Genomic DNA, 55,622 nt, shown 5'->3' on the forward strand with positions numbered 1-55,622 from the left:
TATCGGTTTCCGTTCGGTGACCGCCGGCCGCACCGGGGGACACCGAACTACCAAGGCTCGCATCAGATGCCGTCCTGTGGCGGACCACGGGGGCGGCGTCCTCATCTTTCTTCGGACCCGTACGTTTCGGCCAGGAGGGTATAAGCCCTTCGGACCGAGCACGGACCCACGCACCGTCCTGGTTCGTTCCAGGCCGCGGCGCGTTCTTCGCATTACATTCGATGGGTGGCGACTACTTAACCCTGATGTTTCGAACGGCCTCTGAGTCCCGTTGTCGTGCGGTTTCCGTTCCCACGACCCACTTTTGTGCCCATCGACGCCGGTCGGAGTAGTATATAAGGGAACTGTTTATAAGGGCTGGGTGAGCAACAAGGGACGAACGATGAGCTCGCCGGCAGAATCAATCGAGATTCAGAACGTGGTCGCATCGACGGGTATCGGGCAGGAGCTCGACCTGGAAGCCCTCGCGGAGGACCTTCCGGGTGCAGACTTCAACCCCGACAACTTCCCGGGCCTCGTCTACCGGACCCAGAGTCCGAAGGCGGCAGCCCTGATCTTCCGCTCCGGGAAGATCGTGTGCACGGGCGCAAAGAGCATCGACGACGTACACGAAGCGCTCGGGATCATCTTCGAGAAGCTCCGGGATCTCACCATTCCGGTCGAGGAGAACCCCGACATCACCGTCCAGAACATCGTCTCCAGCGCGGACCTGGGCCACAACCTCAACCTCAACGCCCTCGCAATCGGACTGGGGCTCGAGGACGTGGAGTACGAGCCCGAGCAGTTCCCGGGTCTGGTCTACCGCATGGACGACCCCGACGTGGTGATCCTCCTGTTCGGTTCCGGGAAGATCGTCATCACGGGCGGGAAGCGTACCGAGGACGCCCAGGAGGCAGTCGAGAAGATCGTCGAGCGCATCGAAGGCCTCGGCCTCCTGAGCTAGCGCGCAAACCACCCGCCCGAGCCCGATTTTCTCCGCGTGACACACCAGCACAAGAGGCATAACCCTCCAGCGCGAAGCCGCCGGTAGTGGCATCCCGTGACCACGGCCCGGACGGCCGGGGCGCCCCGGGCCCAGAGACGCAGCACCGACCAGTCGAGGGAGCCGTCCCCGAGGCGGCGCGACGCCGGCCCGAGGACCCGCCGATTCGCAACCCGGACCAGTACTCACTCACAGATCACGTCCGTAAGCGGCTGGTCCAAGGCGGGCGCTACGTCACTGTCGAGGGTGTCGACGACGCCATCCGCGAGGGCCAACTCCGCTGGAACACCAGCGACGGCTGGCGCTTTGCCCGCGTCGTCGACGGCGTCCGCCTCGTAGTCGCCGTCTGTGACACCGAGACCGCCTCCCCGGTCGTGGTCACGGCCTGGACCGAGGTCGCCGACATCGGCGCCGCCGAGGCCGCCGAGCGCTGGGACCGCACGGACATCGAGACCATCCGCCTGCGCAGCACGCTCTCGGAGCGCGCCGACGAGCACGTCCCCGAGCACATCCGCCCACGGGACGTCCCGCGCCCGTTCTACGTGCGCGGCCACCGCCTCGTCACGGACCCCGGCGTGGGGCATCTCCGGTGTGTCGACTGCAGCGGCCGGTTCCGCTCGAAAGGGGAACTGGACCGCCGGCGCTGTTCGCGATAGCCCGGTAGTGGTAGTTCTTCTCCCCGCGCACGCGGGCCCGGGTCGCAAGCCGTATTCCCCGCGACCGCCAACCGGGCGTCATGACGGAGCTCTCCCTATCCGAGTTCTACGACGCCGTCGAGGCGGAGGGCCGGCCGCTGCTCACGGCCGACGAGTTCGCGCGACGCCTCGAGGAGACCCAGGCCGACGCCGACGAGGCGCTCACCCGACTCGCCGACGAGGGACTACTCGAACGCGTCGACGTGGAGAACGACCCCGTGGTCTGGTTCCCGACGGAGTGGGGCGAACTCGCCTCGCGCGAGCGCGTGATCGTCTTCCCCGAGCGCCGCGAGATCGTCGTCGACCGGCCCACGCAGTACACCCAGGCCCGCCTCTCGCAGTTCGCCCATCTCGTCGACACCACCGGCACCGAACCCGGCACGCGGGGCTACCTCTACCGCATCCGCCCGGAGGATGTCTGGTCGGCGCCCTTCGACGGCGTCGCCGACCTCATCCTCACGATGCGAGGGCTGTTCCCCCGGCGCTACGAGGGACTGGAGGAGTGGGTCGAGAGCCAGTGGAAACGCGCCAACCGCTTTCGCCTCGACACCCACGAGGACGGCTACACCGTGCTGACGGCCGCAACCGACGACCTGCTGGGCAACGTCGCCATGGAGAAACTCGACGAGGACGCGATCCGGGCGCCCATCTCCGACACCGAGGCGTGGGTCAACGAGGACGCCATCGCGGGGATCAAGCGCACGCTCTACGAGGCAGGCTACCCCGTCGTCGACGACCGGGACCTCGAGCGCGGCGACCCCATCGACGCCGACCTCACGACCGACCTCCGGGAGTACCAGCAGTCCTGGGTCGATAGCTTCCTCGAGAAGCAGGCCGGCGTGCTCGTGGGCCCACCCGGGTCGGGCAAGACCGTCGCCGCACTGGGCGCACTCACCGAGATCGGTGGCGAGACGCTGATTCTTGTCCCTTCCCGCGAACTCGCCGGGCAATGGCGCGAGGAGATCCAGCGCCACACGACCGTCGACCCCGAAGACGTCGGCGAGTACCACGGCGGCACGAAACAGCTCCGACCCATCACCATCGCCACCTACCAGATCGCCGGGATGGACCGCCACCGAAAGCTGTTCGACGAGCGCGAGTGGGGGCTGATCACGATGGACGAGTGTCTGCCGGGCGACACGATAGTGGAGACGCCGGACGGACGAACGACGTTCGACAAACTCGACGACGAGTTCGGGTTCAAGGAAGGATGGAACACTGATCTCCGCCTCAGCGTGAGAACGTTCGACTCGAAAACCGGTGAGTACGAGTTCGACCGTGTAAACGGAGTATTCAAATCAACAGCAAAAGTCGAACATATTTCGGTCAGTACGGGCCACGAACTCCGTGCGACCCCCGGGCATACACACATGGTGTTTGACCCTGAGACGGGAGAAATTACCGAACAGACGGGCGTTACAGAGGGAGACTACCTTCTCCGTCCAACACCAGTTGCCTCCGAAATAGAGGAGGCCACAGTTGACGAACGGTGTATAGAGGCCGAGCTACTGGGGTGGTTCCTCGGTGACGGACACATAACCGAGCGAGGCGACGGGAAGTTCTCGTTCGGCACCAATACGGATCAGCAAGCCGGAATTATCGAATGGCTCGGGGAGCGCCTCGCATACGAATACACGACATACGAGAACGAGCGCGGGGACGTAACTGTTCGATTCCCCAAACTCGATAACGAACTCACGTACGGTGATGGCGGAGGACCAAAGACCGAAACAGTCAGCGTTCCGAGCCAAGTCTATCAATGGCCCGAAGAACGAATCAGTTCACTCCTGCGCGGGCTCTTCGATGCTGAGGGATCGGTGAGTGAGAAAGGCCGAATTCAGTTCAACACGGTTTCTTCAGATCTCGCTGACGATGTAGCGTTGCTCCTTCAGAAACTAGGTATCCCAACAAGACGGATGCTGGTGGGGCAAAGCCACGAGAACCACAACGATATCCATCGGCTAAATATCTCATCGGCCTTTGGCGAACGGTTTGGCGATGTGGTTGGGTTCCGTCTTCAGCACAAACAACGGCGACTCCGTAACGGCGCATCTCCATCCCTCGGGCTCCCGGCCGGTCCACTCCTACAGGACATCAAATCCGATACTCAGCTGACGAACGAACAGTTGGCGGAGATGATGGGATTGGCAAGACAGACAGTCGGAGATGTTCTTCGAGGACGATATCAGCTGGGGCAGGGGCGGCTGCAACAGTTGGCGTCCGGACTTCGTGAATTCGCGACGGCTCAGTACGACACTCACGAGCAGCAACGCGAAAACTATCGGGTGACCTACGAGCAACTCGGGGAAGCGATGGCGGTATCGACCGGTTCCGCATACCGAAAAACCACGCAGGCAACGGAGACGGCCATCGAAGGGATCGACAGAATCGTCAACCGTCGAAAATCGGCCGCGAACCGCCATGCAGATCTTCTAGAACGACTACGGCAGTTCACTGTCGTCGAAGTCACGAACGTGACCGAAACCGAGACAGAGACGGTGTATGACTTCGAAACGGAGTCACATACTTTTCTTGCCGATGGGTTCTTGACGCACAACTGCCACCACATTCCGGCACCGATGTTCCGTCGCGCCGCTTCTTTCCAGAGCAAACACCGCCTCGGCCTCACCGCCACGCCCGTCCGGGAGAGCGACGACGAGACGGACATCTACACCCTGATCGGCCCACCGCTGGGCACCGACTGGTCGGCGCTGTTCGACGCCGGCTTCGTCGCCGAACCGGAGGTGGAACTCCGCTATCTCCCGTGGGACGACGAGATGGCCGAGAACGAGTGGGCCAACGCCGACGGGCGCGAGCGCCACGTCCTCGCCGGGTCGAACCCCCGGAAGATCGAGGAGATCGAGAAACTGCTCGCGGACCACGACGGGAAGGCGCTGGTGTTCGTCGACTATCTGGACCAGGGCGAGGCGGTCGCCGACGCCGTCGACGCCCCCTTCGTCTCGGGTGAGACGCCCCACCACCGCCGCGAGCGCCTGTTCGAGTCGTTCCGCACGGGCGAACTGGACGTACTGATCGTCTCCCGCGTCGGCGACGAGGGGATCGACCTCCCGAACGCGGAACTCGCCGTCGTCGCCTCGGGCCTCGGTGGGTCACGCCGACAGGGCGCCCAGCGCGCGGGCCGCACGATGCGCCCGGTCGGGCGCGCGGAGGTGGTGGTGCTCGCCACCCACGGCACCAGCGAGGAGGAGTTCGCTCGCCGGCAGATGCGCCACCTCGCGGAGAAGGGCGTCCGGGTCCACGAGACGGTCGTCGGCGCCGACGAGGAAGAGGTAGGCAGCGACGAGGACCGGGACGGAGACGGCGAGGGAGACGAAGGCGGACCTGCGGAGTAGCCCCAGCAGTCAGCGTTCGTCGGACCGAGAGCGTTTAGGCACCGGCCGCCGGCGACTGGCACATGAGCGACGAGCGACAGGCGACGTTCGGAACCGACGGCACGCTGGAGACGGATCGCCCCCCGGAGGCCACCGGCGAGGACGACTTCGGCGAGGAGAAAGGCCCGGACGAGACCGACGGCGGCTTCAGCCGCTACGTCGTCTCCAGCCTGCTCCAGAAGGCGGTGCGTCGCTCCGACGAGGAGATCGCGGCGTGGGCGGCCTGGGAGCTTGCACGCTCGGGGTTCGGCTGGAACCTCTGGGAGCGACTGAACCTCTATGTCGTCGAGGACCTGCGGGCTGGCCAAGACGTGGCGACACAGGTGGCTCGCTACGAGGAACTGGCGACCGAGCGCTGGGAGCCTGACGAGTGGCGTGGCCGCCTCTGTGCCGTCCACGCGGCGCTCGCGTGTGCCCGCGCGCAGTCGTCACGTGAGGCCGCCAACGCCGACGAGTACTTCGGTACCGTCGCGGAGCGCCGGGCCGAGGCGTTCGAACGCGGCGAGGAGCCGAGCCACGACTTCCCCGTCGGCGACCTCGAAGCCGGCGGCCGCTTCGACGCCGTCTTCGACGGCCACACCGGCGAGGGATCCCGCCGCGGCCGTGGGTCGGAGTTCTTCAAGACCCACGGCGCCCGCGTCGGGCCCGAGGGCGAGGGTGACCTCAGCGCCCGGTGGCAGCGCCTCGCGATGGTGCTGTCGTCGACGGCGTTCGACGAGGACGACATCGGGCGCGCACTGGAACCCACGGACGCCGACGACCCGTGGGCCGAGCCGAACTCGTAGCTATCACGCTGGCGGAGTGGCTGCAGGCAGTGCGGGGTACGCGACACCGAATCGGCTGGAAAACGAGTCCGCCCTCCCCGATTTTGAACATCGGAAGACGTCGGCCTCGCTTCGCTCGGCCGCTGCGACTTCCGGGCTCAAATCGGCTCGGTAGACTGTTGACTGCTCACGTTGTTCGCAGCAAAAGTCCGCCCTCCCCGATTTGAACGGGGGGCAAGCCGATCTACAGTCGGCTGCTCTACCAGTCTGAGCTAAGGGCGGGCACTCATACGTAGGCGGGTGTTTGGACTTAAGGGTTGCCTCTTGGTTCCGTCCCAGTATCGCCCGCGGGCGTCGCTGCCGACGCCGTCACTCACGGCCGTCGTCGATACCCGCGGGGCTGTGGGCTCCACAGCCGAAACCGAAACGAGGCGTTCACTGCAGTCGATCAGCTCCCAAGCCGCCGGCTTCGTAACGGGTAAGCGGCCGGCGGCGAGAGCCTCGGGCGTGTTCGCCGCCCTCGAGGAGCGCGTGCCGCCGATGGCTGCACTGGCCGTCGCCGTCGTCGCCGTCAGTACCAGCGCCATCCTGATCCGCTGGTCCACCGCGCCCAGCGTTGTCAAGGCGTTCTATCGCGTGCTGTTCACCACCGCACTCCTGCTCCCGTGGGCAGTCGGTCGCTACCGCGGGGAGTTCCGGCGGATGGCGCTCCGGGACGTCGGCGTCGCCGGCCTCTCGGGCGTCGCCCTCGCGCTCCACTTCGTCTCGTGGTTCGAGAGCCTGAACCACACCTCCGTCGCCGCCAGCGTGACGCTGGTCCAGACCCAGCCGCTGTTCGTCGCCGTCGGCGCGTGGGCGCTGCTCTCCGAGCGACTCACCCGCCGGATGCTTGTGGGCATCTTCGTCGCGCTGGTCGGCGCCGCCGCGATGTCGCTGGGCGACCCGCTGCTGGCGATGTTGGGAATCGGCACCACCGACGCCCTCGCCGGCACGGGAATGTACGGCAACGCGCTCGCACTCGTCGGCGCCGTCACCGCCGCGGCATACGTGCTCGCCGGCCGCTCACTGCGCCAGCGTGTCTCGCTTGTCCCCTACGTGGTCGTGGTCTACCTCGCTTGCGCGGCCGTGCTGCTGGCCATCGCCGTCGGCCAGGGTGCGCCGCTCGTCGACTACCCGCGCCGGGAGTGGCTCCTCTTCCTCGGGATGGCGCTCGGCCCGGGCATCTTCGGCCACACCGTGATCAACTGGGCGCTGGCCCACGTCGAGTCCGGCGTCGTCTCGGTCAGCCTGCTGGGCGAACCGGTCGGGAGCACCGTCCTCGCGGTGGTGCTCCTGCCGGGCGAGATCCCGACGCCGACGACCGTTGCCGGCGGCGCCGTCGTACTGCTGGGCATCTATCTCACCGCCGCTGCTCGGAACCGTGCCTGACCCTGAGTCCCCCATCGACCCCTCGACCGCGCGGCGCTACGTCGCCGGCCAACTCGGCCTGTTTCTCCTCACCCTCGCCCACGCACTGCTGACGTGGCCGCTTTCCGAGACAGTCGCGCTGTTCGCCGGCGGCGTCGCCGTCGCGTTTGCTGTGGAGGCGCCGGCGATCCGCGGCGGCGGTGCTGGCGACGCTCGCGGATGCTGCAGATTACTTCCGAAATTTCGAAGGCGCTAGCTCTGTACTGCAAGAAAGCCGATCAAGAGGGCAATGACCACAACTAGAATACCGACAAACCTGATGAATTTCACGGAGTCCTCTGGTGGGTCTGACCCCTGAGGGGTTCCTTCGCGTAGCCGCGCTGCTTTCTTTGGGAACATGATGAATAGGCTACCGACTATGAGCGGAGGGAGCATTCTAGCAATCAGGGAACCTTCCATAGTACCACATATAGACACATAATAAATAATCTTACCACCGACTATCTTATCAAGTAATAAGTTAACAGGTATCGAAAGTCCTATATTGATTAATGATAATCTTACTAAGGATTTCAAAATGGACGGAATCAACCGTCGGAGTGCGATGAAATTGGCAGCCACGACTGGTATCAGCTCAAGCTTGCTAGCTACACTGGGTTCTGAAGAAGTCGCTGCAGCAACTTCACCAGAGGAAGTATATCCCGAATCAGAAACGGCTCATCTGACGGGGAGTACTTCGGATCCGGCAGTTAGTCAAGGAACTACAATCGGATGGCATCGCTCGTATATTCCAGACCCAGATAATGTCCCAACGGAGGATATAGATTATTGGCTGCACGAGTTCTCCATTACCTCGACATCTACGGGATGGCTTCGAAATTCATATGACGGAAGCATGGAACGAAATGCCGCCACTATTTCAGGCATTCACTGGGAGTTAGATATGAGCGGCACTTTCTCAACACAATCGGACCATGGAGATTTCACTCATTTCCCAATGAGTGATGAGAAATATGCGGGATATTATCCACATCCCGACAATTCTAATGAGAACTACTGGCAGGGTCTAGAGATTCTTTTCGACGCTGCGATTAGTGTGATCAGTGCCGGTGCCGGAGCAGCACTAATCGCAGATGATCTAATATCGTTAATGGTTGAAGATGCATCGCAAGGCCTGACAGAACTGTCTAAGGGGTGGACGTTCGACAATAATCCAGATGGTTACCATGAACAAATGCACTCTACCCACCGAATTCAGATGGAAGTTCCCTTCGACGTAGATGACTCTGATGAGGTGGAAATCACGGTTTGGACAGGAGGCCAAGTGGGTGTGGAGGTGTCCTACACCTTAGCCTTTACCGAAAACGGCGACGATCCGCCGGCTCAGACGAGTTCTGTGTCACCGTCTACACTAGACCCGGATAAGATGACTCCCGAACAGAAGGATAAATACGGGGTGAAAAAGGCTTCAGGCAGCTCAACGAACGCCGAACTGAGTGTAAATAAGGAAGGTACTGAATCGTCATCTGCAGAATCAGTGGCATGGGAGGCGACGAATCTACCTCTTCAAGTGAAATCTACTTCTAGGGTAATCAAGCCCGACTAGTCCTAGCGGTGCAGGGACAGTCCTTTTCCGAACTTTTGCGGTACAGCGGTCGCGACGGGCGCAGACGCCCATGACCTCTAACGCGAACGTACGCCCGTGGGCGAGCCGGAGAGCCGCGGCCCCCGACCGTGCGCGCTGCAGGGAGAAGGCCCCCCAAGCAAGTCACTCTGCGGGAGCTAAGAGAATGAGCCCTAAACGAGCGACTACCCCTCATTCCCTCCTCGGCATCAATATTGGGTATCCCCTTCTGTTGACCCCCCCGTCCCCACCGCCCGTGGTCGCTCGCTGTGCTCGCTCCCGCGGTCACGACTCCTCTGATGGACCTTCTCACCAGTCGCCACACGGGGACGTTGTTGTTGGAGGTGCAGACCACCTCGGAACCCCCCTCGGCTCGCTGCGCGCCTCGCTCCACCCAGTGCTTACGTCGCCGGGGTCCCCGTACGCTCTCGCCCTCTCCATGTGAACCAAGAGCGAGTTGCCGGGCAGACGAGAAGCAGTACCCGTCTCGAGAGATGAACCGCTCTCGGACGCGTACTCGAGCCACGCGCGGTCGCCGTGGGCGCGTGGGAGTACGCGGACGCGATCCCGGGCCCGCGCGTGCGCGATGTGCCGTGGTGGAACGCCGCGGGCTGGCTCGGCGTCGTGTTCGCGACGGCGCTGCTCCCCGCGGCGATCTAGTGTTCCAGGATCTGCTTGGTCCGCTGGTGGCGCGCGCGGAACATCGGCGCGAAGCCGACGACGCCCAGCGGGCCGAACAGGCGCCCGAGCGGCCCCAGCGGGAGTTCGTAGACGAGTCGATCCTCGATCACGGTGCCGCCACCCGCAGCCGCGCGGAACGTATGGGTGTGATCCCAGCGCGGGAACGGGCCGTCGTGCATCTCGTCGCGGAACCACGCGACGCCGTCGCCCTCCTCGCGCTCGGTGATCAGGGAGGTCCAGTGCTGGCGCGGGCCGACGCCGAACGGGCGCAGCGACATCTCGATCTGGCTGCCCTGCATCAGCAGTTCGGGGTCGGGATTGCCGTCTGGCCCCCGGACAGCCCCGACTTCGAGGTTCATGAAGCCGGGCGTGAGCGCCTCCAGTCCGCCGACACGGGAGTGGAACGCCCAGACGTCCGCGAGCGGCGCGTCGACGCGCGTCCGGCGGGTGTAGGTCGGCATGCCCGGACGTAGCGCCCGGCGGGAGAAAACGCTTCGCCGCGATGGGTCGGCTATCGGCCCGTACCGCGGCCGAGTCGGTTAGAGTCGGTCGCTATCGATGTCGACGCCCTCGGGCGTCACGACGAGGAAGCCGCGGAAATGCATCAGCGAGCCACCCTCGGCCCGGATCTCCCGGGCGAAGTCGGCCGCCAGCCTGTTCAGGTCGCCCTCGACGGCCAGCACGAGTACGTCCCCACCCCGAACGGCGTCGATCCACTCGGCGGGGTCGGTTTCGCCGTCCAGCACGGCGAGCACCACGTCGCCCTGCGTCTCGTCGTCGAGTTCCTCTTCGGCGCGGGCGAGGTCGAGGCCGAAATCGCTCATAGCCACGGCTCGTCGCCGCGTGGTAAAAAAGGAGTCGGGCTGTGGTCCGTTGCTGGCCGATGTACTGAAACGGGTGGCCTCACAAGGTGGGGCATGGCTTGTGACCACGAACTCGACAGCGAGTACCTCACGACCACCGACAGCGCGATCACCGACATCCGCGGCACTGGCGAGAAGCTCCGTATCGACGTGGTCATCCCGTGTCCCGACTGCGGCCAGACGCTCGAACTGACCCTCTCGGAGGAGCGCCGCGAGGAGGTCGACGTCGACTTCCCGCTCGACGATGCCGAGATGGCCAACAGCTAAGCCGGCTGTCTCGCCCCGTTCTACTCCTGATACGCGATCCGGACCTGCTCCCAGCGACCCTTCTCTTGGAGGTGTGCCTGTAGCGTCTCCGCGTAGCGCTCCAGCAGCGCCTCGGCGTCCTCGAGTCGGTCGGCACCGTCGTCACCGCCACCGATGCCGAGGCGCTTCTTGACCGACGAGAAGACGCCGTCGTCGTCGCCGCCGTCTCCCCCCGCTGCGGAGCCGGGTGCGCCCATCCCCTTGCTCATCTTCTCGACTTCGGGCATGATCCCGGCGACCTTCGTAGTCGCCGGGACGATCCGGGCGTTCTCGGGGTCGTCGGCGTCGGCGATATCGAACTCCGCGGCGGTCATGATCAGCCCCCACTCTTGGTTGGAGAACGGGGAGTCCCGAACTTCGCTCGAGAACTGCTGATCGACCGCCATCCGCTCGCCCACGATGGCGTCGGTCCAGTCTGAGTCGCTCATGGGCCGACCTACGCCGAGCGCGCGTTTCAGGGTTTCCCCAGCGGTCGCGCGCAGTCGTCAGTTTCGACCACGCGGCTGCGTGCCCGCTGATGAACTTACGCATAACTTACAACGATTCCCTCTCTCACCCCTGCGCGTTATCGGCCGCCTTTATGGGTTCTCCCAGTCTGCTTTCCCGGCAAACAACTACAGTGGAAACGCAAGACTGCGACGGGGTGGGTTACCACCCGACCCCGACAAGTACTTATACCCGAACCGGGTGGACAAGGTACGCAGATGAGCCGAACCATCCGCCGCGTCACGCTGCTCGCAATCTACCAACTCACGGTCCTGCTCGGGATCACGCTGCTCCCGTTCGCGATGGTGACCCGCCAGCTCGGCGTCCCGCTCCCGTTGGGCCGGGCCGTCGACGGCGCGAAGACGGCGTACGAGGCGGCGGAGTAGGCCGACCCCGTTCTCTGGAGACAGCCCGACTCAGCGGCGTCGCCGGGTTTCGACGCCGGAAGGATTTCCCCGAAGGGGTGGCTTTATCAGCGTTCCCCGACTAGCGAGTGATAATGCGAACACCTGCCCATCAGTCAGGTCTCGACCCGCTTGGCGGCGATCAGTCCGACGTGTTCGGTCCGGAGCTCGGCGAGTTCTCCGGCGCCGACGAGCGTCGTGCGCAGGCCTCCACCGAGGACGGGATGAAGACCGGCACCACCACCGTCGGCATCAACGCCGGCGACGCCGTCGTGCTGGCGACGGACATGCGCGCCAGCATGGGCAACATGGTCTCCAGCAAGGACGTCCAGAAGGTCGAACAGATCCACCCGACGGGCGCGCTGACCATCGCCGGCTCCGTCTCGGCCGCCCAGTCCCTCATCGAGACGCTGAAAGCCGAGTCGAACCTCTTCGAGGTCCGCCGCGGGAAGCAGATGTCGATGCAGGCGCTCTCCACGCTGACGGGGAACCTCCTGCGCTCGGGCGCGTTCTACATCGTCTCGCCCATTCTGGGCGGCGTCGACGACGAGGGTGCCCACGTCTACTCCATCGACGCGCTTGGTGGCACGACCGAGGAGAACTACGCCGTCTCCGGCTCCGGCTCCCAGTTCGCGCTCGGTGTGCTCGAACAGGAGTACGCCGAGGGCGTCGACGTCGAGGAGGCAAAGACCATCGCCACGAAGGCGATCCAGACCGCGACCGAGCGGGACACGGCCTCCGGCAACGGGATCAACGTCGCCGTCGTCACCGAGGACGGCGTCGACGTCACGAAAGAGAAGGACATCGACTCGCTCCTCTAAATCGGTCCGTTTCGGGCACCCGCCCGACGTTCCTCCGTTTTTCCGACTGAGTAGCCCCGCTGCCGCCTCCATATCGACGCTGAGTCGGCGGCCTTTTGCCGGGGTTCCCCCTACGCCGGGTAGATGCAGTTCGCCGCCTTCGCCGACCGCGCCGCCGAACTGGAAGCAGAGCCCGCCGACCTCGAAACCGTCTCGCTGGTCGCGGATCTACTCTGCGAGGCCGGCGCTGACGAACTCCCCGTCGTCGCGCGCTTCCTCCAGGGCCGGGTGTTCCCGGGCTGGGACGGCCGCACCCTCGACGTGGGCCCGCGGCTCTGTTACGAGGCGCTGGCGAAGGCCGCCGGAACGAACGTCACCGCCGACGACGTGGAGGCACGGCTGGCCGACGAGGGCGAAATCGGCGCCGTCGCCGCCGGCCTCGATCTGGGCGGCCAGCAGGGCCTCGGCGCGTTCGCCGCGGGCGGCGGTGAGAGCGACGGCCCAACGCTCACGGAGGTCGACGACGCCCTCCGGGAGGTCGCGGCCGCCGAAGGGTCCGGGAGCGAGGACGCCAAACTCGCGACGCTGTTCGGCCTGTTCTCCCGGGTCAGCGACGACGAGGCACGCTACCTCGCCCGTCTCGTGCTCGGGGAGATGCGCCTCGGCGTCGGCGAGGGCGCCGTCCGCGACGCCATCGGCGAGGCGTTCGAGGTCGAACCGGAACTGGTCGCCGACGCGCTGCAGGTGAGCAACGACTACGGCCGCGTCGCCGAAATCGCCCGCGAGTCGGGGGACGACGGCCTCCGGGAGGTGGGGCTCACCGTCGGCCGCCCCGTCCAGTCGATGCTCGCGCAGGCCGGCACCGTCACCGGCGCACTGGAGTCCTGGGAAGAGGTGGCGGCAGAGATCAAGTTCGACGGCGCGCGTGTGCAACTCCACCACCACCCCGACGGTATCGCACCGCCAGCCGCCGACCGCGAGCCGACGCCCGACGACCCAACGGTTCGGCTCTACTCCCGGAACACCTCAGAGGTCACCGAAGCCCTCCCCGAGATCCGGGAGTTCGCCGAGGAGCGACTCGACGCTCCGGCGATCCTCGACGGCGAAGTCGTCGCCGTCGCCGACGACGGAAGCCCCCTGCCGTTTCAGGAAGTGCTGCGGCGCTTCCGCCGGAAACACGAGGTGGATCGGATGCGCGAGGAGGTCGCACTCGACCTCCACACCTTCGACTGCCTGCTCGACGGCCGCGAGGGCAGCGACGGCGACGACCTGCTCGAGGAACCGTTCCGGGAGCGTCACGCCCGCCTCACCGAACTCCTCCCCGAGGCCGCCAGCGAGGTGCTGTACAGCGGCGATGCCGCCGAGGTCGAGGCGTTCGAACAGGCGGCCTTGGAGGCCGGGCACGAAGGGATCATGCTCAAGTGCCTCAAATCGACGTACACCCCCGGCGACCGCGGGCAGGACTGGCTCAAGCGCAAGCCCGACGTGGAGACGCTCGACTGCGTGGTCACCGGCGCCGAGTGGGGCGAGGGGCGCCGGGCCAACGAGTTCGGCACGTTCCTCCTCGCGGTCGGCAGCGACCACGGCTACGAGACCGTCGGGAAAGTGGCGACGGGCATCACCGATGAGCGACTCGCGGAGCTAACTGAGCTGCTCGAACCCCACGTGATCGACGAGGACGGCCAGACCGTCGAGTTCCGGCCCGAAGTGGTGTTCGAGGTGGGCTACGAGGAGATCCAGCAGTCCCCGACCTACGGCGCGGGCTACGCGCTGCGGTTCCCACGGTTCGTCGAAGTTCGGGACGACAAGGACCCGGAAGACGCCGACACTGTCGAGCGGTTCGAGCGACTCGCCGAGGGCGTCGACGACGCCTGAGTTCGGGAGACGCCACCTGACACCGGGAAGCGTACGCCTAAGTCGGGCCCGACCCGAGGCCCGCCCATGACCGTTCGACACGACGACCTGCAGGTGACGTGGTACGGCTACGCGACCACCCGCATCGAAACGGAGGGCGGCTTCGTCGCCTACCTCGATCCGGGGCGCTACGGCGTTCTTACGGGCGAATGGACCCCTGTCGGCGGCGGCAACCCCAAGGAAGTTGCGCACCCGCGAGCCACCAACTTCCGGCCCGAGGACGCCGATCTGGTCTGTGTGACTCACGACCATCACTACGACTCCGACGGGATCCAGCGCGTCGCAAACGAGGAGACGACGGTCGTCATCTACGAGGGCGTCGATCCATCGGGGATCGACCGCGACGTGGCGCCGATCAGCGACCTGCCGGGGGAGATCGTCCGAATCGGCGAGACGGACCACCTCGCCGTCGACGGCCCCGACGGTGGCGTTCCCGAATCGCGCCGCGATTCGGGAGCCAGCCAGAGCGCGAAGCGGTCTGGCGGCGCCGACGTCTGGTCGGTCCCGGCGTACAACGACCCCGACGGCCCGCGAGCCGACCGCGACGGGAACGTCCCCCACCCGAAGGGGTTGGGCGTCGGCTACCGGCTCGCGCTCGGCGGGAGTTCGGTGTTCTGGCCGGGCGACAGCGGCGCACTGGACGCGTTCGCGGAGCTCTCGGTCTCGCTGTTCCTCGCGAACATCGCCGGCAGCGTCGTCAGCACCGCCGAGGAGTCGGCAGCGCTAGCCGAGCGGATGGATCCCGATCTGGTGCTCCCGGTCCACTACAACACCATCGAGATTCTGCAGGCCGACTCGGCCGCCTTCGCCGCCGATGTGGCCAAGCGCGGCGTGCCAGTGGTGCTGGACGAGCAGGAGGGGTAGCGGAGAAACAGCAGATGATAGACGCTGTGGGCGACGACCTCAGTGGGCGGTCTCCCCGGCTGGCGCCTCCATCGACTCGATTTCGAGGATCAGCACGTTTGCCGTCGAGTCCTTACCGTCGACGGTGCCCTCGACGACCAGCGCCGACAGCGGCGTCGGGCCCGCGCGGACGGCGTCGCCCTCGTGGAACTGCTTGACCGAGCCACGGAGGTGGAGCTCAGCCCGACAGAGGTCGGGGTTGTGGACGCTCGTGAGGTGGACCTCCTCGACGTTCACGCCCGAGACCGGGTCGCCCTCGTGGGTCAGGGGCACCGACGCCGGTTCGTCCATCTGCTGGACGTCGAGCGCGTCGAACGCGTTGGTCGTCGGCTTGTAGCCACCCTTCGGGCCGGGGACACCCTCGACCAACTGGAGCGCCTTCAGGCTCTGCATCTGGTTCCGGATCGTCCCGGGGTTGCGCCCGACTTCGTCGGCGATATCCTCGCCTTTCACTGCGGACTCCTGCTCGCCGTGGAGGTTGACCAGCGCCCTGAGGATCGTACGCTGGCTCGCCGTGAGCTCGATCGAAGACATTTGTTGATGGTTACCCCGTGGTAGTACATAAGGCTACGGCTGATTCCCGAAGAGCTGCACGAATCCGTAAGAAGAACGACGAAAAACCACGATGCTCGTTCAATGATCGTGGTGTCCGGTCACACGTGTGAGGGGGTGAACGACAGGCCTTTGCCGTCGCCGGAAGCAGTCTCAGGTATGAACGGCAAGCGCGTGCTGGTCACCGGCGGAGCAGGGTTCATCGGATCGAACCTCGCGAACCGGCTCGCGGTCGACAACGAAGTCATCGCGCTGGACAACTGCTACCTCGGCACACCGGAGAACCTCGACGAGGACGTCATCTTCGCGGAAGCCGACGTGCTGGACGACGATCTCCCGACAGACGTCGACGCCGTGTTCCACCTCGCGGCGCTCTCCTCCCGGCAGATGTTGGAAGAGCACCCGCGACAGGGCGCCCGCGTCAACATTGAGGGGTTCATCAACGTCGTCGAACAGGCGATGGACGACGGCTGCGAGACGTTCGTCTACGCCTCCACCTCCTCGATCTACGGGAGTCAGGAGGAGCCCTGTACGGAGGAGATGGCGGTCGAGGCGTCGACGGGCTACGACGCGTCGATGCTCGGCCGCGAGAACTACGCGGAGTACTACTCGGACTTCCACGGCCTCGATCTCGCCGGGATGCGGTTTTTCTCCGTCTACCAGGGCTACGGCGGCAACGAGGAGCACAAAGGCGAGTACGCCAACACCATCTCACAGTTCGCGGACAAGATCGCCAACGGCGAGTCGCCGGTGCTCTGGGGCGACGGCACCCAGACGCGGGACTTCACCCACGTCGACGACATCGTCTCGGGGCTGATCCTCGCCGCCGAGAACGAACTCGACGGCGTCTACAACCTCGGAGTTGGCAACCCTTACACGTTCAACGAGATGGTCGGGATGATCAACGACGAACTCGGCACCGACGTGGGGCCGGAGTACGAGCCGGTGCCGCTGGACAACTACGTCTACCACACCCATGCCGACCCCTCGAAGTTCAAGGCGGCGACGGGCTGGGAGCCCGAAATCTCCTTTGAAGAGGGTGTGAGTATGGTGTGTGAGCCGTACAAGGAGACCGAGGACAGCGAAAGCGAGCGGGAGCGACTGACGGAGTAGCCGACTGACGGAGTAGCGGTTTCTGCGGGTACTGTTTCTCTGCCGTCGGCGCGAAGCGGACGCACCTCCGTGTGCGTCCCGAGCGCGAGGGTCCCGCGAGCGAAGCGAGTGGGACCACGAGGGAGCGAGCTCCCTCGGAGGACGAGTGAGCGAAGCGAACGAGTCGGCTGGGGAGGGTGTGGACTGTGCAGCGGGCGGGACTGAAAGGGGCTGTTCGCTCCGGGAACCCCGACGTCGACGAGAGCGAAGCTCTCGTCTGCCAACCAGAACGCGAAGCGTTCTGGTGACGACGCAAGCACCGCAGGGGAGCGAAGCGAGCCGAGGAGCACAGCGACTCCCGGGAGCCGAGCGAACAGGGGCTTTCAGGGTGTTGCTGGCCCTGTTGACTTCACCACCACACCGAACGCCCATGCCACCAGCGCACCCCACCCATAGCGCCGAGTTTATCACCGACCCACTCACTCTATGCGCGTCGAGAACTCCTTCACCTCGTCAAATGTAACGACTGCCTCGCCAACTCGACACTCCGAATAACGCGGCGAGTTTCTCACGAGCAGAAGTACGCGAATACGTCGAACAGCTGGCTTGGAGAATACGTGAAGAGCGGTCAGGGTTGTGTGAGGGTCAACCCTGCTCGTCGTCGTTCGTGTCCATTGCCTGCTTATACCGGTAATAGAGAGATCGTGACGTTCGGTCAGAATCACGGCACATCAAGATCGTGACGTCGTTTCGTCTCGCGAGGGTTTCCTGAACTGGCTTAAACACCAAATCTCGAAGCTGGAACTTCTGTTCGGGAGAACCAATCGCCGTGAAGTCATGACTGGTTGCTTCGTCGATGATGGCGTCTGTGGGATCAGGTGCTTCTCTGAGAACTGTGTTCGATTCGATGTCAGGACCGAGCACAAACTCCGCGAACTCCAGTAAATCGGTCGCGTCGCTGCGCTCCTGGTCAGACGAATCGAGAGGAATAACGTGTAGTGCAGTAACTGAAGCATCTGAAGCGTGGGCTACCGCACGAGCACCCTCAGAGGCCAGCGCCGCGTGCGGTCCCGCTCCTACTGGGAGGAGAATGGAGTCGATCGACTCCGCTTCCGACTCGGCAAGTGAAGCGACAGTATGCCCCTCATCATCGGGAACGTACAGCCTTCCAGCACCATCGCGTACGCCGATGTTTTCTACGAAAACGTCACAGTCGGCTTCTTCGACGACAGTATCGATCGTGCTCTCTCCAAGCAACCAACTTTCGTTGAACCCCGTTCCACGAAGGAAAAGGACGGCCGTTTTGCTACCGCCGTCGAGTGAATCGAGAATTCCCTGCGTGGTATCCGTGACTGCCCGTACTACGGCACGAAGAGTCAGATCGGTATGAAGACCTTCGGCGACCTTCAGCACCTGTCGTAACTGTCTCTGTCGTTCCTGAACGGTCTCCGGGGCCGCGTTTTCCTTTCCCTCAGACGTGCTTTTCGAGTCATCGTGTTCTCGAATTTGTTCGAGTCCCGTCCGGCTATCTACCTCTGCAATCCCTAACAGCAGGACTTTGCCGTCGTTATCTGCCGCTAAAGCGATCGCGGTCTGAAGGAATCGGTGAGCGTTGATCCCGGCATCGCTGTCGAACGGATCGCTGACGATGGGCACCACGATGGAGTAACTCGGCCGGTGGATTATCTCCCCGCCGTATCCGTTCGAGCCCGTGTCTGCGTTGGACGGCGGCTTCGGGGCGACGATCGGAACCGTGGCCCTCACATCGTCGTTCGACATCGTTACACCCCCGTGAATTCCCGGGTAACCCGGTCAGTTGCACCGTTTTTAGCGAAGATGGTGACGGTATCGCCCGCTCGGATCTCGGACTCCCCGCGCGGAATAAGTAGTTCGCCATCTCGAACGATTGCGACGATGACCGTCTCCTCGGGGAGCAGGCCTTCCGAATCAGCCTCGATTAGACTGAGCCCCGCGATCGGCGCATCCGCATCCACCGTCAGTTCGAATATTTCGGCACCGCCACTGATCTTCATGAAGTCCTGAATGGCGGGGCGCTGGACCGCTCGGTAGAGATACTGTCCGTTGAGTTCGTGTGGGCTTTCGACGATGTTCACGCCGAGGTCACCGAAGAGGTCCATGTGTTGTGGATCGTTGATCGAACTCACGAGTGTCTCGACACCGTACTGCTTGCCGAGCATCGAGATCATGAGGTTCACCGAGTCGTTCTCAGTCGTAGATATGACTGCATCAGCCTCCCGTACGCCGGCTTCGAGGAGGGTATCCTTCGATGCTGCGTCGGCGTTGATGACCATGCAGTCGTACGTTGCACTGACCTCCTCGGCGAGTTCCTGATCGCGTTCGATGACGACGACCTCGTGGTCGTCCTGGGTCGCCAGTTCGATGACTTTGCTTCCGGTGCGGCCTGCGCCGATGATGATGATGTACATTGGGTCGTGTTCGGGTGTTGTGGTCGATAGACGGTGCTATCGTATCTGACGCGGACGGGGCGGAGGCCCGGGAACGTCCAGCACGGGCGCGTTGGAAGCGATGAGGTCGTGCATGTGGGTCACCGCCTGAGGAAGCTGTTAACCAAGACGAGGATGGGGATGATCTCGAGCCGGCCCATCCACATCTGGAAGATGAACAGGACCTCCGCGATCACCGGCATCCCCGGCCCGGTGATGCCGGCAGAGAGGCCGACGGTCCCCTGTGCGGTCGCGACCTCGAAGATCGCGTCCGCGAGCGTGAACTCCGAGGGCAGGACCGCCAGAAGCACGAACAGCGAGACTCCCAACAGAAGCAGATAGAGGAAGCCGAAAGTCGCGGCCGCCCGGATCTCGTCGTTCGCCTCGTCGGACTTGAACGTGCGCTGACCGATACGGAGGTCCTCGATAGCGTGCTTCGGGAGGAACACGCGGGAGACCTCCCAGATGATCCCCCGACCGATGATGTACCCACGGAGGATCTTGATCCCGCCGACGGTTGCACCTGCGGACCCACCGAGAAGCATCGCGCCGAGAACGATGAACACGACCGCACCGTCGTTCCAGTCACCAATGGCGGATGTCTGCCAGCCGGTCGTCGTCTGAGCGCTGATATACTGGAACAATCCGTCCCGGAACGCCTGACTCGTCGCTACTCGCCCGAGATATCCGGTTGGATCCCCGTTGTACGGAACCCCGACCCATCGGGCGAGGAACGCCGTCAGGACGAGGGCGCCGACGGCGAAGAACCCGAACAGCATACGAACTTGTGGGTCCCGGGTGAACTCCTTGAGGTCGCGTTTAGAGAGGACACCCCAGTACACGGGTATCGAAATCGCCCCCGTGATCATCGCGGGGATGTGAACGAGTTCCATCACGTAGGAGTCGTACCCTGCGATGGAGTCGTCGAGCGTGCTGAACCCCCCCGTGGACTGGCCGGTCATGGCGTGGTTGATGGCGTCGAATATCGTGTTCTCGACACCGTATCCGGGCTGGACGAGGAACGTCGCCACGGCGAGGTATACGGCTACGGCGGCGGTCACTCCGACGTAGATTTTCCAGATCGCGCGGGCGGTTCCGACGATACTCGGTCGGAGCTTCTCGCTACGCCCCTCCGATTCGTACAGCGACAGACCCGACGTACCGTGTGGCTGCCGGAGGATCGCCAAGGAGAGAACGATCATCCCCGCGCCGCCGATCCACTGCATCTGGGACCGGTACCAGAGGAAGCCGTGGCCGACGGATGGCTCTCTGACACTCATGGTGAGACCGGTCGTCGTGTATCCGCTCATGCTCTCGAAAACCGCATGCAGCGGGTCTCGGAAGTAGAGGAGGCTCGGTTGATAGGTCGCCCCTGCAGGGACAAACGATTCGAGTACCGCTTCCGGTGTGATGTAGGCGGCGAGCACGAACGGGATCGCCCCGAAGAACGCTGTCGCGGCCCAGCCGAGGGCGGCGACGATCATCGCGTGATGGCGCTGTGGCTCCGGGGCATTCTCGTTCAGCTTGTAGGATACGCCGCCAGCGAGCACGGTGATTCCTCCTGCGATCAGGAACGACAGCGCGCTGAACCACTCCTGGTAGAGGAGCGAGACGAGCATCGGGACGATCATCGACCCGCCGATGAGCACCTGCAGCGCGCCGACGTCCCTTAGAACGGTATCGGAAACCGGGCTGAAGCTGTACCGGGCACCAGCCGACGCAGTAGTTGTTTCGTTATCGGGCATTGTGTAAAGTATTAGATATTTTCGGTTCGAATGGCTTCCGTCACGGTGTCGGAGATGGCCTGTCCAAGGGCAGCGAATGAATCCTCCGCAAACATCTCCGCTTGTTTGACGGAGAGCTTGTCCGGCACGCGGCCACCGTTCTCGACGACGTGAACGACGGTAAGCCAGTTGTATGGGTACTGCTTGAGAACCCTCGTGGTTGCTCGTGCGTGGTCCTCATTGTCCATCGGAACCACGAGGTGGGCTATCAGAGGCGGACTCTCCGAACCTGTCGGGGCGCTCATCACACTCCACTCCGGAAGCGATCAGTAAATAACTACCGCCTAAACCCCCGCTACCGTTCCCTATATCGAAGATAGATTTCTGATCGTTTGTGCCAGCTTTCCACACTCTATCGCCCCGTAGCGCCCTTCCCCGAAGAAGCCATCTCTAGATCATATGAGCATGCATCAACAGGCCCGTTACTCGTTTGTGCTCGGTTCGGGATGCTTATCGGAGTCGGTGACGTAATCACGGTAATCTGAGGCGCGTCCGAAAACATCGACACCTGGCCCCAAACTACATCCATCCATGTCCAAACAACGTAGAAACATTGGTATCGAGAACTCCTTCATCCCCGTCCACGGCGTCGGCGAGTCCACCGAACGCCGGCTCTGGGGCGACGACATCACTCACTGGGACGATTTCCACCCGAGCGCCGTCGGCGCCAAAACCGGCGAGCGCATCACCGACTTCATCGACGAGGCCCGCCCCCGCCTCGACGCCGGCGACGCCGGCTTCTTCGACCAAGCCTTCCCCTCCGCCGAGCGCTGGCGCCTCTACGAGAACTTCCGGGACGGCGCGTGTTTCTTCGACATCGAGACCACCGGCCTCGACCACGACCGCAACGACGTGACCACCGTCTCGTTTCACCGCGACGGCGAGACGACGACGCTCGTGCAGGGCGACGACCTCACCCCCGAGAACGTCCGCGCGCAGTTCGACGCCGCCGACCTGCTGGTGACGTTCAACGGCAAGCGCTTCGACGTCCCGTTCCTCGAGGCGTCGCTGGGTTTCGACGTGAACACGCCCCACCTCGACCTGATGTACACCTGCAAGAAAATCGGTCTCTCGGGCGGCCTGAAGCCCATCGAGCGGGAGATCGGGATCGAACGCGACCGCCCGGACATCTCCGGCCGGGACGCCGTCCGCCTCTGGAAGGAACACGAACGCGGCGAGGACGGGTCCCTGGAGACGCTGATCTCCTACAACCGCGAGGACGCCGTCAATCTGCGGACGCTCGCCGACGAGGCGACCGAGCAACTCGACCGCCGGACGTTCGTCGACGGCTGAGGCCACCGACTTTTTGTGCCGACGGCGGGACCTCAGCGACGATGGGAGACGACGACGAGCGTACGGACGCAGAACTCGGCACCGATCCTGATCGCCGCCCGCCACGCGCGAGCGGTGGTGACAAGACCGTCCCGCGGGTGGACCTGTCGGTGCGGGACCTCTCGGTCTCGGTCACGGGCCGCTCGGAGGACGACCTCGAAGCCGTCGAAGCGAGCGCTGTGGGGCTGATGTCGTTTCTCGTCGAGGAGATGGACGAACTCGAAGAGGGGCCCGACGAGTACGGCCTGAGTTAGGCCGACTGGACGATGTCGCCGATTCGCCGTGGCTCACCCGAGAGCGACGGATCCTCCTCGACGACCTGCAGTACCTCGTGGTCGGTCACGTCCGGGAACGACTTCTCGGTCGCCTCTTCGACCAGCGCCTTCTCCAGTCGGAACTCGGTGCCCTCGTAGACGACGTCGACACCCTCCTCGTCGAACGAAAGTACGGTCATACCCGGCGTAGGCGGTCCGGAGGGTTAACGTCACCCTTCGACGCCGACGCAGCCGTCGGGCACCCCCGCCGGACTCCGCGTGTGGGCCGCCCTACCTACCGTATTCCGTACATGTGTCTGACGGAGCCTTTTAACTATGGAGACCCCATCCCCGGCTATATGTCGCTCCGTCAGGACCCGCTCGACGAACTGTCCATCCCCAGCGGCACCGTGGTCGAGGAGCACGACCTCGTCACCGACGGTGACGTGCTGGTGGGTGGGCAGTCCACCGTCGAGTTCGGGGTCCGCGGTCGCTCGGTCGCGGCCGGCGAACGGAGCAGTTTCGGCGGCCACATCGAGGCCGAGAACGACTGTCGGCTGGACATGTGGACCGACGTGGACGGCGACGTGCTGGTCGGCGAGGACGCCTACCTCGGCGAGCGTGCCCGGATCGGCGGCCAACTCATGGTCTCGGGCGACCTCGACATCGGCGACGACGTCGAAATCGAGGAGGGGTTCGAAGCCAACGGCTGGATCACCATCCGGAACCCGATGCCGACGCTGGTGTTCTACTTCATCGTGCTCTCGCAACTCCTCCGACTCGGTGAGGAGGAGGCCGCCGACGATCTCGCGTACGCACTGGCCGACGGCGGCGAGGCCGGGCAGGCGCCGCTGGTGATCCCGCGAGGTTCCTCGGTCTCGGACGACGCGTGGCGCGTCTCGACGCCCGCGACCATCGGGTCGGACTGCCGGCTCCACGGCAACGTCCGCGCGACGGCGGTCACCATCGAGGAGCGTTCGGAGCTGTTCGGCAGCATCCGCGCACGCGGCGACGTGCATCTCCACTCCGGCAGCGTGATTCACGGCGACGTGACCACCCGCGACGGCGCCGTCACCATCGAGGCCGGCGCGAACGTCCGCGGGGACATCTCCTCGGTCGACCTGCGCGTCCACGAGCGCGCGAACGTCGAGGGGACGATGCGCGCCGACGGCGAGATCCAGTTGGTGCAGGCCAACGACGGCCCCGAGGAGCAGGAGAACCCGCAGGACCAGACGCCGGATTTCTGAGGAATCGTCGACGTACGTTTGCTCGATCAGGCAGCGGCGCGAATCGCGAGCACCTCCGGGTGCGAGCAAGCGCGAGGGACGAATGAGGCGAGCGTAGCGACGCCGAACGAGTCGGTTGGGGAGGATGTGGACGGTGCTGTCGGGTGTTCCCGTGAGCGAAGCGAACGGGAGCCAGCGAGACGCGAAGCGTCTCGCGTGGGACTGAAAGGGGCTGGCCGCTCGGGGAACCCGGAGGAAGCAAGGACCGCAGCCGAACGGAGTTCTCGCGAGCGGAGCGAGCGAGAGCACGGCAGAGCTTCGCTCTGGCGGAGTGAGGCGAGGACCGCAGCGACTCCCGGGAGCCGAGCGGGCAGGGGCTTTCCCGGTGTTGGTCCTGCAAGCCGTTCCAACACCACCATCGACCAAAGAGCATCGACCGAAAGGCAGTTGCCACCATCCCCTGAACCAAAACCAAATGCTCTCGGTCGCGCTCGCGGGGAAACCCAACGCCGGCAAGTCCACGTTCTTCCAGGCCGCGACCCGGGCCGACGTGGACGTGGGGAACTACCCGTTCACGACCATCGACCCGAACCGCGGCGTGAGCCACGTCCGCACCGAATGCCCGTGTCTCGACCGCGACCGCCGCTGTGACAGCGACAACTGCCGGGACGGCAAGCGCTACGTCCCCGTCGAACTGCTCGACGTGGCCGGCCTCGTCCCCGGCGCCCACGAGGGCCGCGGACTGGGCAATCAGTTCCTCGACGCGCTGACCGACGCCGACGTCATCCTCAACGTCGTCGACGCCGCCGGCGCGACCAACGAGGAGGGCGAACCCGTCGAAGTCGGCACCTACGACCCCACGGAGGAGGCGACGTTCATCGAGGAGGAGATGGACCGCTGGCTCGCCGGCATCGTCGACCGCAACTGGGAGAGCGTCGAGCGCAAATCCCGCTCGCCCGACTTCGACATCGACGAAGCGCTGCACGACCTGCTGACTGGCTTCGGCGCCGACGAGTACGACGTGACCGCCACCCTCCGGGAGATGGCGTACCCCGAGAACCCCCGCGAGTGGACCGACGACCACCGCGAAACGCTCGCGGAGGACCTGCGCGCCCGCACGAAGCCCATCGTCCTCGTCGCCAACAAGATCGACATCGCGCCCGAGGAGAACATCGACGCCTTGCGCGAGACCGACAAGCCGGTCGTCCCCTGCACCGCCGACGGCGAACTCGCGCTGCGCAACGGTGCCGACGCGGGCATCGTCGACTACGACCCCGGTGACGAGGGCTTCGAGATCCTGGGCGACGTGAGCGACAAGCAGGCGGCCGGCCTCGAGAAGATCCGGGAAACCATGGCCGAACACGGCGGCACGGGCGTCCAGCAGTCCCTGAACGAAGCCGTCTACGGCCTGCTCGACCGGATCACCGCCTACCCCGTCCAGAACGAGTCGAAGTGGACCGACGGCACCGGGAACATGCTCCCCGACGCGTTCCTCCTCCCAGATGGATCGACGCCGAAGGATCTGGCCTACGCCGTCCACTCCGACATCGGCGAGGGCTACCTCCACGCCGTCGACGCCCGCGCGGGCCGGCGGATCGGTGAGGACCACGAACTCGAAGAGGGCGACGTGATCAAAATCGACTCCACCGCCTCATGAGCGTCGACGACTTCCGTACCCACGACGGCCGCTGTGTCGTTGCCGAGGACCGCCTCAGGATCCAGCCGGGTCGTCGCGGCCTGTTCGGCACGCTCCAGCAGGCGCTGACCGACGACGAGATCCCGCCGATTCGGCGGGCAGGCGTCGCCCTGTTCCTCGTCGCCGCCGCCGTCGGCGCCGTGCTCGCGGTCCGCACGCTGCCGGTGTGGTTCTCGGGCGCCATTGCGGGCTTGCTGCTGGCGTGGTTGGCCTGGAAAGCAATCCAAAGCCGCGACGGCGAGGGCGAAGTGGTGATCCCGTTCGCGGATATCGAGGGGATCGAACCGGAGTACGGCCTCCCCCTCCTGACCCGGCCGCGGTTCGTGATCCGCTACCGGTCGGAGGGCGGCGTGAAACGGCGCTACCTGCTCACCCCCTCGCGGCTCTACGGGTTCGGCGCCTACGAGCGCGGGAAGGATCTGTTCGAGGAAAGAGGGCTGTTGGAACAGCCAACCCCCGACGACGAAGCGGCCTGAAAACGGATCGCTGCGCTACTGAAGCCGGGCGACGCGCTCGTCGCCCTCGTTCTCCACCGCGACCAGTCCATCGTCGGCCAGATCGTCGAGCAGTCCCTCCAGCCACTCCCGGCCATGCTCGCCGTCGGGTGTGTAGTCCACCCGGATGCGGTGGCCCAGATCGTCCAGTTCGACCGCGTCGTGATCGCTCAGCGCGCGGACGATCCGGCCGCGGAACTGCCGGCGCGAGCCCTCGAAACTCGGCTGGGTCGGCACGTCCGGTGCGGTGAAGTCGCCCGATTCGTAGGCGTGGCACCACTTGCGCCACGGAGAGCCAGCCTCGTCGCAGTTGGGTGATTTCGTACAGGCCACCCCACCGAGTTCCATGATCGCGTTGTTCCAGACCCGCGACTTCCCCTCGGGCATGAGTTCCCGCGCGGCGGCCTCGAACGCGTCGTCGTCGTCCGGCACGTCGAACGCGCGGTCTGGTAAGCGTACCAAATTCGTGCCACAGAGCGCTGGGTCAGTTACACCCCTCCGGACGAGTGTCACTCAGGTTGCTATTCGTCTACTAACGAACCGACGTAGTCTTCGAGCGTGCCATAGACCGTGTTGAACTCGGGAAGACCCGCAACCAGGTCGGGGAGCGTATTCTGCCAGCCGTCACGGATTTCATCCCGTTTCTCCCCGGGAAGTCCATCTCGGAGGTCGATGTCCAGACCATCGTGTTCACATTTCCGCGTGAATGCCGGAAGAATAACCGTGTCATCAACGTCAGCCTCGGTAATCATCCGATAGAGATCGTAGTAGTCACGAGCCTGTGATCGCTGATAGAGCGCTCGCAACTTTTCTGCGAAAATCTCCTCCAAGCTGTATGCGGTCAACTCGAATTCGGGGACAGCCTCGTAGCTGTGTTGATGGCTTTTCGGGGAGAACGTAACGTGTTCGTCGATCATAACGTCGAGACTCGTTGTGTTCTTCTGACCGAGTACAGCGTTGTATTGGATGTCGATGTCGGCGTAGTGTGTCGGATACGCTTCTTTCTGGAGTTCGCGGTGTTTGGTCACCTCGAAGTCGATACCGGAAGCTCTGGAAGCGTCTGCGAGTACGTCCCGCAACTCCGCTTCGCTCCCCTGGTACTCTCCCTCAACACCGAAATCGAGATCCTCCGAATAGCGCCACGTCTCCGGGAAGTACAACTTACTGAGCGCAGTTCCGCCCTTGAACAGTAGGTTGTCGCCGTAGGGACTCGTATAGATCGCCCACAAAATCCACGAATTGACGTAGTTCTTCTCCGCGTAGCCGAGGCGAACATCCAGCTCTCTAGCCAGCCGTCGTAGTTGCGCTTCGGAGATCATTATCAGAAGTCCTCCGGCTGGAACGACTCGGAGCTGACGTTCAGGCGGAGTTGGTACGTGCTGTCGCGGGTCCCCGTCGCTTCCCTCGTCGGATCGAGCAACGGGTACCCAGTCGTGAAGTTCCCGACGAGGTCCCAGTACTCCGGAAGGTCGATGTCCAACTGGTCGGCGAGGTAGACGATTCGTTTCGTTGCGGCACCGTTCCCAACTCGCCGCAGGTACTCGACGACTCGGTCCCACGAACACCGCGTTTCGGCAGCGTTCTGCATCGCCTTCGCAAGCTCGTCAATGCCTCCACAGAACTCCGGATGGTCGGCACAATCGACCAGTGTTTTCTCGACACTCGAAAGGTTCACTTGGTTCGACCCAACCGCCGTCGGTTGGTAGCCGAAGAATTTCTGCTCAGTAACTGTCACCGGTCGATAGGTAACCCCGTGGATTTCGCGTTCCTGGGCGCGCTCTGTCGTCACGATGTACACAGTACGGGACAGCTGCTCTGTAAGCCCGTGATGATTCATCGCACTCCGGTACCCGATGTACATCGGCTCCACGAGTGCGGACGCGATCACGAACTCGTGTTCGGTATGGACTGCGTTCTCACCCGCAGCGAGTGGCAGGATGAGATACTTCCCATGCGCGATCCGCTCAAGCCAGCCTTTCTCCTTGAGCGTATACACCATGTCCTTTGCCGACTTGCGGGGGATGTCGAGGACATCCGCGATGTCACTGATGGTGATGACCTGTTGGCCCTCACTTGCAAGCCGTGAGAGTGCCTGCGATTCACGTGTCGACAGGCTCTTTCTTTGGATCTCTTCTTCGTTTGTAGGCTCCATGGCCGCTCAGCGCACATAGAATCTAAATCCGGACGGGAATAAAGGTACTCGTTGAGATCTGATCTAGTGAAAGTCGCCTTGATGGCCGCCCATAGAACATAGAATCAAAATATAGTGTGAAATAAAATGGTCTAGCTCTGTTGAAATCCTCACCCGGTAACAGGACTAGTAGTTGAATCGCTAAGTACAGAGCGTGAGGCTATCGGAGGAAGCCCTGAGTCGCTCCTTCCCATCGGAATTAATCTGCAACCGTGGGGGATTCGGTTCGGTTCTTATTGCTCAATTCGCTCATGCCTGCCCCCAGACCAATGCCTGCGGCTGCGACGCCCGTCGCGAGAAACATGAGAGGAACCCGAAACCCGCCGAGTGGAAGGTCGGCGTGGATGGTGAACGGCGGGATACCGGCGACCAACAGAGCAAATAGTAGTTGGTGGAGAGTATCTGAAGGGTGCAGATTTCGGCGATTCTGTGTCAAAGACCACCCGGCGATTGCCCAGACTGCTCCGAGACACACCAACAGTTGCACACTCTCCAGTCCCTCAACGTAGTTGACGCCAGCCACAGCCACTCCAGCAAGGCCGCCAACCGCCAACGATTTTGGATAAACCATGATAGAATATTTAGCTCTGAATACAAGAAATTTCGGCTGGATTTCTAACTGGTGGCCGATCGACTCGCACACCTACTGAGCGGCTGTTTCACACCGATATAGATGAGGAAAACCCGCCTCGATGTGGTGAGTCGATTCGGTAAGTACAGGCTATGGATTTGTCAATTAACCCTCAATCAAGGGCAGGTCAGTGAAGACTTGTCTCAGCCTATCTCGGATGTCCTGAATAGATCGTAGATTTGGCTGTTCGACCCCAAACTCTTAGTACATAGTTCGCGTACTATAGACTATGTCGGACGCCCCAGCCTCTGTTCAGCCACCGGATGCAGGACACACTGCCCACCGGTTCTTCGTCATCCAGGAATTGCTGGGCACCCCCGAACTCGCCCGTTTCTACACGGACCTCCTGATCAATACCCCGACAACGATCACGGCTGCCCGTGAGCGTCAGGACTTTTCCAAGAGTACCGCGTACAAGTACGCCAACATGCTGGCGGAGCTGGGCGTCGCGGAGGAACTGGACGAATACCAAGACGGTTCAGCACTCTGGCGTGCTGACCCTGTGAGTGGCGACTGGACCGATGAGATTACCCTTGAATTCGGGCCCGCCATCATCGCCGTCTACGGGGCCACCAGCGTTGACGACGATCTCGAACTCTACGTTGACCGTCACGGGAAGGCGGCGCTAGCACCGGCGGTAATGGGCACGATTACCTACCTACAGGGTGAGGCGACCCGTCGTGGTGTCGCTGACGACCTTGGTATTCCTGCTGTTGAAGCAATCGCGGTCACGCAAGCAATTGAGAGAATCCTTGCCGTTGTGAAGGAGTTCGACCCGACGCTCAGCGAAGTTACGTTTGAGGCGGACGTCCACGAGCGGGCAATCGAACAGGGTCCGTACCAGCGCGCCGATGAGTGAGGACCATCCGTCGCCGTTCCCAACGGGTCTCCTTCTTGATACGAGCTTCCTCCGAACTATCGGTGGAACTGGGAGTGACGCCTATCAGACTTCATTCAATACGTCAAAGCGGAGGGTATCCATCTGCATCTAACCCCCGGTGTTGTGGAGGAGGTATCAGAGCAACGGGGATACATCAGCATTGACTGGGTGGATCGTGCAGATACGACGGAGTGGATCACACTCCTTGATTCCGTGCAGCCGGGAGTCCGCGTTCACGACGGACCGCGTGCTGGGGAGGTCATGAATCGAGTCCACGAGCGACTGGCGAAACTTGAGCAGGCAGCCCCAGATGAATTGCGGAAGACCGATTCAGAGCTCCCCGCAGCTGCTGTAATGCTTCTTGGCTCGACAGCGCACGATTCCGTTGGCATCTTGATTGACGACCGGAATGCAGAACAAGCGATGTCTGGCGTGATCAATAATACGTACTATGAGGGGAGAATTCGGATAATCAGCATCTGGGAGGCAATGGGACAGATGGAATCATAATACGGTGAATCTGGGTAACCCAACTAACTACGTTTAACAACAGAGGGGAAGAGTCGCACTTCCGCATATGAGTAACGAGAACTGACTTTTTGTGCCCTGTTGAAATCCTCAGCCGAGAACAGAACTGGCACGGGTGATTGTTAGATATAGACGAACCTCTTTTCGCCTCGGGTGCGCTTCGCGCACCGCTCGACGAAAACCCGTTCATGCCAAAAAGCCAGTCTCGCTACGCTCGACCGGGGAATCGCGCTCACTACCGGGTCCTTCGGACCCCTCGTTCGCGCGAACGCTCGTGGTTACTGCACATACCTACTTACCGGCTGTTTCACCGCAAATAGTGTCTGGTCTATAGGATTTCAACAGAGCCAATAGCCCTTATCGTACGTTATCATTCGATGACTCACAGGAAGTCATCAGAATCAGACTATTGGAGTCGAGCAGTTGTCTGCTCCTTCCGTTCCTTAATCTGGACGAGGCCGTCGTCGGCGAGGTCAGAAAGGAGACCTCGCAGCCACTCTTGCCCGTGCTCACCGTCGGGTGTGTAGTCTACTCGAATCCGATGGCCGAGCGTGTCGAGGTCCATCTCGTCGTGTTCGCCGAGGAGTCGAACGATCCGGCCGCGGAACTGTCGCCTGCTCCCCTCGAAGCTTGGTTGGGTCGGCACGTCTGGCGCGGTGAAGTCGCCGGTCTGGTACGCGTGACACCACTCGCGCCAGGGGCAACTGGCCTCGTCACATCGTGGTTTCTTCCCGCAGGCGACACCGCCGAGTTCCATGATCGCGTTGTTCCAGACTCGCGACTTCCCCTCGGGCATCAGTTCCTGCGCGCCGGCCTCGAACGCGTCGTCGTCGTCCGGCACGTCGAACGCGCGGTAGGTGACGCGCTCGACATTCGTGTCGACGACGGCGTTCCCGGTGTTGAACGCAAAAGAGGCGACGGCGTTGGCGGTGTAGGGGCCGACACCCATCAGCTCCTCCAGTTCGTCGGGCGTCTCTGGGTACTCGCCGCCGTAGTCGTCGACGACCTGTCCAGCGGCCTCGTGGAGGTACTTCGCGCGGTTGTTGTAGCCCAGCGAGTGGTCAGTCCAGAACGCCACCACGTCGCTGCGGTCGGCGTCAGCGAGATCCTCGACGGTCGGCCAGCGCTCGCGGAAGTCCTCCCACGCCGAGACGACGCGGTCGAGTTGGGTCTGCTGGCTCATCACCTCGCTGACGTGGATCTCGTAGGCGTCGTCGGTCTGGCGCCACGGGAACGGCCGGTGGTCGGCCTCGTACCACTCGATCAGCGCCTCGCGGACGGCGTCGAGGTCCAGATCCGGCGGGAGCGGGGAGTCGCCGGCCGAATCGGCGGCGTCGGCGGCGTCGACATCGGTCATGGTCGGGGCTCGGGTCCGGCGTCGCTTATGCGGCGTGGTTGCGGCGCGCGTCGGTGCAGAGAAAAATGGCGTGCAGCACCGGGGCTCGCCCCCGCTTCTCGCCGCTCAGGGTTCGAGTCGGTCGGGGTCGCGCGGGAACAGGATGGCCTCCTTGATGTTGTCCAGATCGGCCAGCCCCTTCACGAGGCGGTCGATGCCGAGGCCGTAGCCGCCGTGGGGCGGGACGCCGTAGCGGAACGCCTCGAGGTAGAACTCGAAGTTCTCGGGGTTGACGCCCTGTTGCTCCATCATGGCGATCAGGCGGTCGATGTCGTGTTCACGCTGGCCGCCCGAGGAGAGCTCCTCGCCGCGGTAGAGCAGGTCGAACTTCCGGGAGGCGATGTCGTCGCCCTCGACGTTCTGTTTGTAGTAGAACTTCTCCTCCGGGTAGCCGACGACGAACACCGCGGGGTGGCCCTGCTCGGCGAAATGCTCGCCCAGCAGCCGCTCGCCCTTCGTGTCGAGGTCGGTCGGATCGTCCGGGAAGTGGCCGAACTCCTCTTCGAGGATGTCCAGCGCCTCGTCGAAGGTGAGTCGCGGGAACGGCTCCTCGGGGAGCACCGGGTCGGCGTCGAGCAGGTCGAGTTCGCGCTGGGCGTTCTCCTGGACCGCCTCGATGGCCGCACGCAGGGACTGCTCCTGGACGTCCATCACGTCGTGGTGGTCCTCAACGTAGCCGAGTTCCACGTCGAACATGGCGATTTCGGAGACGTGCCGCGAGGTGGCGAACTCCTCGGCACGGAACGCGTGGCCCACCTCGAACAGGCGGTCGAAGCCGGCGGCGACGAGGAGCTGTTTGTACAGCTGTGGGCTCTGGGAGAGGTACGCCTCGCGGTTGTAGTAGACGACCGGGAACAGGTCGGCGCCGCCCTCGGCGCCGGCCGTCGAGAGCGCGGGCGTGTCGACCTCCTCGAAGGACTCGTCGTAGAACCACTGCTTCATCGCCTCCATCGCCTTCGAGCGCAGCGAGAACACGGCCCGAGTTTCGGGATCGCGAACGTCGAGGTGGCGGTTGTCGAGTCGCGTCGAGAGGTCGGCGTCGACGTCCTTCGAGACCTCGAGCGTCGGCGCCTCCTTGGCCTCGCTCACGATAGTCAGGTCCGTCGGGACGAGTTCGACGCCACCGGGGGCCTGATCGGTCTCGGAGACCTCGCCGCTGAGCTGGATCACCGTCTCACGGTCCAGCTCCTCGGCCTGCGCGAACAGGTCGGGCTCGCGGTCCTCCTTGAAGACGGCCTGCATCGTCCCGGTCCGGTCCCGGACCATGACGAACAGGATGCCGCCGAGGTCGCGGGTGTCGTGGACGTGGCCCGCGATGGTCGTCGTCTCGTCGTCGGTCGATACGTCGTCGATGTAGGTTCGTTCGAGCATGTGTGGATGTCGGTCGGTGTAGTCAGCGCGCTGTACGGCACGGGGCGTCGGTCGGAGGAAGAGGGTGGTGCACCTGCTTACGCAGGCGCATTATTCGTCGTGGACGACCGGCGAGCCACTCGCTGTACGGGGACACACGCGACCGAACGGCTCGTAGTCACCATCGTGTATCGGGATCAGGCCGACGACCGCAAAAACCGTTACGGTGCCCGCGTCCCCGGTGTGAGCCACAAGCCGTATTCGCCGCGACCCACACCGCTCAAGCATGAGCCTCGACGATCTGGAGGAGACGATGACCGCGAACTACACCGCGCTGGGCGAGGAGACGACCGTCGGTCTCGACCCCGAGACGCGCAACGAACTCGCGATGCTGTCGGCGGCGATGGGGACGGATACCGACGAACTGCTCCGCCGCGGGATCCACGCGCTGTTCCAGCAGGCCGTCCGCAGCGGCGATCTGGACTTCCACCTGCGCACAGGCTACGACGTGACCTACGACGAGTATCTTGCGGGCAGGACCTACGAGGAGATGAGCGGTGGGGATCGGTACCCCGAGCGCGACGAGGACCGGCAGTACACGATGTAACTCGACCTTTTGCAACTCGACCTTTTGCTGCGGGCCCCCGGAGGGGCCCTGGCAAAAGCTCGACCAAAAGCCTGCGAGCCTCCCTTCGGTCGGCTCTTGGCCTCGCCTTTGGCGAGGGCTCAACCCTTGTCCGCAGCCGGCCACCGCGAACCGCCCTACTCCTGCGCCCGAACCGCGAGCATCGACGCCACGTACACCGCGATAGCGACGAGGACGATTGTCCCGCCGGCGGCCACGTCGTAGAGGTAAGAGAGTGTCACGCCGGAGAGGGTCGCGACGAGTCCGGCGCCGATGGCGCCCGCGATAGAGCGCTTGAACCCCCGAATGGAGGTCGCGGCGGCGGTCGGAATCACCAGCATCGCCGCGACCAGAATCACGCCCATGATCTGCATGGCGCCGACGACGACCACCGCCGTGAGGACGGCGAGCAGTTGGTTGTACCGGGTGACCGAGAGGCCGGCCGCGCGGGCGCCCACCTCGTCGAACGTGACGTAGAGGAGGGGGCGGTAGAACGCCGCGACGGCGGCGACGACGACGACGCTCATCGCCAGCAGGATCGCCGCGTTGCCCCGCGAAACCGTCGCCAGTGAGCCGAACAGGTAGGCGTTGATCCCTACCGCGATACCGCCGCCGGTGGCGGTGATGAGCACGCTCCCCACCGCGAAGGAGCCAGTCAGCACGATTGCCAGCGACGTGTCGCGGTACGCGCCGGCGTAGTCGATTAGGCTCTGGACCAACAGCGCGGCGAGGGCCGCCACCACCAGCGCCGAGAGCAGCGGCGGCACCGTTACCGCCGCCAGACTGTTGACGAAGAGGCCTGCGGCGACGCCGGCGAACGCCGAGTGGGCCAGCGTGTCGCCGATCATCGCCATCTCCCGGTGGACCAGAAAACTCCCCACCAGCGGCCCGATCAGTGCGATGCAGAGCGCCGCGAGGTAGGCCCGCTGCATGAACGGGAACCCCAGCATCTCGATGCCGGTCAGCGCGGCGAGCACGTCCATCACCGACCCCCAGAGGACGTCGAGCACGAACGAAATCGCGCCGTCAAGGCTCTGGAGCGGGCGAGCGACGGTAGTGAGTGGTTGTCCGGACATCAGTGTTCGTGGTGGACGATGGACTGGCCGTCGCCGTAGGCGGCGGATAAGGCGTCGGTCTCGACGAACGTCTCGGGGTCGCCGTGGAAGTAGAGTTCGCGGTTCAGACAGGCGATCTCGGAGGCGCGGCTGGTGACGACGCCGATGTCGTGTTCGATCAGCACGATGGTCATCCCCTCGTCGTTGAGTTCGCCGAGCAGGTCGTAGAACGCCTCGCGGGACTCGGCGTCGACGCCGACGGTGGGTTCGTCCAGCGCCAGCAGGTCCGCCTCGGCGGCGAGTGCCCGGGCGATGAACACGCGCTGGCGCTGACCGCCCGAGAGCCGGCCGACCCGGCGCTCGGCGAGATCCTCGATTTCGACTCGGCGGAGCGCGGCGTCGACGGCCGCGCGGTCCTCGTCGGTGAAGCGACCGAACAGCCGCCGGGGGTAGCGACCCATCCGGACGACTTCGCGGACGGTGACGGGCATCTCACCCTCCGTCTCGGCGACGTCCTGCGGGACGAATCCGACCCGCTTGCCCGTTTCAGAGGCGTGGGCTGGCTGGCCGAACAGCCGAACCGAGCCGCTGTCGGGGCGCCGGAGCCCGATCATCAGTTCGAGTAGGGTGGTCTTCCCGGAGCCGTTTGGGCCGACGAGCCCGAGGAAATCACCCTGCTCGACTTCGAGCGATACGTCTTCGACGACCGGCCGGTCGCTGTAGGCAAACATCACGTCTTCGACCTCGACGACCGCCATTACGTCTCGAGTGCGCGCTCTAACGTTGGAAGGGTTACGCTCTCCATCACCTCGACGTACCCCCAGCCCTTCTCGGCCCACGCCTCCGTCCGACCCGGCATGGCCGTCAGCGGGAGCACCGCCTCCGCGTCGGTCTCGGCGACCAACTGCTCGGCGGCCTGTTGGGACTCCAGCGGGTCCGCACAGACGTACCGCAGGTCGTGTTCGGCGATGATCTCCTGTGCTCGCTCGATGTCCCGCGGCGTCGGCCGGTCGTCGGGCGAGACGCCGGTGAGCGCCTCGACGTGGATGTCGTAGCGCGCCGCCAGATATTGGAAGGAGTCGTGGCCCGCCACGAGCAGCGTGTCGACGCTGCCGGCGGCGACGACCTCGGCGATCCGGTCGTCGAGGGCGGCGAGTTCCTCACGGAACACCGTGGCGTTCTCGGCGTACGCCTCCTCGTTCGCCGGGTCGACCTCGGCGAACGCCGCCTCCACGGCGTCGACGGCGTCGGCGGTCCGGGTCGGGTCCATCCAGAAGTGCGGGTCGGCGCCCTCGTGGTCGTGTTCATCGTGGCTCTCCGTGCCGTTGTGGGCTGTTTCCGTGCCGTCGTGGCTCGTCTCGGTCCCGTCGTGGTCGGTGTGCACCTCGTCGTGCTCCCCTTCGTGCCCACCAGCGGGCAGCAGGTCGACGGTTCGGCCGGCGTCGACGGCCATCACGTCGGCGTCGTCGGCCGCCAGATCCGAGAGCACGTCGTCGACCCACGGCTGGAACCCGGGCATCCCGTGGACGAACAGGTCCGCGGCGTAGATCTCCCCCCGCACGCGCGGACCCGGCTCCCAGCCGTGGCCGTGCTGGCCGACCGGGACGAGCAGATCGGCGGCAGCCGCGTCGCCCGCGACGTGGGCGGCCACCTCGCCGAACACGAAGAAGGAGGCCTGCGCCGTGGTCTCCCCCGACGCCGTCGCCTCATCGTCGCCCCCGGCACAGCCGGCCAGCACGGCGGCGCCCGACGCGGCGGCCGCCGTCAGCAGTCGGCGTCTGGTGAGATCCCTCATTGGTTATTAAACTCAATTTTGTGCTTAATAACCTTCGCATCGGAGAACGGAGTGCCGGACCCGCCGCTGTTGGAACGGCGGTAACGGGGTCAACGGGCGAAGGAACGGGCGCGCGTCGCCTCAGTTCGACGCCTCGATGGCGTCGATCAGCAGGCTCGCGCCGAGTTCGATCTCGCGGTCGGTCACGTCCATCGGCGGCAGCACGCGGATGGTTTTCTGGCCGCAGGCGAGCAGCAGGAGGCCGCGCTGGAAGGCGGCGTCGACGATCTCGTCGCGCAGGTCCTTGGTCTCGAAGTCGATGCCGAGCATCAGGCCCTTGCCGCGAACGCTGGTCACGCCGTCGAGGTCGGCGTCCCGGAGGATCTCCTGGAACTGCCGGCCGCGCTCGGTCGCGTTGTCCAGCAGGTCGTACTCCGCGATGGCGTCGATAGTGAACGCACCGCGCGCGGCGGCCAGAATGTCCCCGGCACCCCACGTCGAGGAGAGGCGGCTGGTCTCGTCCGGGAAGATGTCCGAGTCCGAAACCGTGGCGCCGACGCGCATCCCCTTCGCGGAGGTGATCACGTCCGGCTCGAACGGGTAGTGCTCGGAGGCCCACCACTCGCCGGTCCGACCCAGCCCGGACTGGATCTCGTCGGCGATCAGGGTGATGTCGTGTTCCTCGGTGACCTCGGCGACGTCGCGGGCGAACGCCTCGCTGGGGAAGCGGTAGCCACCCTCGCCCTGAATCGGTTCCATGATCAGGAACGCGACCTCCTCGGGGTTGACGTGGCCCGTCTTCGGGTCGAGTTTCGAGCGCAGCGCGGACGTGCCGCCCGCGAAGTAGCCACACTCACAGAACGAGGGCGCCCCCTCACACGAACAGTACGGGAAGTCGTGTACCGACGAGATCTCGGGGAAGCGACGGCGGTACACCTCCTTCGAGCGGTTCAGCGAGAGCGCGCCCAGCGTGCGCCCGTGGAACGCGCCCTCGAAGGTGAGCGCGTACTTGCCCAGCGGGTTGTTGTCGTAGGAGATCTTCATCGCGTTCTCCACGGCCTCGGCCCCGGAGTTCGAGAGGAACACCGTATCCATGCCGAACTCCTCGGCGGTGGCGGTGATGCGGTCCATCAGCCCCGCGGCGCCCGGCAGCCCCTCGCCCGGTGGCTTGCCGTCGGAGGCGTAGAAGTCCTGTCCGGCGATCTTCACCGGGTCGAACAGGTCGAACTCCGACATCGGCTCGGTGATCTTCGGGTTGTTGTACCCCAGCGGCGCCGCGGCGACGTGGCTGGTGAAGTCCATCAGCACGTTGCCGTCGACGTCGGTGCAGAAGGGGCCCTCAGCGGGCGCCGTGTGGTCCCACACGAACTCGTAGACGTACGTGCTCGGTGCGGCGAACTCGTGGTGATAGTCGACCCACTCCCGCGCGCGCTCTCCGGGGAGGCTGTGAACCTCCGGCTCGACGGTATCCCGGTCCATGCTTGGGCGAGCACGCCACCTGTTGTTAAGCTGGCGGTCGATGGGATCAGAAGCCGCTGCCGAACACCACCGCGCCGGCGGCCGCGAGCGCCGTAATCACCAGCAGGAGTGTCGACCAGACAGTCACCGCGCGGGCGAACGGCCGCGGGCCCGAGAGCGTGAGCCCCGCTTTCACCGCGATGCTCGACGCCGACGCGAGCAGGACAGCGATCACCGCGGGCCCGGCGGCGACGCCGCCGCCGATGTAGAGCAGCGTCGCGGAGGTGGTCGCCCCCGCCGAGGAGACAAGTCCCGACAGCACGGCGCTGATGTACAGCCCCGCGGTACCGAAGCGGGCCTGCGCGAACGCCGAGCCCACGAGGATCACCGCGAACACGCCGCCAAAGGCCAGCGCGTTCCGCAGCGAGAACGGGCTCTCGAGGTCGACCTCCAGTTCCGCGTCCCAGTCGGCGGTCAGCGCGGCGGCGCCGACGCTCGCCAACACCAGCGCCCCCAGCGGCACGACGGCCGCGACCAGCGGCGCCTCGCTCGCAGTGAGGGTAAAGAAGAGAACGATACCGAGGTTCCGGGCGGCCATCGCCGCGTCGGCCAGTAACACGGCGGCGACGGCGTACTCCGTCACCGACTCGCGCTGGCGGGCGTGGTCCAGCATGGACCCGACGACGGCCGTCGACGACGCCAGCCCGCCGAAAAAGCCCGTGATTGCCACGCCGCGGCCGCCGTAGGTCCGCACAAGCGCGTAGTTGGCGATGCCAATGCCCGCGACGGTGACCACCATGAGCCACGCCACGCGGGGCGGGAAGGCGACGCCGAACAGCGACATCTCCTCGGCGGGCAGCAGCGGGTAGACGACGAACGCCAACACCGCGAACTCCGTCGCCGAGCGGAGTTCCGCGCGGTCGAGGCCGCCCGCGAACGTGTGGAGTTCGCGTTTCAGCACCAGCAGCGCCGAGGAGAGCACTGCCACCGTCACGCCCTCCGTCACGAGGCCGGCGGCGACCAGCGCGCCGATACCGTAGGCGACGAACATCGAGACGCTGGTCGTCAGCGAGAGCGAAGGGTCGACGGCGTCGCTCTGTAGCTCCCGGACCGCCAGCAGCCCACCCATCAGCAGGACGAGCAGCCCACCCACCGCCAGCAGCGTGCCGCCGGCGTCGATACGCGCGGCGAGCATCGTCGTCGTCGCCCCCGAGAGCGTCAGCAGCGAGAACGTCCGGACCCCCGCGGATTTCTCGGACCACTCGCGTTCGAGGCCGAGAAAGAGCCCCAACGCGGCCGCGATGAGGAGCCGGACCACCGGCTCCGAGAGGGGCGCGGCGAAGACGGTGTCGGCCTGCAGCGGCAACATGGGTGGCTACGTACCGCCCCCCGCGTCATAAATGTCCGCGGGAACACGCTTATGCCCGCCCCGGGCCCCCTACGGGCATGGATCTCTCGAGCGTCGACACGGGCCAGTTCGCGTGGTGGTCGTTCGGCCTGGCGCTCGCGGCCGCACTGGTGTTTGTCGCCTACTCCTTCGTCGGCACGCTCGTGTTCGGCCTCTTCATCTACTACGCGACCCGGCCGATCTACCGACAGTTACGCCGTGCACTCGACAGCCCCAGCCTCGCGGCCGCCGTGTCGCTGGTCGCGCTGGTGCTGCCGGCGCTGGCACTGATCAGCTACGCGCTGACAATCGTGCTCCAAGAGATCGACCGCTACGCCACCGACACGCCCATCGACCTCGGGTGGTTCGGCATCGACCCCGACGACGTCGAGGGGATCGCCGACCCCGAGAGCCTGCTCCAGAACGGCCTCGAGGGGATGCTCTCGTCGTCGAACATCGGCGACGTGATCAGTTCGCTGGAGTCGGTGTTCGGCACCGTCGCCGTGCTCGGGATCGCCGCGATCCACCTGTTCGTGATGCTGGCACTGGCGTTCTACCTGCTTCGGGAGGATCACCGGCTCTCGCGGTGGTTCTTCTACCGCTTCGGCGACGAACGCGGCATCGTCGAGAGCTTCTTCGGCGCCGTCGACCGCGACTTCAACTCCATCTTCTTCGGCAACATCCTCAACGCGGTGTTGACCGGCACTATCGGTGTGATCACCTACTCGATCCTGAACGTGTTCGCGCCGGCGGGGGCGTCGATTCCGACCCCCGCGCTGGTGGGGCTGCTCGCCGGCATCGCGAGCCTGATCCCGGTGGTCGGAATGAAGTTGGTGTACGTCCCGGTGGCGATTGCGCTGTTGATCCAGTCGTTCCTGGCAGGCATCCCCGGCGGGTTCGCGTTCGTCATCGCGTTTGCGGTGATCTCCTTCGTCGTCGTCGACACCATCCCGGATCTGGTGCTCCGGCCGTACGTCTCCGGGCGGTCGCTCCACGTCGGCGCGCTGATGCTCGCGTACACGCTCGGGCCGCTGCTGTTCGGCTGGTACGGCATCTTCCTGATGCCGATGGTGCTGGTGTGTGTCGTCCACTTCGCGAAGATCGTGCTGCCGGAACTGCTGTCGGGAAGCCCGATCGAGCCGTACGCTATCGACCCGGGGCACATGACCGTCGAGACAGCGCCGTTCGAGGACGCCGAACCCGGGTCACTCGCGGGGGAGTCGGGCGGCGACGCCGGCGAGGCAGACGGAAGCTAATCGAGGTCGACGTACTGCGACTCCCACTCCCGACGGGCCTCGATCTCGCGGGTGCCTCGCCGGGTCAGCGTGTAGTAGTTCGTCCGCCGGTCACGCTGGCCCTTCTCGACCAGCCCTTTGTCGACCAGCGTGTCGAGGTTGGGGTAGAGTCGGCCGTGGTGGATCTCGGACTCGTAGTACTCCTCTAACACCTCTTTGATCGCCAGCCCGTGGGGGTCGTCTTTCCCCGCGATGACGTACAGCAGATCGCGCTGGAACCCGGTGAGGTCGTACATCGTGTATGTGCACGTATTTTTTCGGCATGTTGATCAACTTTTCGCTGATTCATGCCTGCCGGTCGCTACCGCCGGTCTCCGGTCGGTACCGACGTGACAGTCTACACTACTACTCGAACGGTCCAAGGAAATCGACCGACGGCGTCGATACTGGCGAGTTGACGAAAGTGAACGCCGGGCGGGACACAGAAAAGGTGCCCGTCGCCCGGCGGTCGAAACGGTCCCCGCTGACGCTTCGGCCCTCCAGACGAAGCGTCACCCGATGCTTGTGGGTGGCACGGTTTAAACGTAGCGTTGCTCCGGATGGGACTAGATATGTTCCTCCTCCAGCGCCCACCCCAGCGCCCGTTTGTAGTAGGTGAACATCTCCCTGACGCCCTCGTGGTTCATCTCCTCGCTGTCGAGCTGTTCTTGGAGAAACTCGTACTGCTCTCTGATCTCCGCCTCGTCGCGCATGGGCCGCCGTTGGGCGCGCGGGCGCTTGGGTGTGGCGGGCGCCGACGGGGGAGCAACGCCGATTCCGTCCCTCGCTGCTCACGGGTCACGCCGTTCCCCGTTCGCTTTCCGAGCCTGTTTGCCGCCACGCTCCGCGTGGCGTTTTCCGTCCCTCGCTGCTCACGGGTCACTCCGTTCCCCGTTCGCTTTCCGAGCCTGTTTGCCGCCACGCTTCGCGTGGCGTTTTCCGTCCCTCACTGCTCACGGGTCACTCCGTTCCCCGTTCGCTTTCCGAGCCTGTTTGCCGCCACGCTCCGCGTGGCGTTTTCCGTTCCCCGCTGCTCACGGGTCACTCCGTTCCCCGTTCGCTTTCCGAGCCTGTTTGCCGCCACGCTCCGCGTGGCGTTTTCCAGGCTCGTTACTGCCGCTCCAGTCGCTGCAGCCCGTGCCAGATGGCGTCGACCATCCGCTCTTCCCCCTCGCCCTCGGCGTCGTCCCAGCCGCGGGCCAGCGCGTCCTCGATGGTCGGCAGCGAGTGGTTCTCGAAGTTGTTGAACCCGCGGAACGCCTCCAGCGCCTCGCGCTGGGGTTCGGCGAACGCCACGACGCCCTCGGCATCCTCGACGTCGTCGGACGCCGTCCGACTGCCCGACGAGGTTCCCTCGTCGACATCGAGATGGCCCAGATCCACCAGCGTCTCCGCGACTTCCTTCGCCGTCTGGCCGTCGAGTTCCTGCACGTCATCGGGCTCCTTGCGGCCCAGCAGCGTCACGTCGTAGAGCTTGAACACCCGCCGGAGCTCCTGAATCGGCGTCTCGTGATCGTCGACGCGCACGTCGATCCAGCGGTCGTTGCCGCCGTCGTAGCCGCCCTCGGGCTTGACGACGTACAGCGCCGCGGCCTGCTTCCCGCGGCTGTCGCCGCCGGCCTCGTCGCCGGCTTCGAGCGCCGCGAGCAGGCGCTCGGGCAGGCCGCCGTTGGCGTCCTCGAACGCCCCGGCCATCGCATAGACCGTCTCCTCGTTCTCGAGGATGTTCCCTTGGACGGTGTAGTTCTCCCCCTGTACGTCCAGCGCGGTGTCGAAGCAGTCCTCGCCGGTGAAGCCGGCCACGGAGCCGTCGGCGTCGCCGGACGCGTCCGCGTCCGGCTGGCTCGCGGAAGCGTCGCTCCCGCGAACGCCGACGACGCCGACCTGCCGGCGCTCGGCCTCGTCATCCTCCTCGGTCAGCCGTTCGACCGTCTCCTCCGCTGTGAGGCCGTTCCGGAGGTGCTCGAGGCCGTCCTCACCGTAGGCGACGTTGGCGAAGCTCTGCGTGGCGATAGCGCCCGCGTCGGCGCTCGCGAACGGTACCACCGAGCCGACGCTGACGAACTTCGACTGAACCGCGATACCCACCGCGTCGCCCTCTTTGGCGACGATTGAGAACGTCATGTTCCGTCGTTGGGTTGGGTTGAGAAAAAGCGTTGAGGCTGCGCGGGTCAGTCCATCGGCGCCACCTCCGTCTCGGCCCGCGGTCGGCTCCGCACGGCCCTCTTTTCGGCGGTCAGTGGCTGCTCGGCCACCAGTTCGCAGTCGAAGGCGGGGTGTTCCGCGAAGTGCCGGACGAGCAAATGCCGACGAGTGCCGGAAACGCCCTCGCCGGCGGCGTCGCCGACGGCCGCCGCGTCGAACTTCATCGGGAGCCGCTGGTAGAGCCGTTCGAACGCCCGGAAATCGCGGAAGCGCTTCTGGTGGCCCGCCGAGTCCGCGGCGCGCCGCGAAACCACGTAGCTGCCGTCCTCGCGGTGTTCGCTCACGGTCCGGACGAACGTCCGCCGGCCCGCCAGCGCCGCCGTCAGTTCGTCCCGGAGCCGTGTCGCGGCCGCCCGCGAGAGCCGTCGCTCGCCGTCCGGGAGCGAGAGAACCACGCCGTCGCCGACGTCCTCAGCGCCGACCGATTTCTCGATCAGCCGCCGTCGGGCGACTTCCTCTATCCTCAAGAGCCATCGTGGTCGACGTAGGCCAGCCGCCGACGTAGCCGTTGTGGGCGTTTGCGGGTCGCTCACACGGGAACAGCCGGGCGACCCGACCGCTCCCGTTTTGCCGCCGGCGCCCCCACTCCCGGCTATGAAGATCCGCGGCGAGCGCGAGTGCAAGAACTGCGGCACGCGCTGGTCCTACTACGAGACGGGCGAGGCCACCTGTCCGGACTGTGGAAGCCTCCGGAGCGTCGCCGTCGAGGAGGAGCGGCGCCGTCACACCGACGGCCCCGCCGACCTCGACCTCACGCCCCAGCGGAGCACGCTGGCGCAGGGGGCCGACATCGAGGACGTGGCTGAGGCCGTCGGGCGGGACTGTCGGGCCTACCTCCGGAAACGCGGGTTCATCAGTGGCGGCGACCTGCTCCCGCTGGACGACAGCTACCTCGCGGTCCAGGAGCTACGAACAGCTATCGCGGACTACAGCCGCGACCGCCGGGTCGGCGTCGCCGGACCACGTCCGGCTGCCCGAGGGACATCGTCCCTCGATGTGGAACACAGCGAGTTCGACGACGCGGCCGCCGAACGCTACCTGCTCGCGCTGATCCGCGGCGCCGAGGACGGTGAGCGCCCCGCGCCCGCGGACGTGCCCGGCGCGCTCACCCCCTCCCGTGGACTGGCGTACGCGATGGCTGTCGAGGAGTACCGCGACGACGTGTCGACCTATCTCGAGGACGAACCCGACCCCGAAGGCCGGCGCATCCTCGAACGCATCCGGGAACAGGAGAAACGCCTCCAGGCGCTCGATGGCGACGTGGCTCCCGAGACGGCCGAGACGCTGGTCAAGGCCTGCCGCGCGCTCGAGCGCTACCTCAACGGCGAGGAGGGGGCACTGGTCGAGGCCGAACAGCGTCTCGACGCGCTCGACTGAGCACAGTCCCAACCCCAGTTCCATGCGCTGTGGTACCGTGTTTTTCACCCGGTTTTATCACCGGACCCCCGTATGAGCAGGTATGGAACACGCACTCGCCGTCGTCGGTCCGGAAGAGGTAGCCAAAGACCTGGTTCGCGAGGCTGGGGAACTGGCCGCCGGCGTCGACGCCCGGCTGACGCTGCTCTGTGTGATCAGCGAGGACGAGTACGCCGACGAACGGGAGGCCCTCGAGGCCATCCCGGAAGCGGACGTGAGCTACTCGGTCGATCAGGCCCTCGAGGGCGCGCGAAGCTTCGCGAGCGACGTGGGGATCGAAGAACTGAGCGACATCGACATCGACTACGAGACCGCCGGCGCCGTCGGCGACCGCGCGGAGACGGTGCTACGGGGCGCTGAGACCCACGACTGCGACCACATCTTCCTGACCGGGCGACGCCGCTCGCCCACGGGGAAGGCCATCTTCGGCGACGTGACTCAGCGGGTCATCCTCGACTTCGAGGGGCCCGTCACTGTCGTCACGGAGTAGCCGACCGCGTTGACGAGAGCCTTCGGCTCTCGTTCGCCAACCAGAAATCGGAGATTTCTGGTGACGCCGTCAGAAGCGATGCTTCTGACTGACCCGGCAACGGCGCGCGAACAGCCGTGACCGCCGTGTCACGGCCTCCGAGTCGATGCCGCAGTCGTGTATGGTCGGCTACGAGTCGATCTCGACGCCAGCCTGCCGAGCCGCGGCGTTGACGGTGTTTCTGAGCAGCATCGCCCGGGTCATCGGCCCCACGCCGCCCGGCACGGGCGTGATGGCGCTCGCGACCTCGCTCGCGCTCTCGTAGTCCACGTCGCCGACAAGCGTCCGGTCGTCGCCCTCGCCGACGGCGTTGATGCCCACGTCAATGACGACCGAGCCCTCGGCCAGCATCTCGCCGGTGACCAGCCTCGGAACCCCCGCGGCGACGACGACCACGTCAGCACGGGAGACGTGGTTCGCCAGATCCTCCGTGTTGGAGTGACAGACCGTCACCGTCGCATCGGCGTCGTCATCACGGCCGAGCAGGAGGTTCGCGAGCGGCTTGCCGACGAGCTCCGAGCGCCCGACGATAACCACGTCCGAGCCCGGAATCTCGACGCCCGCTTCCGTGAGGAGTCGCTGGACGCCCAGCGGCGTACAGGGGACGAACCGCGGGTCCCCGGTCACGAGTCGCCCGACGTTCTCGGGGTGGAAGCCGTCGACGTCCTTCTCGGGGTCGACCCGGCGCAGCGCCGCCGGCTCGTCGACGCCCTCGGTCAGCGGGCGCTGGATCAGGATCCCGTCGATGGCGGGGTCCTCGTTCAGTTGGTCGATAGTGGCGAACAGCTCCGACTGCGGGGCGTCGGTGTCGATCTCGACATGGTGGCTCTCGATGCCGACCTGCTCGCAGTCGCGCTGCTTCATCCGGACGTACGTCTCGCTGGCCGGGTCGTCGCTCATCAGCACGGTCGCCAGCCCCGGTGTCACGCCCGCCTCGCCGAGCCGGCCGACCGCCGCCGTCACCGACTCGCGCACGCTCGCGGCGACGGCCTCGCCGTCGATCACGTCCGCGCGGCCCGGTCGCTCCTGAATGGCGTCGTTCATACGCCGAACAGGGCGGCGTTGCCACTTCAACCCTCGGATATGTGCATATATCCTTCCCGAATGTTGTACGAATAGACAGAAACGTGTATTACTCTGCGTCGACCCGCCGGAGTCGGATCCGAGCAACCGTCCGCCCGTCCCGGCGTTCGAAGCCGAGGTCGCCGCCGACGGACTCGACCGCCCAGCGTACGAGCCAGAGACCGAGGCCGCTGCCGTGCTGGAGTTGGGTGATGTCCCGGTCGCCGGTGACCGCCGCGCGCTCGGTCTCGGGGATACCCGGGCCGGCGTCCATCACCAGCAGGTCGACCCACGCCGACGGCGCCGACTCGAACGGCTCGGCACGGAGTTCGACCGGATCGCCGCCGTGAACGATGGCGTTCTCCACCAACTCCTCGAGCGCCAGGCGAACGTCGGACGTGGCCAGCACCGCGAGGTCCTCGCCGTCCGCGACATCGACGGTCGCCCTGGGGAACCGCCCGCGGGCGTCCGTTGCGACCCCCTCGAACAGCGGCGCGACCGGGATCGGGGAGCGGTCGGCCGTCGGCTCCTCGATGATCCGGCGGATGCGCTTGGCGGTGTCGCTGAGGTCGATCAGCCCGTTCGCGGCCTCGACCAGCCCCACCGCCTCCTCGCGGATCTCGGGATCCTCAGTGTGTTCGAGCACGTTCTCCGCGCGGCCGATGACGACACCCAGATCGTTCCGGAGGTTGTGTCTGAGCAGCCGGTCGAGCACCTTCACGTGGCGCTCCCGGCGCTCGATGTCGGTCACGTCGGTGTAGATGCCGAACGCGCGCACGGAGTCGTCCTGCGCGTAGGGGATCCCCCGGAACAGGAACGTGCGCGCGCCCTGTTCGGTCTCGCGCTGGACTTTCGCGCCGGTCACCGCGCCCTCGCTGATCTGTTCGTTGATCGCTTCCGGCGGCATACTGCCGGCCGGTGCGCCCGCGGGCGAGGAGAGCACCTCGTCGATCCGCTCGCCGACGATAGCCTCGCGGTCGCAGTTGAACACCTCCGCGAACGCGTCGTTGGCCGCGCGGATCACCGGCCCGTTCTCGACGTGTTCGGCGTCGACGACCGGGTCCGGGAGGTTCTCGAACAGCGTCCACAGCCGTTCGTGCTCCTGTCGCAGGTCCTCGCGGGCCGCCGCAAGCGTCGAGCGGTCCTCGACGACGCCGACGAGGCTCTCCCCCGACTCGGTCTGTTCCAGCACCGAGAGGTCGACGTGCGCGGGGAACGACTCCCCGTCGACGGGCGCTATCTGGAGACTCAGCGACACCTCAGACTCGCCCGAGGCGATCTGGCTCTCGGCCCGGTAGAACGCCTCGACGTCGACGAACTCTGTCACGTGCCGACCCACCAGCGCCTCCCGGGTCGTTCCCATCCGTTCTGCCAGCGGCGTCGAGACGTAGTCGACGATCCGGTTCTCGTCCAACGCGAACACCATCCCCTGGATCGACTCGAGCACCGCCTCCCTGCGCCGGAGCCGTGCCTCGCGGTCCGCGCGGTCCAGGGCGGCCACGACCGTCGTCGACAGCAGGCGCGCGAGCGAGAGCTCCTCCTCGTCGAACGCGTCGGGCACTATCGAGCCGATACTGATCGTGCCGTGATCCTCCAGCGGCAGGGTGATCGCCGACCGAACCGCGCCGAAGCGGTCCTCCTCGAGGTCGGGGCTGATCTTGGGGTCGCCCATCTCGAACACCTGGCCGGCGACGCCCTCACCGGCCTCGTAGGTCGGCCGCGCGGGCATCAGCTTTTCGACCCCCTCCGTCTTGGCGGCGAGGCGGAGCACGTCGTCGACTGGGTCGTAGAGCCGGACCGCCACGAGGTCGAAGCCGAGCACGTTGCGGGTCGCCTCGCAGGCGATTTCGGCGACGGCCTGGGGCGTCTCCGCCGCGAAGAGGCGCCGCGTGACGCCGTGAATCCGGTCCAGCACCACCCGTCGGCGCGCCGCGTCGTCGAGTTGCTCGATAGTGATCGTCGCCCCCTCGTCGGTGGGCCGGGCAGTCAGGCGGAGCCACCGGTTCGCGGGCATCAGTCGCTCGACGGTCGACACCGTGCCGTCCTCGGCGTCGAGGTCGTTCGTGACCTGTGCCAGGCGGTCGAGCCCCTCCCAGGGCAGCGCGTCACGCAGATCGCTACCAAGCAGGGCGTCGGTGTTCCGGTCCAGCAGGCCGGCCGCGCGCTCGCCGACGTAGCTGATCCGGCCCGTTTCGTCCACCGCCAGCGTCCCCGACGGCGGCGGCCGGCCCTCGGGGAGGGCGTCGGTTTCGGTCGCGCTCGGTGGCTGGCCGGCGCTCTGCCGGGGCTGGTTCGCCCCGGCGCCGTCGGAGACGGTCTCGTTGGTTCGCTGTGCTATCGCCGTCCGAGCGCCGGCGATCCGGTCCAGAAGCGACCCAGCGTCCCACTCGTCGGCGTCCTGCGGCAGCACTACATCGACGCCGGCCGCGGTCGCGGCTGCGACGCCGTCGGGCGTCGTCTCCGGCGGGCAGTAAGCGATCGGCGTCTCCGGCGCGGCCGCTCGGAGCGCGTCGAAGTCAGTGTCGGTGACGCCCACGAGAACCGCGTCGGGGCGGCGGTCGGGCACGGCTGCGGCGGCGGCCTCCGGATCGGCCGTCAGAAGCGCCCAGTCTCGCCCTCCGCAGGCGGCAGCGACGGACGCGGGAGGGGCAGCACGACCGATCCAGAGGGTCTGCATCACCCGTGGTGAGAAGACCCACACGGATAACCGTCCCGCTCCGGGGTCTACTCGTACAGCGGGTGCTCGTCGGTCAGGTCGCCGATCGTCTCGGACACCTCGGCGATCACGTCCTCGTCGTCGGGCGCGTCGACGACATCAGCGATGCAGTCAGCGACGGTACGGCAGTCACTCGCCGTGAAGCCACGGGTCGTGATGGCGGGCGTCCCCACGCGGATGCCGGAGGGGTTGAACGGCGAGCGCGTCTCGCCGGGTACGGTGTTGGCGTTGAGGACGACGCCGGCCTTCTCCAGGGCCTCCTCGACGTCCTTCCCGGTCGTGTCGGGGTGGGACGGCCGGAGATCGGCGAGCACGAGGTGGGTGTCGGTCCCACCGGAAACGAGCTCCAGCCCGCGGTCCTGCAGGCGCTCGGCCATCGCCTCGGCGTTGGTCACGACGCGGGCCGCGTACTCCTCGAACTCCGGGGTGAGTGCTTCCTTGAAACCGACGGCCTTGCCGGCGATGTTGTGCATCAGTGGGCCGCCCTGCATCCCGGGGATGACCGCGCTGTCGACGGCCTCGCCCCACTCGTCGCCGCACATGACCATCCCGCCGCGGCCGGCGCGGATGGTTTTGTGCGTCGAGCCAGTGACGAAGTCGGCGATGCCGACCGGCGATTCGTGTTGGCCCGCGGCGACGAGGCCGGTGATGTGGGCGATGTCCGCGAGATGGAGGGCGTCGACTTCCGCGGCGGTCGCCTGGATGCGCTCCCACTCGACCTCGCGGGGGTACGCGGAGTAGCCCGAGACGATCATGTCGGGGTCGAACGCGTCGGCCTTCTCGGCCAGTCCCTCGTAGTCGATGTAGCCGGTCTCGCCGTCGCACTCGTAATGCTGCACCTCGAAATGTTCGCCGACGAAGTTGGCGTGGTGGCCGTGGCTGAGGTGGCCGCCGTGGGTCAGATCGAGGCTGAGGATCTTGTCGCCGGGGTCCAGCGCGGCGATGTAGACGGCCATGTTCGCCTGCGACCCGGAGTGGGGCTGGACGTTGACGTGCTCGGCGCCCCAGAGCTCCTTCGCACGGTCGATTGCGAGCTGTTCGACCGTGTCAGCGTGCTCGCAGCCGCCGTAGTAGCGGTGGTTCGGGTAGCCCTCGGCGTACTTGTTGGTGAGCGCGCTGGACTGAGCATCCATCACGGCCTCGGAGACGTGGTTCTCGCTGGCGATCAGGGTGATCGTGTCCTGTTGCCGAGCGATCTCGGCTTCGAGTGCGTCTGCGGTGTCGGGGTCCACCTGCCGGACGTGGTCGTGCTCCATATCCTCATGCCCGTCCACTGCCGGGTTAAGCCTAACTGTCGCCGACCGCGCGCCCGACACCGGGATCGAGCTCAAACGCTCCCCGCAGCCTACGCGAACCGGGCGACCTACCGCGGGCGCGCCGACGGCTCGATCTCGGTCGTGGCCGTGCGCAACGACGTCGAGATGGGCACCGAGGGGGTGGGCTCCACGAGCGTCTCGTCGGCGGCGACGGCGCCGTTCTGGACCGCGAGGAACCGCAGCATCGCCAGTAGTTGTTTCCATAGTCATCCCCCATAAGCAATAGCTTGCAGAGGCGCTGAGACGGTGGTTTTCCCGTTAATATTAAATATAGAGTGCCGCATATACTCTACTAGAATGACATCGAATTTACTTGGCGGCGAAATCGAGGATATCCTCCGGGAGAGCATCGACGACGCTGGTGACGAACTGCTGTTCGTCGACCCCTCCGCGGCCGCCGTCGAGGCGCTGATCGACCTCGGCACCGAGTACGAAGGCGACCTCCCGACCGTGAAGCTCCTCGCTAACGAGCGCATGCTCAAGGACGTAATGGACGACTTCCTCGTCGCGAGCAACGCCGCGGACCTGGCCGAGTCCGGCGCCCTCGAACTCCGGAACCTCGATGCGGACACCGACAACGCGCTGCTGATTACCGAGGAGCGCACCGTCGCCGTCGTCGCCGCCGGCGGCGCCGTCGCCGGCCTGACCACCGACGACGAGGAGTTCACCGGGCTGGCCTACGAGGACTACGCCGAACGCTTCGACGCCGCCGACCAGTTCAATCTCCGCACGCCCGCCATCTCCCGCGTCCGCGAGACGATGGCCGACGACATCGGCGAACAGTCCCGTGAGGACTTCGACAGCGTGCTCCAGTCGCTGGAGACCGCCCGCGGCGACGGCGACGGCCTCGACGAGGTCACCATCTCGCTGCTGGTCGCCGCCAAGAACGACATCCTGCTCTACGACATCAGCAAGTGGGGCGAGGACGTGGGTATCGCCTCGAAGGCGACGTTCTCCCGAACCAAGACCCGCCTCGAGGAGCTCGGCCTGATCGACACCGAGAAAGTCCCCATCGACGTGGGTCGCCCGCGCCTGCGCCTGAAACTCGGCGACGAGCGACTCCACGACGCCGACGCCGAGGAGATCGCCAGCGTCGCCCAGTCGATGATCGCCAGCTAAGCCGGCACCCGTCCCTTTTTGCGAGCCGCGCCCCCCCTCTCGATCCATGGATATCGGAATCGTCGGGAGCGGCCCCGCCGCCGACGCCATCGAGGCGGCGATGGCCGACCTCGACGCACGAGTCGTCGAGACGGGCAGCGACGGGTTCGGCGACATCGGCTTCTGCTTCGTCGTCGGCGCCGCCGGCGCGGACGCGTTCGGCGCCGCCGCCGACAGCGACGCGCTGGATCGCTGGGTCGCCGTCGAAATCGGCGGCATCGGCGGCCACGCCGTCGACGAGATCGACGCCGCCGTCTCGGTGTACACGCCCACCTCCGGCTGCTACCGCTGTCTGCAGCGCCGCGTCGACGCCACGGCCGAAGCGAGCAAAGCGAAACCCTCCGCGCCCACCAGCGCCGTGCGCTACGCGGGCGCGCTCGCCGGCCGCCGCGCCACCCGGATCCTGACCGGCGAGGATCTCGGCGGCACCGTCGTCGAAGTCGACGGCCCCGAGCGCCGGTTCCAGCCGGTGCCGTTCTGTGGCTGTTCGCCCGGCCGGGACCGGATGCTCTCGCTCTCCGACCGCGAGACCGACCTCGAAGAGGCACTCAGCCGTGCCGAGGCGGCCGTCGACGAGCGCGTGGGGATCGTCGAGCAGGTCGGCGAACAGGCCTCGTTCCCGCTGCCGTACTACATGGCCGCCAACGCCGGGACCGAGGGGTTCTCCGACGCCAGCGCCGCTCCCTTCGCCGCCGGCGCCGCCGCCGACTGGAACGAGGCGTACATGAAGGCACTGGGCGAGGCGCTGGAGCGCTACGCCGCCGGCGTCTACCGGAACGCGGAGTTCCGCCACGCGCCCGCGACGGCACTCGACAACGCCGTTTCGCCCGACCGGTTCGTCACCTCGGACAGCTACGACCCGGATCCGGCGGCCGAGCGCCCGTGGGTCCCGGGACTGGACCTCGAAAGCGAGGACGGCGTCTGGCTCCCGGCCGAAGCCGTCCAGTACCCCCCGCCCGAACAGCGGATCAAGCCGCCGATCACCACCGGTCTCGGCCTCGGGAGTTCGACCGTCGAGGCGACGATTTCGGGGCTCTCGGAGGTCATCGAGCGCGACGCGACGATGCTCTCGTGGTACTCCGACTACGAGCCGCTTGGGCTCTCCATCGACGACGAGCGCTTCACCGAACTCGAGAAACGCGCCGCGAGCGAGGACCTGACCGTCACGGTCACCCTGCTCACGCAGGACATCGACGTGCCGGTCGTCGCAGCCACCGTCCACCGTGCTGGTGGCGAGTGGCCTCGATTCGCCGCCGGATCCGGCGCCGATCTAGACCCCGTCGACGCCGCCACCGGCGCGCTGGCGGAGGCGATCCAGAACTGGATCGAACTCCGAGACATGGGCCCCGAACAGGCCGCCGACGAGGGCGGCGCCATCGCCGAGTACGCCGACTTCCCGGACCGCGTCCGAGAGCTAACCCACCCCGCGACGACGATTCCCGCCGAGAGCGTCGCGGACGACGCCGATCTATCGGGCGGGGAAGCACTCGAAACGCTCGTCGAGCGCGTGCGAGAAGCGAACCTCACCCCCTACGCCGCCCGGACGACCACTCGCGACGTGGCAACGCTGGGCTTCGAGGGCGTCCGAGCGGTGATTCCGAAAGCCCAGCCCCTGTTCACCGCAGAGCCGTTCTTCGGCGACCGACTCGACCGCGTCGCCGCGTCGATGGGGTTCGAGGCGAAGCCCGGTCGGGCCTACCACCCCTATCCGTAACCAATCACTCCAACTCTCTATAGCAGCACGCCCTTTACGTCGCCCTCGCCGGCCCGTCGAACCACCGCACGAACGGGGTCCTCGGCGCCCGCGAGGTTGTCCGAATCGCCGTCGAGGGTCAGTAGCTTCGCGGGTCGGCCCTCCTCGATCAGGCCGTACTCCTTCTCGGCCAGTTTCGCGCCGTTGCGGGTCGCCATCCGGAGCACTTCGGTCGCGCTCACGTCGGCGAGTTTGGCGGTGAACTCCATCTCGCGGAACATCGACGGCGAGTTCAGCATCACGTTATCCGTCCCCAGCGCGACGGTCGTGCGCTCGACCAGTTCACGGATGGGGGCGACGCCGACGTTGGTGACGAGGTTCGACCGCGGGCAGACGACGACGGGAAGTTCCTCGTCCTCGATCCGGTCGAGGTGTTCGTCTCGCGGGTGGACGACGTGGATCAGGAACGCCGGGTCGAGATCCATCGCGGGCGTGAGGTCGTGGGGGTCGCGCTCGCCGGCGTGGATGGCGAACGACTTCCCTGCCTCGCGGCAGGCCTCCCGGAGGTCGCCGAACTCACTGTCGCGGGCGCCGCTGGCGCCGAAGCCGTCGGCGGCCCGCATCGCGTCGGCGCTCTCGCGGCCGAAGATCACGGGGTCGATGTCGCGACCATCGAGGGCGTCCCGGATCGCTTCGACGCCCTCGACGCCGCCCTCGCGGAACTCCAGAAACGCCGCGGTGCCCGAATCCTCCATAAATCGGAGGCTGCGGGCCATCGCCTCGACTTTCTCTTCGCGGCTGGCCTGCCGGAGCAGGCGGTGCTTGAGGCCGTCCGGCGGTGCGACCAGTTCGTCCAGCGAGAGGCCGCCGCCGGCCTCCTTGGCGATGGAGTCGCCGATGTGGGTGTGGGCGTTGACAAAGGCGGGCAGGACGATGTCCGTCGAGTCGGTATCGGCCTCCTCGACGGCGGCGATGCGGCCGTCCTCGACGACGACGCGCCCCTCGATGGGGTCGAACGACTCGCCGCGGAGGATCGTTCCCTCGAGCGTGGTGGCCATACCCGGACGTGGTGGCGGGGGGCCATGAACGCGACGCCATAGTCGGAAGTTATACCGCGGTGCCGCCGGACCGTCCGGGCATGTCCGATTCACTCCGAGTCGTTGCCGTCGGAGAGGTGCCGCCATCACTGGCCGACCGCGAGGGGTTCGCTGTCCAGTCGGTGTCGGACACGGGCGGCGCGATGGCGACGCTCGAGACATCGGCCGTCGACTGCCTCCTGCTCGACGCCGACTGGGCGGGCGTGCCCGAGCGCGTGCGTCGGCGGTTCCCCGACGTTTCGGTGGTCGTCTATGCCGAGACGGACGCGGTCGACCTCGACGCCGTGCTGGCGGTCGCCGACGGCTTCGTCGCCCGCGAGGCCGGCGAGACGCTACTGGCCCACCGCCTCCCCCGCATCGCCAGTGAGAAAGCCAGCGCCTCGGCGATGCTCGACCGGGAGAGCGCCCGGTTCCAGGAGTTGGCAAAGAGCGTCGGCGTCGGCATCCTCAGCATCGACCAGGACAGCGTGGTCCAGTTCGCCAACCCCGCCATCGAGGACGTGCTGGGCTGGCCGCCCATGGAGCTGGAGGGGGAGTCGCTGGGCGTGCTGATCCCGGACCGCCTCCGAACCAGGCATTTCGAAGGGATGAAGGAGTACCTCTCGACGGGCGAGCGCCAACTCGACTGGTCAGGGGTCGACCTCCCCGCGGAGCACCGGGAGGGCCACGAACTGGAGGTCCGCATCTCGTTCGGCGAGTTCAAACACGACAGCGAACACTACTTCACGGGCGTGATTACCCCCGTCGACGTCGACGATGACCTTCGGGCGGCGCTCGAGGCGGCCCACGACTCCGTCGTCAACGCCCGTGACCGGCACGACGACCGGACACTGGCCGAAGCCGCCGAGACGCTCTCGGAGCTACTGGCACGGCTAGAGCAGTAGCCGTCCGGCGACGACGTTCCCGGCGAGTACCGTGACCGTGCGCCACCGGCGCCCGTGAGTGACCGCTCGGAAAGAACTGCCGCCCGCGAAAAGGCGGTCCCTCATTCGCTCGGCGTCGCCGTCCCCTCGGTGACGGCGTCCCGGACGCGGCGCTCGCCCCCGCGATGGGTAACGCTGATACGCCGGCGCCGCCGACGCGAAGACGGCCGATGACGACGGCACCGCTCCGAGTCGGACTCGGCATCCGGCGACGACGAGCCCTATGAGTGCCGAGGCCGTTCTCCGACCCTGAGTGGTGACGCAAGAAAGAAGCTACCCGCGAACGAAACACCCCGCGTTATTCGCTCGGCGTCGCCGTCCCCTCAGTCTCGGTCACGTCCGAGTAGGAAACCTCGGTACCCTTGGCGACCGGCTGGAGGAGGTACGTCCCGGTCTGGCCCCGCTTGACCGGCGTGAAGTCGGCGGTGAACGTCGTGCGCTGGTCCGCACGGATCTCGAAGGACTCCTTGAACTGCAGCGGCGCCTCGCCGGGCGTCCCGACCTCGGCGTCGCCGCCGCCCGAGAGCGTGGGGTCGACGCTCGAGACATCGAGTTGGAGAAACGCGTACGTGCCCGTCTCGATCTCGTGTTCGTCGACCAGTTTGGTGTTCCCGTCCTGTAGCTGTACGAGGTCGGCCTCCTGCGGTTCGTCGTACTCGTAGTACGTGCGCTCGTCGCTCTGGTCGACGTCCTCCTCGTCCTGCTGGACCGTCTCCTCGGCCGTGGCGGTGCTCTCAGCGGTCTCTGTGGCCTCGGTTTCGGTGCCGTCGGTTTCCTCGGTCTCCGTGCCGTCCATCTCCTTCAGCCAGAACCCCTGGATAGTGACGACACAGCTCTCGAAG

The 55,622-nt window shown here is 65.7% G+C and carries 55 protein-coding genes, 1 tRNA gene and 2 pseudogenes (1 of these 58 running past the window's edge); 27 read left to right on the plus strand and 31 right to left on the minus strand.

Annotated features, from left to right (window positions below; genetic code table 11):
• Positions 1-382 precede the first annotated feature (382 nt).
• The 4 genes from J2753_RS12590 to J2753_RS12605 all read left to right on the plus strand — a co-directional run bounded on the left by J2753_RS12590 (position 383) and on the right by J2753_RS12605 (position 5,854).
• Positions 383-943, plus strand: a complete 561-nt coding sequence (locus tag J2753_RS12590) for a TATA-box-binding protein (RefSeq protein ID WP_209492418.1) — start codon at positions 383-385, stop codon at positions 941-943.
• 86 nt (positions 944-1,029) lie between these two features.
• A complete protein-coding gene (locus J2753_RS12595) occupies positions 1,030-1,638 on the plus strand; it encodes a hypothetical protein (protein WP_321168823.1) in 609 nt (202 codons plus the stop codon).
• Between the two features lie 80 nt (positions 1,639-1,718).
• Entirely contained in the window at positions 1,719-5,030 is a 3,312-nt protein-coding gene (locus tag J2753_RS12600; RefSeq protein ID WP_209492419.1) for a DEAD/DEAH box helicase family protein, read from the plus strand.
• A gap of 62 nt (positions 5,031-5,092) precedes the next feature.
• Positions 5,093-5,854 carry a hypothetical protein gene (locus tag J2753_RS12605; RefSeq protein ID WP_209492420.1) on the plus strand — a complete coding sequence of 254 codons (762 nt, stop codon included), beginning with the start codon at positions 5,093-5,095 and terminating at the stop codon, positions 5,852-5,854.
• 187 nt (positions 5,855-6,041) lie between these two features.
• Here the strand turns inward: J2753_RS12605 and J2753_RS12610 are convergent.
• A tRNA-Tyr gene (locus tag J2753_RS12610) sits at positions 6,042-6,115 on the minus strand.
• A 258-nt stretch (positions 6,116-6,373) separates the two neighbouring features.
• Between J2753_RS12610 and J2753_RS12615 the strand changes: the two genes are divergently transcribed.
• From J2753_RS12615 to J2753_RS14590, 4 genes are all read left to right on the plus strand, one after another.
• The gene (locus tag J2753_RS12615) at positions 6,374-7,261 is read left to right on the plus strand and encodes a DMT family transporter (protein ID WP_209492611.1); all 888 of its coding nucleotides are present in this window, start codon (positions 6,374-6,376) and stop codon (positions 7,259-7,261) included.
• The gene (locus J2753_RS12620) at positions 7,254-7,496 is read left to right on the plus strand and encodes a hypothetical protein (RefSeq protein ID WP_209492421.1); all 243 of its coding nucleotides are present in this window, start codon (positions 7,254-7,256) and stop codon (positions 7,494-7,496) included. The genes J2753_RS12615 and J2753_RS12620 overlap by 8 nt, the downstream gene beginning before the upstream one ends.
• Before the next feature lie 288 nt (positions 7,497-7,784).
• Positions 7,785-8,846 (plus strand): hypothetical protein, encoded by a 1,062-nt coding sequence (locus J2753_RS12625; protein ID WP_209492422.1) that lies wholly within the window; start codon positions 7,785-7,787, stop codon positions 8,844-8,846.
• Between the two features lie 555 nt (positions 8,847-9,401).
• A complete protein-coding gene (locus tag J2753_RS14590) occupies positions 9,402-9,524 on the plus strand; it encodes a hypothetical protein (protein ID WP_281064229.1) in 123 nt (40 codons plus the stop codon).
• On the opposite strand, the gene J2753_RS12630 is transcribed toward J2753_RS14590, so the two are convergent.
• Together J2753_RS12630 and J2753_RS12635 are read right to left on the minus strand one after the other, a co-directional pair.
• Positions 9,521-10,006, minus strand: a complete 486-nt coding sequence (locus J2753_RS12630; RefSeq protein WP_209492423.1) for an SRPBCC family protein — start codon at positions 10,004-10,006, stop codon at positions 9,521-9,523. The two genes, J2753_RS14590 and J2753_RS12630, sit on opposite strands and share 4 nt — an antisense overlap.
• A gap of 78 nt (positions 10,007-10,084) precedes the next feature.
• Entirely contained in the window at positions 10,085-10,369 is a 285-nt protein-coding gene (locus J2753_RS12635; RefSeq protein WP_209492424.1) for a DUF5779 family protein, read from the minus strand.
• Between the two features lie 93 nt (positions 10,370-10,462).
• Here J2753_RS12635 and J2753_RS12640 point away from each other — a divergent pair, with 93 nt between their 5' ends.
• Positions 10,463-10,675: a hypothetical protein gene (locus J2753_RS12640; RefSeq protein WP_209492425.1), complete on the plus strand. Its 213-nt coding sequence runs from the start codon at positions 10,463-10,465 to the stop codon at positions 10,673-10,675.
• A gap of 20 nt (positions 10,676-10,695) precedes the next feature.
• Here the strand turns inward: J2753_RS12640 and J2753_RS12645 are convergent, their stop codons facing one another.
• Complete coding sequence (locus tag J2753_RS12645) at positions 10,696-11,142, minus strand: DUF5799 family protein (RefSeq protein ID WP_209492426.1); 447 nt, start codon at positions 11,140-11,142, stop codon at positions 10,696-10,698.
• 276 nt (positions 11,143-11,418) lie between these two features.
• On the opposite strand from J2753_RS12645, the gene J2753_RS12650 reads away from it, so the two are divergent.
• From J2753_RS12650 to J2753_RS12665, 4 genes are all read left to right on the plus strand, one after another.
• On the plus strand, positions 11,419-11,586 hold the full coding sequence (locus J2753_RS12650; RefSeq protein ID WP_209492427.1) for a hypothetical protein: 168 nt from the start codon (positions 11,419-11,421) through the stop codon (positions 11,584-11,586).
• Positions 11,587-11,699: 113 nt separating this feature from the next.
• A complete protein-coding gene (gene psmB, locus J2753_RS12655) occupies positions 11,700-12,425 on the plus strand; it encodes an archaeal proteasome endopeptidase complex subunit beta (protein WP_209492428.1) in 726 nt (241 codons plus the stop codon).
• 123 nt (positions 12,426-12,548) lie between these two features.
• On the plus strand, positions 12,549-14,279 hold the full coding sequence (gene ligA / locus J2753_RS12660) for an ATP-dependent DNA ligase LigA (protein ID WP_209492429.1): 1,731 nt from the start codon (positions 12,549-12,551) through the stop codon (positions 14,277-14,279).
• Positions 14,280-14,345: 66 nt separating this feature from the next.
• Positions 14,346-15,182 carry an MBL fold metallo-hydrolase gene (locus tag J2753_RS12665; RefSeq protein ID WP_209492430.1) on the plus strand — a complete coding sequence of 279 codons (837 nt, stop codon included), beginning with the start codon at positions 14,346-14,348 and terminating at the stop codon, positions 15,180-15,182.
• A 39-nt stretch (positions 15,183-15,221) separates the two neighbouring features.
• Here the strand turns inward: J2753_RS12665 and J2753_RS12670 are convergent, their stop codons facing one another.
• Positions 15,222-15,755, minus strand: coding sequence for an Rrf2 family transcriptional regulator (locus J2753_RS12670; protein ID WP_209492431.1), 534 nt, complete (start codon positions 15,753-15,755; stop codon positions 15,222-15,224).
• 177 nt (positions 15,756-15,932) lie between these two features.
• Here J2753_RS12670 and J2753_RS12675 point away from each other — a divergent pair, with 177 nt between their 5' ends.
• Complete coding sequence (locus J2753_RS12675) at positions 15,933-16,886, plus strand: NAD-dependent epimerase/dehydratase family protein (RefSeq protein WP_209492432.1); 954 nt, start codon at positions 15,933-15,935, stop codon at positions 16,884-16,886.
• 624 nt (positions 16,887-17,510) lie between these two features.
• Here J2753_RS12675 and J2753_RS12680 read toward each other — a convergent pair.
• From J2753_RS12680 to J2753_RS12695, 4 genes and pseudogenes are all read right to left on the minus strand, one after another.
• Entirely contained in the window at positions 17,511-18,644 is a 1,134-nt protein-coding gene (locus J2753_RS12680; RefSeq protein ID WP_209492433.1) for a universal stress protein, read from the minus strand.
• Positions 18,645-18,646: 2 nt separating this feature from the next.
• A pseudogene (locus J2753_RS14695) lies at positions 18,647-19,324 on the minus strand (potassium channel family protein); the annotation flags it as partial.
• A 107-nt stretch (positions 19,325-19,431) separates the two neighbouring features.
• Positions 19,432-20,949, minus strand: coding sequence for a TrkH family potassium uptake protein (locus tag J2753_RS12690; RefSeq protein ID WP_245334643.1), 1,518 nt, complete (start codon positions 20,947-20,949; stop codon positions 19,432-19,434).
• A gap of 137 nt (positions 20,950-21,086) precedes the next feature.
• Positions 21,087-21,359: a hypothetical protein gene (locus J2753_RS12695; protein WP_209492436.1), complete on the minus strand. Its 273-nt coding sequence runs from the start codon at positions 21,357-21,359 to the stop codon at positions 21,087-21,089.
• 307 nt (positions 21,360-21,666) lie between these two features.
• Here J2753_RS12695 and J2753_RS12700 point away from each other — a divergent pair, with 307 nt between their 5' ends.
• Together J2753_RS12700 and J2753_RS12705 are read left to right on the plus strand one after the other, a co-directional pair.
• Positions 21,667-22,407, plus strand: coding sequence for a ribonuclease H-like domain-containing protein (locus tag J2753_RS12700; protein WP_209492612.1), 741 nt, complete (start codon positions 21,667-21,669; stop codon positions 22,405-22,407).
• Positions 22,408-22,448: 41 nt separating this feature from the next.
• Positions 22,449-22,700: a hypothetical protein gene (locus J2753_RS12705; RefSeq protein ID WP_209492437.1), complete on the plus strand. Its 252-nt coding sequence runs from the start codon at positions 22,449-22,451 to the stop codon at positions 22,698-22,700.
• On the opposite strand, the gene J2753_RS12710 is transcribed toward J2753_RS12705, so the two are convergent.
• Positions 22,697-22,900 carry a DUF5800 family protein gene (locus J2753_RS12710; protein ID WP_209492438.1) on the minus strand — a complete coding sequence of 68 codons (204 nt, stop codon included), beginning with the start codon at positions 22,898-22,900 and terminating at the stop codon, positions 22,697-22,699. The two genes, J2753_RS12705 and J2753_RS12710, sit on opposite strands and share 4 nt — an antisense overlap.
• A gap of 159 nt (positions 22,901-23,059) precedes the next feature.
• Between J2753_RS12710 and J2753_RS12715 the strand changes: the two genes are divergently transcribed.
• From J2753_RS12715 to J2753_RS12725, 3 genes are all read left to right on the plus strand, one after another.
• On the plus strand, positions 23,060-23,947 hold the full coding sequence (locus tag J2753_RS12715) for a polymer-forming cytoskeletal protein (RefSeq protein ID WP_209492439.1): 888 nt from the start codon (positions 23,060-23,062) through the stop codon (positions 23,945-23,947).
• 454 nt (positions 23,948-24,401) lie between these two features.
• Positions 24,402-25,583, plus strand: a complete 1,182-nt coding sequence (locus J2753_RS12720) for a redox-regulated ATPase YchF (protein ID WP_209492440.1) — start codon at positions 24,402-24,404, stop codon at positions 25,581-25,583.
• Positions 25,580-26,098, plus strand: coding sequence for a hypothetical protein (locus J2753_RS12725; RefSeq protein ID WP_209492441.1), 519 nt, complete (start codon positions 25,580-25,582; stop codon positions 26,096-26,098). Before J2753_RS12720 ends, J2753_RS12725 begins: the two co-directional genes overlap by 4 nt.
• Positions 26,099-26,113: 15 nt before the next feature.
• On the opposite strand, the pseudogene J2753_RS12730 reads toward J2753_RS12725, so the two are convergent.
• The 4 genes and pseudogenes from J2753_RS12730 to J2753_RS12745 all read right to left on the minus strand — a co-directional run.
• Positions 26,114-26,596: pseudogene (locus J2753_RS12730) on the minus strand (A/G-specific adenine glycosylase); the annotation flags it as partial.
• Between the two features lie 41 nt (positions 26,597-26,637).
• Positions 26,638-27,435, minus strand: coding sequence for a nucleotidyl transferase AbiEii/AbiGii toxin family protein (locus tag J2753_RS12735; protein WP_209492442.1), 798 nt, complete (start codon positions 27,433-27,435; stop codon positions 26,638-26,640).
• A 2-nt stretch (positions 27,436-27,437) separates the two neighbouring features.
• The gene (locus J2753_RS12740; RefSeq protein ID WP_209492443.1) at positions 27,438-28,268 is read right to left on the minus strand and encodes a type IV toxin-antitoxin system AbiEi family antitoxin domain-containing protein; all 831 of its coding nucleotides are present in this window, start codon (positions 28,266-28,268) and stop codon (positions 27,438-27,440) included.
• Between the two features lie 238 nt (positions 28,269-28,506).
• On the minus strand, positions 28,507-28,950 hold the full coding sequence (locus tag J2753_RS12745) for a hypothetical protein (protein ID WP_321168824.1): 444 nt from the start codon (positions 28,948-28,950) through the stop codon (positions 28,507-28,509).
• A 217-nt stretch (positions 28,951-29,167) separates the two neighbouring features.
• Between J2753_RS12745 and J2753_RS12750 the strand changes: the two genes are divergently transcribed.
• Positions 29,168-29,797, plus strand: a complete 630-nt coding sequence (locus J2753_RS12750) for a DUF7437 domain-containing protein (RefSeq protein WP_209492444.1) — start codon at positions 29,168-29,170, stop codon at positions 29,795-29,797.
• Positions 29,798-30,752: 955 nt separating this feature from the next.
• On the opposite strand, the gene J2753_RS12755 is transcribed toward J2753_RS12750, so the two are convergent.
• Positions 30,753-31,703 (minus strand): A/G-specific adenine glycosylase, encoded by a 951-nt coding sequence (locus tag J2753_RS12755; protein WP_209492445.1) that lies wholly within the window; start codon positions 31,701-31,703, stop codon positions 30,753-30,755.
• A gap of 105 nt (positions 31,704-31,808) precedes the next feature.
• Entirely contained in the window at positions 31,809-33,113 is a 1,305-nt protein-coding gene (gene aspS, locus J2753_RS12760) for an aspartate--tRNA(Asn) ligase (RefSeq protein ID WP_209492446.1), read from the minus strand.
• Between the two features lie 265 nt (positions 33,114-33,378).
• On the opposite strand from aspS, the gene J2753_RS12765 reads away from it, so the two are divergent.
• A complete protein-coding gene (locus J2753_RS12765) occupies positions 33,379-33,699 on the plus strand; it encodes a hypothetical protein (protein ID WP_209492447.1) in 321 nt (106 codons plus the stop codon).
• A 155-nt stretch (positions 33,700-33,854) separates the two neighbouring features.
• On the opposite strand, the gene J2753_RS12770 is transcribed toward J2753_RS12765, so the two are convergent.
• From J2753_RS12770 to J2753_RS12790, 5 genes are all read right to left on the minus strand, one after another.
• Complete coding sequence (locus J2753_RS12770) at positions 33,855-34,793, minus strand: metal ABC transporter permease (RefSeq protein WP_209492448.1); 939 nt, start codon at positions 34,791-34,793, stop codon at positions 33,855-33,857.
• Positions 34,793-35,530 carry a metal ABC transporter ATP-binding protein gene (locus J2753_RS12775; RefSeq protein ID WP_209492449.1) on the minus strand — a complete coding sequence of 246 codons (738 nt, stop codon included), beginning with the start codon at positions 35,528-35,530 and terminating at the stop codon, positions 34,793-34,795. Before J2753_RS12775 ends, J2753_RS12770 begins: the two co-directional genes overlap by 1 nt.
• Positions 35,530-36,567 carry a metal ABC transporter substrate-binding protein gene (locus J2753_RS12780; RefSeq protein WP_209492450.1) on the minus strand — a complete coding sequence of 346 codons (1,038 nt, stop codon included), beginning with the start codon at positions 36,565-36,567 and terminating at the stop codon, positions 35,530-35,532. Before J2753_RS12780 ends, J2753_RS12775 begins: the two co-directional genes overlap by 1 nt.
• 120 nt (positions 36,568-36,687) lie before the next feature.
• Positions 36,688-38,025, minus strand: a complete 1,338-nt coding sequence (locus tag J2753_RS12785) for an aminotransferase class III-fold pyridoxal phosphate-dependent enzyme (RefSeq protein WP_209492451.1) — start codon at positions 38,023-38,025, stop codon at positions 36,688-36,690.
• 46 nt (positions 38,026-38,071) lie between these two features.
• A complete protein-coding gene (locus tag J2753_RS12790) occupies positions 38,072-39,373 on the minus strand; it encodes an MgtC/SapB family protein (RefSeq protein WP_209492452.1) in 1,302 nt (433 codons plus the stop codon).
• 77 nt (positions 39,374-39,450) lie between these two features.
• Here J2753_RS12790 and J2753_RS12795 point away from each other — a divergent pair, with 77 nt between their 5' ends.
• Positions 39,451-40,647 (plus strand): AI-2E family transporter, encoded by a 1,197-nt coding sequence (locus J2753_RS12795; RefSeq protein ID WP_209492453.1) that lies wholly within the window; start codon positions 39,451-39,453, stop codon positions 40,645-40,647.
• On the opposite strand, the gene J2753_RS12800 is transcribed toward J2753_RS12795, so the two are convergent.
• The 4 genes from J2753_RS12800 to J2753_RS12815 all read right to left on the minus strand — a co-directional run bounded on the left by J2753_RS12800 (position 40,644) and on the right by J2753_RS12815 (position 43,337).
• Positions 40,644-40,922, minus strand: coding sequence for a PadR family transcriptional regulator (locus J2753_RS12800; RefSeq protein WP_209492454.1), 279 nt, complete (start codon positions 40,920-40,922; stop codon positions 40,644-40,646). The genes J2753_RS12795 and J2753_RS12800 overlap by 4 nt on opposite strands.
• Positions 40,923-41,231: 309 nt before the next feature.
• Positions 41,232-41,378: a hypothetical protein gene (locus J2753_RS12805; RefSeq protein WP_209492455.1), complete on the minus strand. Its 147-nt coding sequence runs from the start codon at positions 41,376-41,378 to the stop codon at positions 41,232-41,234.
• A gap of 397 nt (positions 41,379-41,775) precedes the next feature.
• Positions 41,776-42,789 (minus strand): DUF1028 domain-containing protein, encoded by a 1,014-nt coding sequence (locus tag J2753_RS12810; protein ID WP_209492456.1) that lies wholly within the window; start codon positions 42,787-42,789, stop codon positions 41,776-41,778.
• A gap of 47 nt (positions 42,790-42,836) precedes the next feature.
• Positions 42,837-43,337, minus strand: a complete 501-nt coding sequence (locus J2753_RS12815; RefSeq protein WP_245334645.1) for a DUF7528 family protein — start codon at positions 43,335-43,337, stop codon at positions 42,837-42,839.
• A 127-nt stretch (positions 43,338-43,464) separates the two neighbouring features.
• Between J2753_RS12815 and J2753_RS12820 the strand changes: the two genes are divergently transcribed.
• A complete protein-coding gene (locus tag J2753_RS12820; protein ID WP_209492457.1) occupies positions 43,465-44,247 on the plus strand; it encodes a DUF7117 family protein in 783 nt (260 codons plus the stop codon).
• Between the two features lie 82 nt (positions 44,248-44,329).
• Positions 44,330-44,776: a universal stress protein gene (locus tag J2753_RS12825; RefSeq protein ID WP_209492458.1), complete on the plus strand. Its 447-nt coding sequence runs from the start codon at positions 44,330-44,332 to the stop codon at positions 44,774-44,776.
• A gap of 168 nt (positions 44,777-44,944) precedes the next feature.
• On the opposite strand, the gene J2753_RS12830 is transcribed toward J2753_RS12825, so the two are convergent.
• The 4 genes from J2753_RS12830 to J2753_RS12845 form a co-directional block, all read right to left on the minus strand.
• Positions 44,945-45,859 (minus strand): bifunctional 5,10-methylenetetrahydrofolate dehydrogenase/5,10-methenyltetrahydrofolate cyclohydrolase, encoded by a 915-nt coding sequence (locus J2753_RS12830; protein WP_209492459.1) that lies wholly within the window; start codon positions 45,857-45,859, stop codon positions 44,945-44,947.
• 88 nt (positions 45,860-45,947) lie between these two features.
• The gene (locus J2753_RS12835) at positions 45,948-48,554 is read right to left on the minus strand and encodes a PAS domain-containing protein (protein ID WP_209492460.1); all 2,607 of its coding nucleotides are present in this window, start codon (positions 48,552-48,554) and stop codon (positions 45,948-45,950) included.
• Between the two features lie 47 nt (positions 48,555-48,601).
• Entirely contained in the window at positions 48,602-49,849 is a 1,248-nt protein-coding gene (gene glyA / locus J2753_RS12840) for a serine hydroxymethyltransferase (protein WP_209492461.1), read from the minus strand.
• Between the two features lie 107 nt (positions 49,850-49,956).
• Entirely contained in the window at positions 49,957-50,094 is a 138-nt protein-coding gene (locus J2753_RS12845) for a hypothetical protein (RefSeq protein ID WP_209492462.1), read from the minus strand.
• 112 nt (positions 50,095-50,206) lie between these two features.
• Between J2753_RS12845 and tbsP the strand changes: the two genes are divergently transcribed.
• Both tbsP and J2753_RS12855 read left to right on the plus strand, forming a co-directional pair.
• Positions 50,207-51,028 carry a transcriptional regulator TbsP gene (gene tbsP, locus J2753_RS12850; RefSeq protein ID WP_209492463.1) on the plus strand — a complete coding sequence of 274 codons (822 nt, stop codon included), beginning with the start codon at positions 50,207-50,209 and terminating at the stop codon, positions 51,026-51,028.
• A gap of 46 nt (positions 51,029-51,074) precedes the next feature.
• Positions 51,075-52,781, plus strand: a complete 1,707-nt coding sequence (locus J2753_RS12855; protein WP_209492464.1) for a YcaO-like family protein — start codon at positions 51,075-51,077, stop codon at positions 52,779-52,781.
• Between the two features lie 17 nt (positions 52,782-52,798).
• Here the strand turns inward: J2753_RS12855 and J2753_RS12860 are convergent, their stop codons facing one another.
• Positions 52,799-53,818, minus strand: a complete 1,020-nt coding sequence (locus J2753_RS12860; RefSeq protein WP_209492465.1) for an amidohydrolase family protein — start codon at positions 53,816-53,818, stop codon at positions 52,799-52,801.
• A gap of 80 nt (positions 53,819-53,898) precedes the next feature.
• On the opposite strand from J2753_RS12860, the gene J2753_RS12865 reads away from it, so the two are divergent.
• Positions 53,899-54,741 (plus strand): PAS domain S-box protein, encoded by an 843-nt coding sequence (locus tag J2753_RS12865; RefSeq protein WP_209492466.1) that lies wholly within the window; start codon positions 53,899-53,901, stop codon positions 54,739-54,741.
• A 337-nt stretch (positions 54,742-55,078) separates the two neighbouring features.
• On the opposite strand, the gene J2753_RS12870 is transcribed toward J2753_RS12865, so the two are convergent.
• Positions 55,079-55,622: the 3' portion of a DUF4382 domain-containing protein gene (locus J2753_RS12870; RefSeq protein ID WP_209492467.1), read on the minus strand. The gene runs 152 nt beyond the window's last position; 544 of the gene's 696 nt are visible here — the last part of the coding sequence; the start codon falls outside the window, past its right edge; it ends in the stop codon at positions 55,079-55,081.

It is taken from the genome of Halolamina salifodinae (assembly GCF_017874235.1).
GTDB lineage: Archaea > Halobacteriota > Halobacteria > Halobacteriales > Haloferacaceae > Halolamina > Halolamina salifodinae.

Excerpts from the sequence above, each read along its gene's own strand:
- J2753_RS12590 (WP_209492418.1), top strand. The coding sequence starts at position 383 with ATGAGCTCGCCGGCAGAATCAATCGAGATTCAGAACGTGGTCGCATCG.
- J2753_RS12600 (WP_209492419.1), top strand. The coding sequence starts at position 1,719 with ATGACGGAGCTCTCCCTATCCGAGTTCTACGACGCCGTCGAGGCGGAG.
- J2753_RS12605 (WP_209492420.1), top strand. The coding sequence starts at position 5,093 with ATGAGCGACGAGCGACAGGCGACGTTCGGAACCGACGGCACGCTGGAG.
- J2753_RS12615 (WP_209492611.1), top strand. The coding sequence starts at position 6,374 with ATGGCTGCACTGGCCGTCGCCGTCGTCGCCGTCAGTACCAGCGCCATC.
- J2753_RS12630 (WP_209492423.1), bottom strand. The coding sequence starts at position 10,006 with ATGCCGACCTACACCCGCCGGACGCGCGTCGACGCGCCGCTCGCGGAC.
- J2753_RS12635 (WP_209492424.1), bottom strand. The coding sequence starts at position 10,369 with ATGAGCGATTTCGGCCTCGACCTCGCCCGCGCCGAAGAGGAACTCGAC.
- J2753_RS12640 (WP_209492425.1), top strand. The coding sequence starts at position 10,463 with ATGGCTTGTGACCACGAACTCGACAGCGAGTACCTCACGACCACCGAC.
- J2753_RS12645 (WP_209492426.1), bottom strand. The coding sequence starts at position 11,142 with ATGAGCGACTCAGACTGGACCGACGCCATCGTGGGCGAGCGGATGGCG.
- J2753_RS12650 (WP_209492427.1), top strand. The coding sequence starts at position 11,419 with ATGAGCCGAACCATCCGCCGCGTCACGCTGCTCGCAATCTACCAACTC.
- psmB (WP_209492428.1), top strand. The coding sequence starts at position 11,700 with ATGCGAACACCTGCCCATCAGTCAGGTCTCGACCCGCTTGGCGGCGAT.
- ligA (WP_209492429.1), top strand. The coding sequence starts at position 12,549 with ATGCAGTTCGCCGCCTTCGCCGACCGCGCCGCCGAACTGGAAGCAGAG.
- J2753_RS12665 (WP_209492430.1), top strand. The coding sequence starts at position 14,346 with ATGACCGTTCGACACGACGACCTGCAGGTGACGTGGTACGGCTACGCG.
- J2753_RS12670 (WP_209492431.1), bottom strand. The coding sequence starts at position 15,755 with ATGTCTTCGATCGAGCTCACGGCGAGCCAGCGTACGATCCTCAGGGCG.
- J2753_RS12675 (WP_209492432.1), top strand. The coding sequence starts at position 15,933 with ATGAACGGCAAGCGCGTGCTGGTCACCGGCGGAGCAGGGTTCATCGGA.
- J2753_RS12680 (WP_209492433.1), bottom strand. The coding sequence starts at position 18,644 with ATGTCGAACGACGATGTGAGGGCCACGGTTCCGATCGTCGCCCCGAAG.
- J2753_RS12690 (WP_245334643.1), bottom strand. The coding sequence starts at position 20,949 with ATGCTCGTCTCGCTCCTCTACCAGGAGTGGTTCAGCGCGCTGTCGTTC.
- J2753_RS12695 (WP_209492436.1), bottom strand. The coding sequence starts at position 21,359 with ATGAGCGCCCCGACAGGTTCGGAGAGTCCGCCTCTGATAGCCCACCTC.
- J2753_RS12705 (WP_209492437.1), top strand. The coding sequence starts at position 22,449 with ATGGGAGACGACGACGAGCGTACGGACGCAGAACTCGGCACCGATCCT.
- J2753_RS12710 (WP_209492438.1), bottom strand. The coding sequence starts at position 22,900 with ATGACCGTACTTTCGTTCGACGAGGAGGGTGTCGACGTCGTCTACGAG.
- J2753_RS12715 (WP_209492439.1), top strand. The coding sequence starts at position 23,060 with ATGTCGCTCCGTCAGGACCCGCTCGACGAACTGTCCATCCCCAGCGGC.
- J2753_RS12720 (WP_209492440.1), top strand. The coding sequence starts at position 24,402 with ATGCTCTCGGTCGCGCTCGCGGGGAAACCCAACGCCGGCAAGTCCACG.
- J2753_RS12725 (WP_209492441.1), top strand. The coding sequence starts at position 25,580 with ATGAGCGTCGACGACTTCCGTACCCACGACGGCCGCTGTGTCGTTGCC.
- J2753_RS12735 (WP_209492442.1), bottom strand. The coding sequence starts at position 27,435 with ATGATCTCCGAAGCGCAACTACGACGGCTGGCTAGAGAGCTGGATGTT.
- J2753_RS12740 (WP_209492443.1), bottom strand. The coding sequence starts at position 28,268 with ATGGAGCCTACAAACGAAGAAGAGATCCAAAGAAAGAGCCTGTCGACA.
- J2753_RS12750 (WP_209492444.1), top strand. The coding sequence starts at position 29,168 with ATGTCGGACGCCCCAGCCTCTGTTCAGCCACCGGATGCAGGACACACT.
- J2753_RS12755 (WP_209492445.1), bottom strand. The coding sequence starts at position 31,703 with ATGACCGATGTCGACGCCGCCGACGCCGCCGATTCGGCCGGCGACTCC.
- aspS (WP_209492446.1), bottom strand. The coding sequence starts at position 33,113 with ATGCTCGAACGAACCTACATCGACGACGTATCGACCGACGACGAGACG.
- J2753_RS12765 (WP_209492447.1), top strand. The coding sequence starts at position 33,379 with ATGAGCCTCGACGATCTGGAGGAGACGATGACCGCGAACTACACCGCG.
- J2753_RS12770 (WP_209492448.1), bottom strand. The coding sequence starts at position 34,793 with ATGTCCGGACAACCACTCACTACCGTCGCTCGCCCGCTCCAGAGCCTT.
- J2753_RS12775 (WP_209492449.1), bottom strand. The coding sequence starts at position 35,530 with ATGGCGGTCGTCGAGGTCGAAGACGTGATGTTTGCCTACAGCGACCGG.
- J2753_RS12780 (WP_209492450.1), bottom strand. The coding sequence starts at position 36,567 with ATGAGGGATCTCACCAGACGCCGACTGCTGACGGCGGCCGCCGCGTCG.
- J2753_RS12785 (WP_209492451.1), bottom strand. The coding sequence starts at position 38,025 with ATGGACCGGGATACCGTCGAGCCGGAGGTTCACAGCCTCCCCGGAGAG.
- J2753_RS12790 (WP_209492452.1), bottom strand. The coding sequence starts at position 39,373 with ATGTTGCCGCTGCAGGCCGACACCGTCTTCGCCGCGCCCCTCTCGGAG.
- J2753_RS12795 (WP_209492453.1), top strand. The coding sequence starts at position 39,451 with ATGGATCTCTCGAGCGTCGACACGGGCCAGTTCGCGTGGTGGTCGTTC.
- J2753_RS12800 (WP_209492454.1), bottom strand. The coding sequence starts at position 40,922 with ATGTACGACCTCACCGGGTTCCAGCGCGATCTGCTGTACGTCATCGCG.
- J2753_RS12805 (WP_209492455.1), bottom strand. The coding sequence starts at position 41,378 with ATGCGCGACGAGGCGGAGATCAGAGAGCAGTACGAGTTTCTCCAAGAA.
- J2753_RS12810 (WP_209492456.1), bottom strand. The coding sequence starts at position 42,789 with ATGACGTTCTCAATCGTCGCCAAAGAGGGCGACGCGGTGGGTATCGCG.
- J2753_RS12820 (WP_209492457.1), top strand. The coding sequence starts at position 43,465 with ATGAAGATCCGCGGCGAGCGCGAGTGCAAGAACTGCGGCACGCGCTGG.
- J2753_RS12825 (WP_209492458.1), top strand. The coding sequence starts at position 44,330 with ATGGAACACGCACTCGCCGTCGTCGGTCCGGAAGAGGTAGCCAAAGAC.
- J2753_RS12830 (WP_209492459.1), bottom strand. The coding sequence starts at position 45,859 with ATGAACGACGCCATTCAGGAGCGACCGGGCCGCGCGGACGTGATCGAC.
- J2753_RS12835 (WP_209492460.1), bottom strand. The coding sequence starts at position 48,554 with ATGCAGACCCTCTGGATCGGTCGTGCTGCCCCTCCCGCGTCCGTCGCT.
- glyA (WP_209492461.1), bottom strand. The coding sequence starts at position 49,849 with ATGGAGCACGACCACGTCCGGCAGGTGGACCCCGACACCGCAGACGCA.
- J2753_RS12845 (WP_209492462.1), bottom strand. The coding sequence starts at position 50,094 with ATGCTGCGGTTCCTCGCGGTCCAGAACGGCGCCGTCGCCGCCGACGAG.
- tbsP (WP_209492463.1), top strand. The coding sequence starts at position 50,207 with ATGACATCGAATTTACTTGGCGGCGAAATCGAGGATATCCTCCGGGAG.
- J2753_RS12855 (WP_209492464.1), top strand. The coding sequence starts at position 51,075 with ATGGATATCGGAATCGTCGGGAGCGGCCCCGCCGCCGACGCCATCGAG.
- J2753_RS12860 (WP_209492465.1), bottom strand. The coding sequence starts at position 53,818 with ATGGCCACCACGCTCGAGGGAACGATCCTCCGCGGCGAGTCGTTCGAC.
- J2753_RS12865 (WP_209492466.1), top strand. The coding sequence starts at position 53,899 with ATGTCCGATTCACTCCGAGTCGTTGCCGTCGGAGAGGTGCCGCCATCA.